This is a genomic window from Aquimarina gracilis (assembly GCF_035285365.1).
Lineage (GTDB): Bacteria > Bacteroidota > Bacteroidia > Flavobacteriales > Flavobacteriaceae > Aquimarina > Aquimarina gracilis.
The window spans coordinates 1-53,845 of record NZ_JAYKLX010000012.1; the positions used below are offsets into that span (position 1 = coordinate 1).

Annotated in this window: 52 protein-coding genes; 29 read left to right on the top strand and 23 right to left on the bottom strand. The window is 34.5% G+C overall.

Annotation, left to right across the window (positions count from 1 at the left end; all coding sequences use genetic code 11):
• From U6A24_RS21910 to U6A24_RS21925, 4 genes are all read left to right on the top strand, one after another.
• Window positions 1–218, top strand: a 218-nt coding sequence (locus tag U6A24_RS21910) for a T9SS type B sorting domain-containing protein (protein WP_324182169.1), incomplete at its 5' end; no start/stop codon positions are given.
• Window positions 219–464: 246 nt separating this feature from the next.
• A complete protein-coding gene (locus U6A24_RS21915) occupies window positions 465–950 on the top strand; it encodes a hypothetical protein (RefSeq protein ID WP_324182170.1) in 486 nt (161 codons plus the stop codon).
• 742 nt (window positions 951–1,692) lie between these two features.
• Window positions 1,693–2,004 carry a hypothetical protein gene (locus U6A24_RS21920; protein WP_324182171.1) on the top strand — a complete coding sequence of 104 codons (312 nt, stop codon included), beginning with the start codon at window positions 1,693–1,695 and terminating at the stop codon, window positions 2,002–2,004.
• A gap of 33 nt (window positions 2,005–2,037) precedes the next feature.
• Window positions 2,038–2,610, top strand: coding sequence for a ferritin (locus U6A24_RS21925; RefSeq protein WP_324182172.1), 573 nt, complete (start codon window positions 2,038–2,040; stop codon window positions 2,608–2,610).
• Window positions 2,611–2,685: 75 nt separating this feature from the next.
• On the opposite strand, the gene U6A24_RS21930 is transcribed toward U6A24_RS21925, so the two are convergent.
• The 5 genes from U6A24_RS21930 to hutH form a co-directional block, all read right to left on the bottom strand.
• The gene (locus tag U6A24_RS21930) at window positions 2,686–3,162 is read right to left on the bottom strand and encodes a hypothetical protein (RefSeq protein ID WP_324182173.1); all 477 of its coding nucleotides are present in this window, start codon (window positions 3,160–3,162) and stop codon (window positions 2,686–2,688) included.
• A gap of 868 nt (window positions 3,163–4,030) precedes the next feature.
• Window positions 4,031–4,975 (bottom strand): formimidoylglutamase, encoded by a 945-nt coding sequence (hutG, locus tag U6A24_RS21935; protein ID WP_324182174.1) that lies wholly within the window; start codon window positions 4,973–4,975, stop codon window positions 4,031–4,033.
• A 25-nt stretch (window positions 4,976–5,000) separates the two neighbouring features.
• A complete protein-coding gene (locus tag U6A24_RS21940) occupies window positions 5,001–7,001 on the bottom strand; it encodes a urocanate hydratase (RefSeq protein ID WP_324182175.1) in 2,001 nt (666 codons plus the stop codon).
• 24 nt (window positions 7,002–7,025) lie between these two features.
• Complete coding sequence (gene hutI / locus U6A24_RS21945) at window positions 7,026–8,273, bottom strand: imidazolonepropionase (RefSeq protein WP_324182176.1); 1,248 nt, start codon at window positions 8,271–8,273, stop codon at window positions 7,026–7,028.
• Window positions 8,274–8,311: 38 nt separating this feature from the next.
• Window positions 8,312–9,892, bottom strand: coding sequence for a histidine ammonia-lyase (hutH, locus tag U6A24_RS21950; RefSeq protein ID WP_324182177.1), 1,581 nt, complete (start codon window positions 9,890–9,892; stop codon window positions 8,312–8,314).
• Between the two features lie 81 nt (window positions 9,893–9,973).
• Here hutH and U6A24_RS21955 point away from each other — a divergent pair, with 81 nt between their 5' ends.
• Both U6A24_RS21955 and U6A24_RS21960 read left to right on the top strand, forming a co-directional pair.
• Window positions 9,974–10,858: a LysR family transcriptional regulator gene (locus tag U6A24_RS21955; protein ID WP_324182178.1), complete on the top strand. Its 885-nt coding sequence runs from the start codon at window positions 9,974–9,976 to the stop codon at window positions 10,856–10,858.
• 162 nt (window positions 10,859–11,020) lie between these two features.
• Window positions 11,021–11,653 (top strand): porin family protein, encoded by a 633-nt coding sequence (locus tag U6A24_RS21960; RefSeq protein WP_324182179.1) that lies wholly within the window; start codon window positions 11,021–11,023, stop codon window positions 11,651–11,653.
• Window positions 11,654–11,732: 79 nt separating this feature from the next.
• On the opposite strand, the gene U6A24_RS21965 is transcribed toward U6A24_RS21960, so the two are convergent.
• The 6 genes from U6A24_RS21965 to U6A24_RS21990 all read right to left on the bottom strand — a co-directional run bounded on the left by U6A24_RS21965 (window position 11,733) and on the right by U6A24_RS21990 (window position 15,902).
• Window positions 11,733–12,101 (bottom strand): nuclear transport factor 2 family protein, encoded by a 369-nt coding sequence (locus U6A24_RS21965; RefSeq protein WP_324182180.1) that lies wholly within the window; start codon window positions 12,099–12,101, stop codon window positions 11,733–11,735.
• A 97-nt stretch (window positions 12,102–12,198) separates the two neighbouring features.
• Entirely contained in the window at window positions 12,199–13,506 is a 1,308-nt protein-coding gene (locus U6A24_RS21970) for a cryptochrome/photolyase family protein (protein WP_324182181.1), read from the bottom strand.
• Between the two features lie 2 nt (window positions 13,507–13,508).
• Complete coding sequence (locus U6A24_RS21975) at window positions 13,509–14,207, bottom strand: SDR family NAD(P)-dependent oxidoreductase (RefSeq protein WP_324182182.1); 699 nt, start codon at window positions 14,205–14,207, stop codon at window positions 13,509–13,511.
• A gap of 15 nt (window positions 14,208–14,222) precedes the next feature.
• Window positions 14,223–14,717 carry an SRPBCC family protein gene (locus U6A24_RS21980; RefSeq protein WP_324182183.1) on the bottom strand — a complete coding sequence of 165 codons (495 nt, stop codon included), beginning with the start codon at window positions 14,715–14,717 and terminating at the stop codon, window positions 14,223–14,225.
• 84 nt (window positions 14,718–14,801) lie between these two features.
• A complete protein-coding gene (locus U6A24_RS21985; protein ID WP_324182184.1) occupies window positions 14,802–15,158 on the bottom strand; it encodes a hypothetical protein in 357 nt (118 codons plus the stop codon).
• 84 nt (window positions 15,159–15,242) lie between these two features.
• Window positions 15,243–15,902, bottom strand: coding sequence for an MIP/aquaporin family protein (locus U6A24_RS21990; RefSeq protein ID WP_324182185.1), 660 nt, complete (start codon window positions 15,900–15,902; stop codon window positions 15,243–15,245).
• A gap of 119 nt (window positions 15,903–16,021) precedes the next feature.
• Here U6A24_RS21990 and U6A24_RS21995 point away from each other — a divergent pair, with 119 nt between their 5' ends.
• Window positions 16,022–16,864 carry a DUF2911 domain-containing protein gene (locus U6A24_RS21995; protein WP_324182186.1) on the top strand — a complete coding sequence of 281 codons (843 nt, stop codon included), beginning with the start codon at window positions 16,022–16,024 and terminating at the stop codon, window positions 16,862–16,864.
• Between the two features lie 64 nt (window positions 16,865–16,928).
• Here the strand turns inward: U6A24_RS21995 and U6A24_RS22000 are convergent, their stop codons facing one another.
• The 3 genes from U6A24_RS22000 to U6A24_RS22010 all read right to left on the bottom strand — a co-directional run bounded on the left by U6A24_RS22000 (window position 16,929) and on the right by U6A24_RS22010 (window position 18,683).
• Window positions 16,929–17,129: a helix-turn-helix transcriptional regulator gene (locus U6A24_RS22000; RefSeq protein ID WP_324182187.1), complete on the bottom strand. Its 201-nt coding sequence runs from the start codon at window positions 17,127–17,129 to the stop codon at window positions 16,929–16,931.
• Window positions 17,119–17,586, bottom strand: coding sequence for a hypothetical protein (locus tag U6A24_RS22005; protein WP_324182188.1), 468 nt, complete (start codon window positions 17,584–17,586; stop codon window positions 17,119–17,121). The genes U6A24_RS22000 and U6A24_RS22005 overlap by 11 nt, the downstream gene beginning before the upstream one ends.
• 116 nt (window positions 17,587–17,702) lie before the next feature.
• Window positions 17,703–18,683, bottom strand: coding sequence for a Gfo/Idh/MocA family protein (locus U6A24_RS22010; protein ID WP_324182189.1), 981 nt, complete (start codon window positions 18,681–18,683; stop codon window positions 17,703–17,705).
• A 224-nt stretch (window positions 18,684–18,907) separates the two neighbouring features.
• On the opposite strand from U6A24_RS22010, the gene U6A24_RS22015 reads away from it, so the two are divergent.
• A complete protein-coding gene (locus tag U6A24_RS22015) occupies window positions 18,908–19,240 on the top strand; it encodes a hypothetical protein (protein ID WP_324182190.1) in 333 nt (110 codons plus the stop codon).
• A 54-nt stretch (window positions 19,241–19,294) separates the two neighbouring features.
• Here U6A24_RS22015 and U6A24_RS22020 read toward each other — a convergent pair whose 3' ends face one another.
• From U6A24_RS22020 to U6A24_RS22030, 3 genes are all read right to left on the bottom strand, one after another.
• The gene (locus tag U6A24_RS22020; protein WP_324182191.1) at window positions 19,295–20,977 is read right to left on the bottom strand and encodes a sodium:solute symporter; all 1,683 of its coding nucleotides are present in this window, start codon (window positions 20,975–20,977) and stop codon (window positions 19,295–19,297) included.
• A gap of 176 nt (window positions 20,978–21,153) precedes the next feature.
• Window positions 21,154–23,652: a PIG-L family deacetylase gene (locus U6A24_RS22025; RefSeq protein ID WP_324182192.1), complete on the bottom strand. Its 2,499-nt coding sequence runs from the start codon at window positions 23,650–23,652 to the stop codon at window positions 21,154–21,156.
• A gap of 602 nt (window positions 23,653–24,254) precedes the next feature.
• Window positions 24,255–26,426 (bottom strand): endonuclease MutS2, encoded by a 2,172-nt coding sequence (locus tag U6A24_RS22030; RefSeq protein ID WP_324182266.1) that lies wholly within the window; start codon window positions 26,424–26,426, stop codon window positions 24,255–24,257.
• An 86-nt stretch (window positions 26,427–26,512) separates the two neighbouring features.
• Here U6A24_RS22030 and ung point away from each other — a divergent pair, with 86 nt between their 5' ends.
• Entirely contained in the window at window positions 26,513–27,178 is a 666-nt protein-coding gene (gene ung / locus U6A24_RS22035) for a uracil-DNA glycosylase (protein WP_324182193.1), read from the top strand.
• On the opposite strand, the gene U6A24_RS22040 is transcribed toward ung, so the two are convergent.
• A complete protein-coding gene (locus U6A24_RS22040) occupies window positions 27,179–27,361 on the bottom strand; it encodes a hypothetical protein (protein ID WP_324182194.1) in 183 nt (60 codons plus the stop codon). It lies immediately after the preceding gene.
• A 296-nt stretch (window positions 27,362–27,657) separates the two neighbouring features.
• The gene (locus U6A24_RS22045) at window positions 27,658–28,509 is read right to left on the bottom strand and encodes a substrate-binding domain-containing protein (protein WP_324182195.1); all 852 of its coding nucleotides are present in this window, start codon (window positions 28,507–28,509) and stop codon (window positions 27,658–27,660) included.
• Between the two features lie 149 nt (window positions 28,510–28,658).
• On the opposite strand from U6A24_RS22045, the gene U6A24_RS22050 reads away from it, so the two are divergent.
• Window positions 28,659–28,805 carry a hypothetical protein gene (locus U6A24_RS22050; protein WP_324182196.1) on the top strand — a complete coding sequence of 49 codons (147 nt, stop codon included), beginning with the start codon at window positions 28,659–28,661 and terminating at the stop codon, window positions 28,803–28,805.
• A 92-nt stretch (window positions 28,806–28,897) separates the two neighbouring features.
• Here the strand turns inward: U6A24_RS22050 and U6A24_RS22055 are convergent, their stop codons facing one another.
• The 4 genes from U6A24_RS22055 to U6A24_RS22070 are packed head-to-tail and all read right to left on the bottom strand — an operon-like array spanning window position 28,898 to window position 32,019.
• The gene (locus U6A24_RS22055; protein ID WP_324182197.1) at window positions 28,898–29,776 is read right to left on the bottom strand and encodes a nucleoside phosphorylase; all 879 of its coding nucleotides are present in this window, start codon (window positions 29,774–29,776) and stop codon (window positions 28,898–28,900) included.
• A gap of 1 nt (window position 29,777) precedes the next feature.
• Window positions 29,778–30,716: a DUF1835 domain-containing protein gene (locus tag U6A24_RS22060; protein WP_324182198.1), complete on the bottom strand. Its 939-nt coding sequence runs from the start codon at window positions 30,714–30,716 to the stop codon at window positions 29,778–29,780.
• A 12-nt stretch (window positions 30,717–30,728) separates the two neighbouring features.
• Window positions 30,729–31,061, bottom strand: coding sequence for a translation initiation factor (locus tag U6A24_RS22065; protein WP_324182199.1), 333 nt, complete (start codon window positions 31,059–31,061; stop codon window positions 30,729–30,731).
• Window positions 31,062–31,068: 7 nt separating this feature from the next.
• The gene (locus U6A24_RS22070; RefSeq protein ID WP_324182200.1) at window positions 31,069–32,019 is read right to left on the bottom strand and encodes an isopenicillin N synthase family dioxygenase; all 951 of its coding nucleotides are present in this window, start codon (window positions 32,017–32,019) and stop codon (window positions 31,069–31,071) included.
• Window positions 32,020–32,273: 254 nt separating this feature from the next.
• On the opposite strand from U6A24_RS22070, the gene U6A24_RS22075 reads away from it, so the two are divergent.
• The 19 genes from U6A24_RS22075 to U6A24_RS22165 all read left to right on the top strand — a co-directional run bounded on the left by U6A24_RS22075 (window position 32,274) and on the right by U6A24_RS22165 (window position 53,824).
• Window positions 32,274–34,280: an alpha-ketoacid dehydrogenase subunit alpha/beta gene (locus U6A24_RS22075; protein WP_324182201.1), complete on the top strand. Its 2,007-nt coding sequence runs from the start codon at window positions 32,274–32,276 to the stop codon at window positions 34,278–34,280.
• 258 nt (window positions 34,281–34,538) lie between these two features.
• Complete coding sequence (locus U6A24_RS22080; protein ID WP_324182202.1) at window positions 34,539–35,537, top strand: SDR family oxidoreductase; 999 nt, start codon at window positions 34,539–34,541, stop codon at window positions 35,535–35,537.
• A gap of 31 nt (window positions 35,538–35,568) precedes the next feature.
• A complete protein-coding gene (locus U6A24_RS22085; RefSeq protein WP_324182203.1) occupies window positions 35,569–36,849 on the top strand; it encodes a nucleotide sugar dehydrogenase in 1,281 nt (426 codons plus the stop codon).
• Window positions 36,850–36,867: 18 nt separating this feature from the next.
• On the top strand, window positions 36,868–37,992 hold the full coding sequence (locus U6A24_RS22090) for a glycosyltransferase (protein WP_324182204.1): 1,125 nt from the start codon (window positions 36,868–36,870) through the stop codon (window positions 37,990–37,992).
• Window positions 37,993–38,015: 23 nt separating this feature from the next.
• Window positions 38,016–39,146 (top strand): glycosyltransferase, encoded by a 1,131-nt coding sequence (locus U6A24_RS22095; RefSeq protein ID WP_324182205.1) that lies wholly within the window; start codon window positions 38,016–38,018, stop codon window positions 39,144–39,146.
• Window positions 39,139–40,149 (top strand): glycosyltransferase family 2 protein, encoded by a 1,011-nt coding sequence (locus U6A24_RS22100; protein ID WP_324182206.1) that lies wholly within the window; start codon window positions 39,139–39,141, stop codon window positions 40,147–40,149. The genes U6A24_RS22095 and U6A24_RS22100 overlap by 8 nt, the downstream gene beginning before the upstream one ends.
• A 22-nt stretch (window positions 40,150–40,171) precedes the next feature.
• The gene (locus U6A24_RS22105; protein WP_324182207.1) at window positions 40,172–41,362 is read left to right on the top strand and encodes a polysaccharide pyruvyl transferase family protein; all 1,191 of its coding nucleotides are present in this window, start codon (window positions 40,172–40,174) and stop codon (window positions 41,360–41,362) included.
• 21 nt (window positions 41,363–41,383) lie between these two features.
• On the top strand, window positions 41,384–41,938 hold the full coding sequence (locus tag U6A24_RS22110; RefSeq protein WP_324182208.1) for an acyltransferase: 555 nt from the start codon (window positions 41,384–41,386) through the stop codon (window positions 41,936–41,938).
• Window positions 41,939–41,982: 44 nt separating this feature from the next.
• Window positions 41,983–43,188, top strand: coding sequence for a glycoside hydrolase family 88 protein (locus U6A24_RS22115; RefSeq protein WP_324182209.1), 1,206 nt, complete (start codon window positions 41,983–41,985; stop codon window positions 43,186–43,188).
• Entirely contained in the window at window positions 43,188–44,741 is a 1,554-nt protein-coding gene (locus U6A24_RS22120) for a lipopolysaccharide biosynthesis protein (protein ID WP_324182210.1), read from the top strand. The genes U6A24_RS22115 and U6A24_RS22120 overlap by 1 nt, the downstream gene beginning before the upstream one ends.
• Before the next feature lie 4 nt (window positions 44,742–44,745).
• Complete coding sequence (locus U6A24_RS22125; protein WP_324182211.1) at window positions 44,746–45,861, top strand: glycosyltransferase family 4 protein; 1,116 nt, start codon at window positions 44,746–44,748, stop codon at window positions 45,859–45,861.
• Window positions 45,861–46,979, top strand: a complete 1,119-nt coding sequence (locus U6A24_RS22130; RefSeq protein ID WP_324182212.1) for a glycosyltransferase family 4 protein — start codon at window positions 45,861–45,863, stop codon at window positions 46,977–46,979. Before U6A24_RS22125 ends, U6A24_RS22130 begins: the two co-directional genes overlap by 1 nt.
• A 16-nt stretch (window positions 46,980–46,995) precedes the next feature.
• Window positions 46,996–47,568, top strand: coding sequence for a serine O-acetyltransferase (locus tag U6A24_RS22135; protein ID WP_324182213.1), 573 nt, complete (start codon window positions 46,996–46,998; stop codon window positions 47,566–47,568).
• 59 nt (window positions 47,569–47,627) lie between these two features.
• A complete protein-coding gene (locus tag U6A24_RS22140; protein ID WP_324182214.1) occupies window positions 47,628–49,112 on the top strand; it encodes an AMP-binding protein in 1,485 nt (494 codons plus the stop codon).
• 34 nt (window positions 49,113–49,146) lie between these two features.
• Window positions 49,147–49,386 carry an acyl carrier protein gene (locus U6A24_RS22145; protein ID WP_324182215.1) on the top strand — a complete coding sequence of 80 codons (240 nt, stop codon included), beginning with the start codon at window positions 49,147–49,149 and terminating at the stop codon, window positions 49,384–49,386.
• Between the two features lie 125 nt (window positions 49,387–49,511).
• A complete protein-coding gene (locus U6A24_RS22150) occupies window positions 49,512–50,843 on the top strand; it encodes an MBOAT family O-acyltransferase (RefSeq protein WP_324182267.1) in 1,332 nt (443 codons plus the stop codon).
• A gap of 3 nt (window positions 50,844–50,846) precedes the next feature.
• Window positions 50,847–51,761 carry a hypothetical protein gene (locus U6A24_RS22155; RefSeq protein WP_324182216.1) on the top strand — a complete coding sequence of 305 codons (915 nt, stop codon included), beginning with the start codon at window positions 50,847–50,849 and terminating at the stop codon, window positions 51,759–51,761.
• 53 nt (window positions 51,762–51,814) lie between these two features.
• A complete protein-coding gene (locus tag U6A24_RS22160) occupies window positions 51,815–52,909 on the top strand; it encodes an EpsG family protein (RefSeq protein WP_324182217.1) in 1,095 nt (364 codons plus the stop codon).
• A gap of 21 nt (window positions 52,910–52,930) precedes the next feature.
• Window positions 52,931–53,824: a glycosyltransferase family 2 protein gene (locus tag U6A24_RS22165; RefSeq protein WP_324182218.1), complete on the top strand. Its 894-nt coding sequence runs from the start codon at window positions 52,931–52,933 to the stop codon at window positions 53,822–53,824.
• Window positions 53,825–53,845 lie beyond the last annotated feature (21 nt).

Genomic DNA, 53,845 nt, shown 5'->3' on the forward strand with positions numbered 1-53,845 from the left:
TGGTCATCGAAGGCCTTGAAGCGTATGGAAACAACGTGGTGAAGATATACGACCTGAGCCAACGGTTGCTGTTCAGCGCGCATTATGGGGGACCCGGCGATGGCTGGGACGGCACTTATAAAGGTAGCATGGTCCCTGTGGGCTCTTATGTATGTGTGATCGACTACAACGAAGCGGGGCTGGGCCACGAAACAAAAATGATCTATGTTAATTATTGATCTTGTCGGGTTTCGAGAGCCTCAACCCTCACTAATGTTGAATCCTACGGACCCTGAGGTCCTCGAAGGGTCGAGGGGTAAGTAGTACTAAGCATTATCCCGGGCGGGGCGGAGTCGAAGGGTCGAAGGGTCGAAGGGTCGAAGGGTGAACTGCACACTGAGCCTGTCGGAGTGGAAGTCGAGGGGGAGGAACTCCCTCAAATTATAAATAAACCAAATACATAATTATAAACAACAAGAATTAAAATGAACGAAAACAACAGAATTAGTAAGGTACTTACCAGTGAAGAGATCACCAGTATACAACAATGTCTTACCACCTTAAAATGTGAATTAGATTTTTTACAAAACTTAACGCCCAACGAGCGTAAAAATCTACCCAAAATCAATAGCGCCAACAAAATTTTTGCAGAAGATAGCATTCATATCCTTGAGGGCAGGCCCCAATGGATCCCGGGTGCTTTAACGGCAGAAGAAGCCCGCAAAGATCTTACCCTGTTTGAGCAATTAGATCCCATCATTCTGGAGCTGGAAAGTGTATTGCGCCAGTTAAAAGATACCCAGACCATTGTGGGTAGCGAGGTATATCGAGTAGCACTGTCGGTTTATAGCCTTGCCGATGCTGCCCGCAAAATGCCAATGGAAGGCGCCCAAAGTGCCCACGAACTCTTAAAAGCCAGATTTTCTCAAAGCATAAACACCAATAATACCCCAGAAGATACGGTTGAATAGCAACACATTAGCAAAAAAGGTGGGTGCATGGTCAAAAAAGATGGCCCGAGGTACAAAAATACCCCGCTAGCCTACCAAAAAGGCGGGACGAGGTGCCAATCTACCGGGCGTACCTACTACTATAAGTGGGTGAACTGACAACGCTACAGGGATCTTTAACAATTGAAGTACCCATACCCACTTAGGTAAGTACCCTACCTGACAAATCTACAGGAACCTTTAACAATTGAAGTACCCTGGGGTACTTATACAAGTGGGAGGGGGTACTTGTATAAGTGGGGGGTATGTGTATATTATTTGATAGGAATGAGGAGCGAGGGTATGAGGATTATTGATCTTTCTGCTTTTGTAATGGTCCGGTTTCGACTCCGAGGTTCCTGGGCTATCGAAGGGCTCAGCCCACGATGGTGTTCGCACCCTGAGGCTATTCGAAATGCGGCCTATAACAATCTCAGGTTACGTTACGTTGAATTTAATCCGTTACAATATTCTTTTTTAATTGGTTTAGTCAGGAGCTGTCAAAATTGAGTGGTTATTCGTCATAAAATGGAGAAAAAGTGTATCGATCCTTCGTCTATGCTCGGGATGATAAGGCTTTTGACGGAAATCTCTTGTTGCGATACATTTTTGTTACCACAAAAACACTCAAACCGACACATTTTTCTTAGTCATCATTAACTATAAAAAACCTCAAATAATATTTGGATTAAATCTAAATAAGAATTAGTTTCGCATCCGGAATATGGAATTACTTTTCGCCTCGAAATATTATACTTCGTATCAGTCTGCAAAAGATCGCTGTTATTATATTGATTTTGGCCATAAAACGGTCAAAGTTTCCTTTTGTCAGTTATTAAGTTTGCGTTATAAAGCAAAGCAGTTATCGACTCCTGAACATATAGAGTATATGCTGGATCATCATGATGTAACGTTGCTAACCTTCTGTGATAAAGAGCATTTGATTTTACTGGATACCTTACAGGTTTTAGATTTTACCGAACTGATTCAGGGTACATTTGCCATGATGGAGCTTCGTAGTGTGCTTACCGCCTAAGTTTCCTTTGATTTAGACTGTCTATAAATTACCGTGGCCACTCGCTTTACCGCTGTATTTTCCTTAATTTTATACAACAACATAAAGAAATTCACTATGGAAAATATTGCAAGACAACAAATCAGTATCAATCTGGAGGTGATGGATATGCTTAATCAGCAAATCGCCAAAGAACAACACTCTTCGTCAGTGTATTTAGCAATGGCTTCCTGGTGCGATCAAAAAGGACTGTCTAGAAGTGCTTCTTTTTTCTACAAGCAATCGCTAGAAGAAAGAGAGCATATGATGAAAATTTTCAAATTTATTAACGATTGTGGCGGTGCAGCACATTCACCAGAGGTGTCTAATATTGCACACGAATACGCATCGTTAAAAGAGATTTTTGAGCTGGCACTGCAACAAGAAATTGCAATTACGCAATCTATTTATAAGATTGTAGCGGCTTGCCGAAAAGTAAATGATTTTGGCGCCGAGAATTTCTTACAGTGGTTTGTAGAAGAGCAAATGGAAGAGGAGCAAAGCATACGCGATATCCTTGATATGATGGAGCTTATGGGTGATGATGCGGCTCTCAAGTTAATCGATGAACGTATTCCGAAGGAATAATCTGAAAAAAACTGTCAATTCTAATGTTCCGATGGTAATTGGACTCCTCAGGCACACAGGTCGAGAATAGGTTTTTTATGATACTAGTTTTTCCAACTCTACCGTGTAATCATACTGTAAATCTTCATGTAACGAAGGGAGCTTCTTTTGAATGGAGGTAAGCTCACGATATAATATCGTTTGTAAGACATTATTTCTATGAATATACGGTTGAAAACCCGATAACTTTTTACAGAAGTAGAGTAACAATTCTACTTCTGTTTCTTTGTTTTTAGAATACCGAATATACTTTTTGATCATACGCAGAATCTTGCGGACACTTTTTTTGATATAATGGTAGGAGGCGGTGTTAATAAGATCAAACTGCTCGTCAACTTCACGCTGTATGCTTTCTATATATCCTTCTTCATGCGAGGATTCGAATAACAAGTAGGTAAGTAACTCTTTATTCTCTTTTTTAAATCTGGATAACCTGAGGCATAACTCCATGAGTTCTTGAGTAGAACAATGGGTTAATTCGGTTTTGATCTCTTTTACAGTAGCAGTTTTCATCTGTTTATTTTTATTGCTTTTTATCTGTCAGATGGAATCGCCATTACTCATTTTGGTGAATATTAATCTAATAGGTATGGCTTATTTCATAGCCGCAATTTATATAAAAGAAATAGAGATAAGCTAAATATCATAATCTATATTTTTAAACTGTACAAGCTGGTTTATTTAATGAAAAATATCTAACGGTATCATCCTGCACTCGATTAGGAATCTTATTAAGGACAGTTTTTTTTCAAAGGGTGTGATGCTGAAATAAATTCAGCATGATGGGTATGCATCAATGAGTATTGTATTTCGAAAACCTCCTAAGTTTCTGGGGTAATCCACTGATTTTTAACCTTTTTAACTGATTTGTTAATAGCTGAATCCCTTTGTTAATAAGGGGTGTCAGAGTTATTAACATAGTTATTAATAGTTAAAGTAGGTTTTTACTTACTAATTATGTGATTTTTTATAATTTTTGTGTTTTACAACGAAAATAATAATAATTTCAACAAATTATTAACAAATAATAAACATTTTATTTTGTTAATTGTTGATAACTTATTAATTTAGTGCTAGTTAACCTTAAATCACATAGTCATGAATAATTTATTTTCCACTTTAGGGCTGAATTTTACAAGCATTCTAAATTTTTTAAGAGAACTTCCTGAAGCTTCTAGATATGCGATGCGTAAGTAATTTTGTAAGAAATAGAGATATAACAAATTTTGGTTTTGTGTTTTTTAAATCGATCAGGGGGATTATCTTCTGGTAGTCCCTTTTTGATTTAAAAATCAGAAAAACAAAAACTAAGATTTATGGCGTAAGAATGCGGGTCGGGTTTAATCTCCCTCATATACTTCAACAAACCCGATACCGCATTTTATAACCATGTCATCATATAATAGGCAATTCTTGCAGCCAGGCGTGCTGTGCAGTTGTCTATATCATAGGTTGGGTTGAGTTCTACCAGGTCTGCACTAATAAGTTTATTAGATTTACAAATCTGCTGTATGGTTTCCATAGCAATGTCTATAGAAAATCCGAATGGGGAAGGAGCACTTACTCCCGGGGCATAAGCCGAAGAAAATCCATCAATATCAATAGTAAGATACACCAGGTCAACGGTATTTATAAAATTAGCCACAGTTTGAGCCACTTTTTGCTTGTTTTGTGAAGTAAATTCTGTATTGAGGAGATAATCGACCTTATAGTTAGTTGCCACTTCAAATAGTTCTCTGTTATTAGACTCCTTTTGAATCCCCAGACATAAATAGTTGAAATCTTTATTTTCTTGCGCAATTTGAAAGAACGGTGTTCCGGAATTTCCTTTGCCTTCCACTTTTCTTAAATCAAAATGCGCGTCTAGATTAATAATACCAATGGTTTTGTTCGGAAATTGTTTTTTAATACCATTATAATGTGCATAAGCAAGATCATGACCACCACCTAATACAATTGGAAAAATAGCATGCTGTAGTAATAATGCAATGCTATCTGAAGTATCTTGTTGTGTTTCTTCTAAATCTTGATCGATACAAGTCATATTACCAACATCCAGAAGTTGTACATCACTTGAAAAATGATTAGAAAGAGATGCCATCATTTTTCTGATGGCCTGTGGACCTTCTACCGCACCAATTCTGCCTTGATTTCGTTTCACACCTTCATCACACACATATCCTAATACAGCAAAGCTTTTATCTTTTACAGTTTCCAAAGGATCCTTGGTAAGATCTATACAATTAATCTTTTCATGTAGGTATAATTCTTTTTCTGAAGAACGTCCCGTCCATACCTCTGGATTTGGTTTTTGGTAGTTTTTCATTTGGTTGCGATGAAGTCTATGCAAATTACAGAATTTTATTTAGTACTGAATCTTCTACTATATTAGGAAGTGTGACTTGTAATTCTGGAGTACGTTCCATTTCTCTTTTGATAGCAAACAAGGCTTCTCTGTTTCGGGCCCAGCTTCTACGGGCTATGCCATTATTTACATCATAAAACAACATACGTTTCAAACGTTCTGAAGCATCTTCAGATCCATCGAGTACAAGACCAAAACCACCATTAATCACTTCACCCCAGCCAACACCTCCACCATTGTGTATCGATACCCAGGTGGCACCTCTAAAACTATCTCCAATCACATTATGAATAGCCATATCGGCTGTAAATTTACTTCCGTCATAGATGTTACTGGTTTCTCGATACGGAGAATCGGTACCGCTCACATCGTGATGGTCTCTTCCTAATACAACCGGCGCAGTGATGTCGCCATTTTTTATGGCTGTATTGAAAGCCTCTGCGATTTTGATTCTTCCTTCGGCATCAGCATACAAAATACGGGCTTGTGAGCCTACCACTAGCTTATTTTCTTTAGCTTCTTCGATCCAAGTCATGTTATCCTGCATCTGTTGTTGAATCTCTTTGGGAGATACTTTTTTAATCGAAGCCATTATCTCTAGGGCAATTTGATCGGTTTTGTCAAGATCTTCCGGTTTTCCTGATGTGCAAACCCATCTAAAGGGTCCAAAACCATAATCAAAACACATGGGCCCTAATATATCTTGTACGTACGATGGATATTTGAAATCAATACCATTTTTAGCCATGACATCGGCTCCTGCACGAGAAGCTTCCAAAAGAAAAGCATTTCCGTAGTCAAAGAAATACGTGCCTCTTGCGGTATGTTTATTAATAGCAGCAGCATGTCTGCGAAGTGATTCCTGTACTTTAACTTTAAAGGTTTCAGGATCGTTGCTGATCATGGCATTGGATTCTTCATAACTCAAGCCTACCGGATAATAACCACCGGACCATGGGTTGTGTAACGAGGTTTGGTCAGAACCCAGATCTATATAAATGTTTTCTTCGTAAAACTGTTCCCATACATCCACAATGTTTCCCTGATATGCAATGGAAACCGTTTCTTTTTGATCCACTGCTTTTCGAACTCTGGAAACAAGGTCTTCCATAGTATCCAGAATTTCGTCTACCCAACCTTGTTCATGGCGTTTTTGAGCGGCCATAGGATTTACTTCGGCACAAATAGTGATACAACCAGCAATATTTCCGGCTTTAGGTTGTGCACCACTCATCCCACCCAAACCAGCAGTTAGAAAGATTTTACCTGCCGGAGATTCATTTTGCTGCAATGTTTTTCTAAAGGCATTCATTACGGTGATCGTAGTACCATGCACGATTCCTTGCGGACCAATATACATATAGCTGCCTGCTGTCATTTGCCCATATAGGGTTACACCAAGAGCATTGTATTTTTCCCAATCGTCGGGTTTAGAATAGTTGGGGATCATCATTCCGTTAGTAACAATTACACGAGGAGCATCTTTTGAAGAAGGAAACAATCCCATAGGGTGCCCAGAATACATATGTAATGTTTGCTCTTGGGTCATAGTAGCCAAATACTTCATAGTAAGCAGGTACTGTGCCCAATTCTGAAAAACAGCACCATTACCACCATAGGTGATTAATTCATAAGGGTGTTGTGCCACAGCGGGATCCAAATTGTTTTGAATCATAAGCATGATAGCAGCAGCCTGTTGGGTATTTGATGGATAGTCGTCTATCGGGCGAGCATACATTTCGTATTCTGGCATAAAACGATACATATAGATGCGTCCAAATTCATCCAACTCTTCAAGAAATTCTTGAGCAAGTTCTGCGTGCCACGCTTCAGGAAAATATCGAAGCGCATTTCTAAGCGCTAGTTTTTTTTCTTCGGTAGAAAGAATTTGTTTTCGCTTAGGAGCTCGACTTATTTTAGCATCCAACGGCCTTTTTGAAGGCAATGAAGCTGGAACCCCTTGAAGTATTTGTTCTTTGAAAGTCATTTGATTTGCAGTATGAATTTTATACTATTGTTGAGATACTAAATCTCCTTGTTTCCAAACCTGATTGGGTACAAGTTTTCCTTGTTTGTAAAAAATCTCGTTATAATGATCGGTCTGAAAAAGATTAAAATCGGCCAGCATTCCTTCAGAAAGTACTCCGCGATCATTTAAATTGAGCGCTTTGGCTGCTCGAAATGTGATTCCGGCGAGTACTTCGCTATTCGATAGCTTTTCGAATGTTCCCAGGATACAAGCTTGCGTTAATAAATCTCCCATAGGCGCCGATCCGGGATTCCAATCACTAGCAATGGCAAGGGCTCCGCCTGCATCCAGAATTTTTCTGGCCGGGGTAAAACTACATCCTAATCCAATAGAGGCTCCAGGAAGTGCAACAGAAATTACATCACTTTTTGCAAGCATTTCGATTTCATCTTCGGTACTGGCTTCAAGGTGGTCGGCACTTTTGGCTTTCATTTTTACAGCCACTTCGCTACCACCCACACTAAACTGGTCGGCATGTACCGTAATATCAAATCCCATGGCCTTTGCTTTTTTGAAATACGGATAGATATCAGATGGCATAAAAGCACTTTTTTCGATAAAGGCATCGATTCTATTAGTCAGATTCTCCTCTTTTAAAATCGGAAACAAGGTGTTACCCATAGCTTCCAGGTATTCGTTATGGTTGCCATCAAAATCCTTGGGTAACATATGCCCGGCTAAACAGGTCGCAATCAGATCGGCTTCAGTACCAATATTGGCATTTTTAATAGCACGTAGCATTTTGAGTTCTTCTTTGACCGAGAGCCCATAACCACTTTTAACTTCAATGGTAGTAATACCGGTTTTTAAAAGTGTATTTGCCCTTTTGATAATGCCTAGGGTCAGCTCTTGCTGATCTGTTTTTCTGGTTTGTGTAACGGTATCCCATATTCCGCCTCCTGCTTCGGCAATTTCAAGATAGGATTTGCCGGCATTACGCATCGCATAATCCCTAGCTCTAGAACCTGAAAAACAGATGTGTGTATGTGCATCAATAAATCCAGGAACACAAACGTGATCGGCATGCAATTCGATAATTTCTACGTTAGGAATGTCTGCTTTTTCTTTTAATTCAGAAAAGTTGCCAATCGAGCGGATTTTATTTCCTTCAATCAATATTCCTGCATTTTCCAGGATAGGTAACTGTTCATCTTTTATGGCTCCTTTTACTGAAAGGCTTTCCATTGTTAGGACTTGAGTAATCGGACCAATAAGTTTATATTTCTTCATATGCTGAGTACAAATCTTAAGTGCTTGATAACGGTTATTTAATATACTTCAAATACCTCAGAAAAAGGCGTTTCCAAAGTTAAATTCTCTTTCTGCGATACTGTATCTACAATATCGATAATTGTTTTGTTTTTGATGATTTTGATGCCTTCTTCAATATCATCTGCAAATACTCGATCTTTTTCTGCAAAAGATACTTTAGTACGGATCTCTTTATATATCTCATCAAGGATTACTCCTGATTTTAAGGGTTTCCTGAACTCAAAAGCCTGGGCCGCGGTCAAAAGCTCGATGGCCAATATTTTTTCGACATTTTCAATAACTCTTAAGGCTTTTCGGCCACCAATAGAGCCCATACTTACATGGTCTTCTTGCCCAAGAGAAGTAGGTATGCTATCTGCACTAGACGGGAAACACAATCCCTTGTTTTCACTTGCCAGGGCAGCCGTGGTATATTGAAGAATCATGTATCCAGAATTAATTCCTGTGTTTTCCATCAATAATTTTGGTACTCCCGGTGAATTTCCTTCCAGGGCTAGGTAAATTCTACGATCAGAAATATTACCGATTTCTGAAGCTGCTAAACAAGCATAGTCTATTGCCATTGCCAGGGGTTGTCCATGAAAACTACCACCACTTATGGTGAGATCTTCATTGATTATGATGGGATTATCGGTAACCGAATTTAGTTCGGTTTCTAAAAGTTCTTTGAGATGTAACCAGGCATTTCTAGAGGCTCCATGCACTTGTGGGATACATCGTAATGAATAGGGATCCTGAACGCGGTCGCAATCAATATGATCTTCCATAATCTCTGACCCTTTTAATAATGATTTTACCCGGGAGGCGACATGGATATTTCCTCTGAAAGGTCTTAACTGGTGCAACTCCTTATAAAATGGTTTTACCGACCCTTGTAAACCTTCTATCATCATGGCGCCGATAATATCAGCTTGCGAAAGGCAGTTATGTAATAGTGCAACTACTTTTACCGCATGTGCCGCAATAAATTGCGTACCATTAATAAGAGCAAGACCTTCTTTTGGACCAAGATCTAACGGTTTTAGTCCAGTGGTTTTAAAAAGTTCGGATACTTCAATTGTATTTCCTTGATATGTAACTTTTCCTAAGCCAATAAGCGGCAAGAATAGATGAGACAGCGGTGCCAGATCTCCCGATGCTCCAACCGAACCCTGGCTTGGTACGATGGGTATGACATCGTTGTCGATATGCCAAAGGATGCGATCAAGAGTTTCTTCGGCAATGCCCGAATATCCTTTTGATAATGATTGTACTTTTAAAATCATCATCAGTTTTGCTATTTCGGTAGCTATAGGATCGCCAACACCTACACTATGACTTTGTAAAATATTGCTTTGAAGAATTTTGGTTTCTTCTTTTGATATTTTGGTAGTACATAGCGGACCGAATCCAGTATTGATTCCATAAATGGGGTGTCCTTTTTCTACAATATTCTCTACTACCTGCTTACTGTTTCTGATTTTCTTGCGAGATGCCTGGGAGATAATACCTTTGGTTTCTCCTCGAGCAATTTTCAAGGCTATCCCCGCGGTTAAATGGCCTTCTCCGTATAAAAAATGATCTGATTCTGTAGACATTGCGTATTTATGATTTGTTATACTAAAATAATGCATACATTTGATAATTGGAAATACTTATTTTATCAATATTTAATAACTATGAGTTATCAGTTGGAGTTGCGGCATTTTAATTATTTTTTGGCGGTCGCCGAAGAATTACACTTTCGTAAAGCTGCAGATCGTTTGTTTATTTCTCAACCCGGTTTAAGTAGGCAAATCAAGCAAATGGAAGAAATTATAGGAGTACAATTGTTTGTAAGAGATAAAAGAAATGTACGTTTAACCAATGCAGGGGAGTATCTTAAAAAAGAGCTGGATTATGTATTTAATCACATTGATTTCACGATAAAACAAACCCGTTTAATTGATGCGGGTAACGAAGGAGAGATACGAATAGGTTTTTTAGGATCTGCTATGCAGACTGTTATCCCGGAATTGTTGGTCGAAACAAATACAAAATTTCCTAAAATAAAGTTTAGCCTCGAAGAAATGTCGAATTATTTACAGGTAGAAGCTATTGAAAAGGATGAACTGGATTTGGGGTTTGTAAGGTTGGCTAGGGTGCCCAAGGGATTAAAAATGAAAACAGTTCATAGTGATACCTTTTCGTTGGTTTTACCAAAAGATCACCGTTTGGATAAACATTCTTTCAAAAGTGTAGACCAGGTTTCTGAAGAGAATTTTATCTTATTTTCTTCAGACTATAGTTCGTTGTACTATGATAAAATCATGAGTATATGCGAGGATAAGGGATTTAGCCCCAATGTTTCCCATAGATCGGTTCATGCACAAACAATATATAAATTGGTTGAAAGTGGGTTAGGGGTTGCTATCGTACCTACATCTTTGCAACATGGTTTTGATCTTAAAGTGAAGTTTCTGGAGATACCTAGAATTAAACAAAAGGCCGTTTTATCGGTAATTTGGAAAGAAAATAATCGCAATCCGGCGTTACAGCAAATAGCCGATTTGATTGACCTATAAAGGGTTTACAAAGATTTGGTACTTCTTGTCGAATAGATTTTTTTTTATTTCTGGATAGTGTTGTTTACTTTTGGTTGCATAATTTTATTGCTTTTTCTTAGTTTTTACTATGAAAGATTAATATTATTAGCTTTAAATAGTAATGCTCCAAACTTATAAACTATGAATAAAAAGCTGTTTTTTATTGCATTCCTTATGGGATTGTTTTGTCCAAAAATAAATGCTCAAGTTGAAGACTTTGAGATTGGTATCAAATTTGGATTAAATGCTACCCATCTAGAAGATAAAGCTGTCGATTCAAGAACAAGTATCCATTTAGGATTAGCAGCCGAATTTCCAATTAACGAATATCTGGGATTACAACCTGAACTATTATATTCTTTTCAGGGCTTCAGTACAGGCAGTATAGAACCTAATTTTGAGGAAGAAATCTTAAAAATAGACTATGTTATCCTTCCTGTAATGTTAAAGTATTATCCATTTTATGTGGTACCAGGTCTTAGTGTCGAAGTGGGTCCACAGATTGGTTATTTAACATCGGCAACTTTACAGCGCAAGAACGTTTTTGATGGTGGTGTGACTGAAACTTCGGATGTAGATTACGGAGAATTTATTTCTGATGTTGATATAGCTGTTAATTTTGGATTTGGATATCAATTTCCGATAGGAGCATTTTTTCAAGTACGCTACAATCTAGGAGTTACGAATATATATGAAACCTCTCCTTTTGGTGAAAATACATCTATTAGTTTTGAAAATTCAGTTTTTCAATTCTCTACAGGAATCAAATTCTAATATAAATAAAATAAAGATTACGTTTCTATCTACTTGATACAATTCTCAAAGTGGATAGAAACGTTTTTACTTATAGGACTTATTGAGCTGGCATACTGTAGAAAAATTGTTCTTGCGTTATCTTTCCGTTATTTACTTGATATACTGCTACTTCTTCCATTTTCATTCGCCCTTGTCCTTTAAATGTACAATCCATTTTCATGATGCAGCTGAAATGATTTTCGGCTACAATAGGGTCTGAAATTTCGCCTCCGTGAAATTCTTCTACGGTTGCATACCAGTCTTCACTTTTTTTGGTTACTGCATCCTTGCCCGATACTGTAGGAGAAGGAGCCCCAGGCATCTCTTTGCTCACCACGTTCTCATCATACAGTTCTTTAATAGCCTGCATGTTTTCTCCCATACGGCAAAGTTCTACTAAACGATTTGCAACTTGCTGTGTGTTCATAAAATTATGATTTATTGGTTATTGAGATAATTTTGAACCAATAAATTACAAAAAAACTTCAATGTATGAGTTTAAAGAACTGTTATAAGTTTGTTTACTATCCAACAGCTTCTTTATAAATCTGTAAGCAGCGTTCTCTTGCCATTTTATGTTCTACTATAGGTTGGGGATAAGTAAGTTCGCTTAGGTCTTTCACCCAGGTATTAATGTATTCTAGTTTTTTATCGAATTTGGTAATTTGAGTAGTTGGATTAAAAATTCTAAAGTAGGGTGCTGCATCCACACCAGATCCAGCTGCCCATTGCCAATTTCCTACATTTGCAGACATATCGTAATCTAATAGCTTTTCTGCAAAATACGCTTCGCCCCATCGCCAATCGATTAATAAATGTTTGCACAAAAAACTGGCTACAACCATACGTACGCGATTATGCATATATCCCGTTTGGTTAAGCTGACGCATACCAGCATCTACCAATGGATATCCGGTTTCGCCCTTTTTCCATTTTTCGAATTCAGTTTCATTGTTTCTCCATTCGATACGATCATATTTTGGCTTAAAAGCCTTGCCCTTGGTATGTGGATAATGCCAAAGGATCTGCATAAAAAACTCGCGCCAGATAAGTTCAGACCAGAACACTTCATTCTCTTCGGTTATTGCTTTTTTTATAATAGTTCGTATTCCTACAGTACCAAATCTAAGGTGAGGTCCTAGTTTTGAAGTTCCATAGTTTTTTGAAGGAAAGTTACGAGTGGCCTCATAATTTTGAATAAGGGTAGGAGAGCTATCAAATTCTGGTACTTTAATTTTTGATTTTACAAAACCCATTTTTTCCAAAGTTACACGGGGCAGCTCTGTATTTTTGATAAGGTTTTTTAAATATAGCTTGGTGTTATGTACTTTCAGCTTGGAAGGGTTGAATGACTCTTTCCATTTATTTTTATAAGGAGTGTAAACCACATAGGGGTTTCCGTCATTTTTGACAATCTCGTCTTTTTCAAAGATTACCTGATCTTTAAAAGTTTGAAATTCTATATTGTGTTCTGATAGTAATTTTTTGATTTCGGTATCTCGCTCTTGAGCATACGGCTCATAGTCATGATTGGTAAATACCTTTTGTATATCAAACTTATGAATGAGATCTGCTAGAACCTCTTTTGGTTGTCCATAAAACATTGCCAACGAACTGCGATGTTCCTTTTTGATCTTGTGATTGAGGTTTTGTAATGTTTCAAAGATAAAAGTAACTCGGGCATCATCTTTTGATAAATGATCAAGAATGTTTTTATCAAAAATAAAAATGGGAAGTACCGGGTTTTCTTCCTGAAGTGATTTTAACAATCCAATATTATCATCAAGTCTAAGGTCTCTTCGAAACCAGAAAACAGATACTTTCTGATTCATTACTAGTTGACATTTAAGGTAGACATTCCGCCGTCGACACCAATTACTTGACCGGTGATCCAACTACTGTCATCACTTAATAAAAATTTAGCGATATTGGCTATATCTTCGGCTTGGCCTACACGTTTCATAGGGTGACGTTTATTCATTAATTCTTTCTTTTTGTCATTTCCCAATAATCTTTCGGCAAGAGGGGTATCAGTAAGTGAGGGAGCGATTACATTCACTCTAAATTGAGGAGCATATTCTGCAGCCAAAGCTTTAGCAAAACCCTCGATGGCTCCTTTTGCAGCAGCAATACTGGTGTGAAAAGGCATTCCTACTTTTACCGCCACTGTACTGAAGAAAATAAGACTTGCTTGATCAGAATTTTTAAGTTTTGGAAGTAACCCATGTATGATTTTAACCAAGAACATGAAATTTATCTGCATATCATCTTCAAAGGCTTTGGCATCCAGCATTTTGAATGGTTTTAGATTTATACTACCAGGGCAATACACAAATCCATCGATTCTTTCTGGTAATGCAGAAGTATCGATTTCATCTTTTGAAGCATCGTAAGGAATGTGGGTTACTTCAAGATTACCCAGATTTTCCGAAGTTCTGGATGCTATAAAGATATTATGATCACTATATAGTTTTAAAGCAATTTCAAACCCTATACCATGACTGCCTCCTATGAGTAAGATGTTTTTTCTCATGACTATCCTATCTTTTTAAATAAATACAAGTTTGCTTTCTGTTTCTACTTCGAAGGTACCAAATAACTCTATTAGTTTCTTTTCACGATACTTAAAAATTTCTTTTAGCTTTGGTTTAACTAGTATAGGATGAATAAGCTGTCCTAGAAAGCCAAAAGGAACTTTATAGTCAATAATATCTTCCATTTCTACACCACCAGGGATTTCTTTTATAAAGTGTTTGTGATGCCAAAGTGCATAGGGACCAAATCGTTGTTCGTCTACAAAATATTGTTTGTCCGTTACATGAGTAATTTCGGTTACCCATTTATTTTTAATGCCGGCAACAGGAGTAACAATATATTGGATAATTTGGCCAGGGTACATTTTGCGTTCGGCACCAGAAATAATTTTGAATCCCATATAATCTGGGGTTATGGTTTTGAGATTTCTTGGATCTGATAGGAATTCCCAGGCTTCGTCTAAAGAAATTGGCAAGTTTTGCTTTGTTTTCAGGGTATAAATTTTCATACTTCAAAGTAATTTGAAGTAAAAATACAATCATTTTGTTTAACAATAATCATTAAAATGTTAAACAAAAAATAATTTTTAGGTTCAGAAGTAGCCTTCAGCCCATGATTTGGCTTCTTCCAGGCACGTGAAAAAAGCGAATGATCTGCCGTACATAGATTGCTCTATTTCTGCTTTTCCTCTTTCTTCATTATCGGTTGAGACTATTGCTAGTCCTTTCATGTTACTTAGTTGCCCTTCTTTATAGATCTGGGGAGAGACATTGTGTTTATGTTTACGATTGCTGATCATAATGAAATCCTTTGACTTATAGAATTTGGTAAGCTTATCTCTTATTATAGATGCTTTTTCTAAAGTCAAATCGATATTCTCATTTATTGTAAGTACAACGAATTGATCATATAGCTGCATTTCGCAAAATTCGTTAGAAAAATGCTTCATAGGTAAGGGGGAAGGTTTATTATGAGATAAAGATATGTTAAAAAGAGTTAATTATGCAAATTCTGAAGGCTTAGAATACATACTTTAACACTCATCACAACAATTTTCAGGTTTAACTACTTTACAAGTTAATACTGCTAAAAGAGCTCCAGCTATAGGAGCAATGAAGTAAAGCCATTGTTGCTCCCAGTGACCAGATAAAAGGGCTGGACCCAGAGATCTTGCCGGGTTCATCGAAGCTTTGGTGATCGGACCAGCAAACATAGCTTCTAGAAGTACAATCCCACCAATAGCTATTCCTGCCATTGTCCCTATTTCCTTGGAACCTGTAGATACGTTAATAATAACTACCATAAGAAAATAGGTAAGAAGTAATTCTAATATAAATGCTCTAAAACTATCTACCGTAGGTATGGTTCCACCAAGAAACTCGCTCTCAGGAAATAGAAAAAGCAAAACTGAACTAGCCACAATAGCTCCAACACATTGTGCAATTATATATTTTGGAACCTCTTTCCATTCAAACTTTTTGGCATAGGCAAATGCAATGGTTACAGCCGGATTAAAATGAGCTCCAGAGATTTCACCAAAGGCATAAATCATAGCCATAACAATAAGTCCCCAGGTAATTGCTATTCCAACATGGGTTACATCGCCACCTGTTACTTCATTAATGGTCATTGCCCCGGTACCACAAAATATTAAGCTAAAAGTTCCAATACTTTCTGAAATGTATTTTCGCATCTTCTTTGTAATATGTTGGCAAATATACCATTACTTATTTTAAGTTTTTGTTAACTTTTAATGCAAGGGTAATCCTTATTTTCGTTACTAAATAATTCTAACAAACTAAATTAAACACAATGAAAAAGATTGTCTTATTTCTTTCTGTGGCTTTATTATCCTTTGGGATTGAGGCGCAGGTAAAAACTCCACAACCGAGCCCTACCTCTAAAATTAATCAGGTTATTGGATTAACAGATGTTTCTGTTGAATACGCACGTCCTAGTATGAGAGGAAGAACAATATATGGGGATTTGGTACCGTATGACAAACTTTGGAGAACCGGTGCTAATAAAAATACTCAAATTACTTTTAGTGACGATGTAAAAGTTGAAGGCAAGGAATTAAAGAAAGGAACCTATGCAATTTTTACTAAACCAGGAAAAGAGAATTGGGAAGTAATCTTTTATAGCGATGCAAATAACTGGGGAACTCCAAGAAAATGGGATGATACCAAAGTTGCTGCAAAAGCAACTATAAAAGCAAGTGCTCTTCCTATGAATGTAGAAACATTTACGATTATGTTTAACGACTTTACTATGGATTCTGCAAAGATGTATATCGTATGGTCTAATGTTGAAGTTGGATTAAAAATTGAAGTTCCTGCAAAGAAGGCGGCTATCGCAAGTATCGAAAAAACAATGGCAGGGCCATCTGCAGGAGATCATTATCAAGCAGCGGTTTTCTATAAAGAAATTGAAGATTTTGCAAAGGCAAAAGAACATATTGATAAAGCTATTTCTTTAAGAAAAGAACCTGCTTTCTGGTTTCATAGACAACAATCTCTTATTTACGCAAAGACAGGAGATAAGGATGGGGCAATAAAAGCAGCCAAAACTTCGTTAGAATTAGCAGAAAAGGCAGGTAATGCTGACTATGTAAAACTTAATAAGGACTCCCTTGCAGAGTGGGGAGCAAAATAAACACTCTTTCTCACACACAAATCATTTGAAAAAGCGTTCCGAATAGGAACGCTTTTTTGGTTTTCTAATCTTCGTCTTCGAGAATAAAAATCTCTTCAACTGGCTTTTTGAATAACCTAGCTATCTTTAATGCCAAGAGGGTAGAAGGGACGTACTTGTTTTTTTCCATGGCGTTAATCGTTTGCCTACTTACCCCAATTTTTTCGGCTAGATCTGCCTGCGTAAGGTCATGAATAGCTCTTTGAACTTTTATGTTATTCTTCATGGCCAGTCTTTTTATATACGATGTAATTAAACCGGACAATAAATATGATTAGAGGAGTAAACATATTATAGATCATAATACTCATAAAATTAGTATGATAAAAGAATAGGGTTGCAAATAGCAATATCCCATAGTTTATCAAAATGGCCCATTTTAAAGAGCTTAACCTAATTTTAGAAATAAATTCATCTTCAATTTTTTCTTTTGAAAAACCTACTAACAACCCTCCTGTAATGATCATCAACGTTAGTATTTCATCTACAATGCTATCCTCTATAATACTAACCAAGCCATTATTTTTTGAGAATATGATATCGTTATGAAATAGTGAGATCACCTTTACGGTTAATAAATCAGATTCGAAATCATTTAATGCATGGATAATCCCGAATGTTATACCAACCACAAGAAGAACCCATCCCGGTTTTTTGAATTTGTTTGATAATAAATATTTCATCATGCTCGATTTTTGTTTAATGAATTCAAATGTAATGTAAATTTTACAAAAAGTAAAGTTTATTTTACATTTTGCGCAATTAAAATAATTCCAAAAACTTCTAACCCTTCTTTTCATTAGTAATGTAGCCCGATTTTTTCTCTTACGGTATCTAATAATGTGATTAACTGAAGGCTTTTGTCAAAGTTCATTATCGTGCTTTCTTCTCGATTTTGAAATAACATTTCTTGTACATGGATTGCTTCAAAGTTATATCCGTTCGTAGATACATCAAATTCGTGCAATTTTGATGTTCCATTTTGATATGTAGTAACAGAGGAAGGTTCGTGAAAACGACTGTTGATAACTATACGGCCATTTTCTAGCTCTATTATAGCTTCAGTATTTGTTTTTTGTGTAATAGCACTAAATAAAGATGCCGAAGCACCATTTTTGTAATTAAGTTCAATAGTGCACGTTTCGTCAACTCCTGTTTTTCCTATATCAGCTTTTGCTTCTATATTTTCCGGATATCCCAATATGCTTAATACAGCAAATAGCGGATAAATACCCACATCAAGAAGACTTCCCCCACCTAATTTTTTATTGAATATTCTTCCATTAGGATCAAATGTAGAAGAAAAACCAAAATCGGCCCGCAAGCTTTTGATGGCTCCCAATTCTTTAGAAGTTATTAGTTTTAATACGTATTGGTAATGTGGAAGGAAGTAAGTCCAAAGCGCTTCCATCAAAAACACCCGATTTTCTTTTGCTTTCTGAATCATTTCTTGTACTTGAGAAGTATTCATGGCAAAAGGTTTTTCACATAAAACGGCCTTTCTATTATTGAGACACATCAATGTATTATCATAGTGAAAAACATGTGGAGTTGCAATATACACAACATCTATATCGGGGTCTTTACTTAGATCGCTGTAGTTTCCGTAGTGCTTATTCGCTGTATATATATCGGCAAACTCTTTTGCTTTTTGCAACTGTCTACTAGCGACAGCTTCTAATTTCGCATTAGGTATGGTTAATAAATCCTCTGCAAATTTGTGAGCTATTTTACCACAGCCTAAGATTCCCCATTTTGTTGTTTTATTGCCTACTTTCATTAGTGTATGTTATCATTAATTTCAAAAATAAGTAAAACAATATATTTTAAAATTTGAAAAAAAAAGTTCAATCCTAAAAAACTAGTAAAGATTTTTCTAATAATTTATTTGTTTTTTACGATATGTATAATTTTGTTTAAGTTAGAGCTTTGTAACTTGTTTGTTTTCAGGTGTTTTATTATATTTAAGATACTCGCTAATTTACTAATTTAGAACCTTACCACATGAAAACCAAAAACTCCTCCAAAACCGCATCAATTAGACAGCCACACTTCATGAAACTAAGTCTTATGGATAATGAGCTTACCAGTATGATGTCTAAGTTGAATTCATACCGTTGTGAACCGTGTACTTCTGCAATGTATGAACAGTATTTAGAATTAAATCATGACGGAAAGATATTAAAACAAGGTATTGATAAACTTAAAGAGCTTGTTCAGGATTCGGTAAAATTATCAAAGAGTATTGGTGAGGAAATAAACAAGATTATGAGAACTTATTATGTTTTCCAGAACTCTCTTTCTTCATACCTTTCTGAAGCGGCAATACATCATTAATGCCATTTCGTATTACTATCTATAATATTAGTAAGGAGGTATTTATTTTAAAGCTTACCTTCTTTGTGTTTTTGGATTAGATCCCATGATTTGTTGTATTACTATGGCTATAATCATTACCAATGCGCAACCAAAAAGGTTTAACCACAAGTAGGGCATCCAATCATAATACCAGCCAATAATCACAATTACTTGAGTAATCAAAGCTGCTATGAATGTAGCATTGCTATGCACAAATTTTATAAAGAAAGCTAAAAGGAAGATACCAAGTACATTTCCATAGAAAATAGAACCAATGATATTCACCAGTTGAATTAAATTATCAAAAAGGTTGGCAAAACAAGCTACCAAAATAGCCAGCATCCCCCATATCAATGTGAATAATTTGGAAGCATTTACATAATGCTTTTCTGTTTTTTCTTCTTTGATATTTCTTTTGTATAAATCAACAGCGGTGGTAGATGCCAATGCATTTAACTCTGATGCGGTAGATGACATGGCTGCACATAGAATTACGGCTAATAAAAGGCCTATGAGCCCCCGTGGGAGATTGTTCAGGATAAAATGAATAAAAACATAATCTTTGTCATTGGTTTCTACATCTGCATTAGCTTTAATAATTAACTCTTTAGCCTGATTTCTTAATTTTTGATCGGCCTGGTTTAATACCGAAATAGTGTTTTTATTGTTTTCTTCTTTTTCTGTCAAAAATTTCGTGATCACTTCCTCTTTTGACTTTTGAATTTTGGCCAATTCGGTTTCAAGTTGATTGTATTCCCGAAGGTATTCAGAATTTTGAATAGCTTCTTGTGCTGCTGGATTAAAGTTGATAGGAGAGGGATTGAATTGATAAAAAACAAAAACCATAACCCCAACCAATAAAATAAAAAATTGCATGGGTACCTTGAGTAAACCATTAAACAAAAGACCTAATTGACTTTCTTTAATTGATTTTCCGGATAAATAGCGTTGTACTTGGCTTTGATCGGTACCAAAATAGGAGAGTGCCAAAAAGCTTCCACCAATGATACCGCTCCAGAAGGTGTATCGATTATCAAGGTTAAATGAAAAATCCAGGATTTCCATTTTGCCACTGGCACCTGCAATATCTAATGCTTTTGAAAAAGTGATTCCTTCTGGTAGGTAGCTAATGATCAAAAAGAACGCAATAAACATTCCCGTGAATATGATAGCCATTTGTTGTTTCTGGGTAACATTTACGGCTTTAGTTCCTCCAGAAACGGTATAGATAATCACTAGAATTCCGATAATAATATTAAGGGTGGTAAGATTCCAACCCAATACAGCAGATAAAATAATTGCTGGTGCAAATATGGTGATGCCTGCAGCCAATCCTCGCTGAATTAAGAATAATATTGCAGTTAAACTGCGGGTCTTTAGGTCAAAGCGACTTTCCAGATATTCATATGCTGTATAAACATTAAGTTTATGATATAAAGGGATAAAAACCATACAGATGATTACCATTGCAATAGGAAGCCCAAAATAAAACTGTACAAATCCCATTCCGCTATGAAATGCCTGTCCAGGTGTAGAAAGAAAGGTTATGGCACTGGCTTGTGTTGCCATTACAGATAAACCAACGGTCCACCATTTGGCCTCGTTACCACCGCGTATGTATTCTTGTACATTTTTACTGCCCTTGGTCTTCCAGGTTCCGTATAAAACAATGAACAATAATGTTCCAATAAGTACGATCCAATCTATGGTTTGCATGTATTAACGTGATTGTGGGTTATTAAAACAATGAGAAAATGACTATTCAGAATTCCCTAAGAAAAAGAATTGGTAATTAGATGAAAAAGCAGAATGTATAATGCATTAGCTATTAGTACGGCAGTATACAGTTTTTTCCAGACAAACTTTTCCTTTGAATTGTTCATAGTGATTGTTTATTTTCCTAAAGATAACATATTAGCAAAAAGTCGATAAGCACCAGATACTCCGGCTGGAAATTCTCTAAAGAAGCTGAGGCCTGTGTATACATAATATCCTTTACCATATTTTGCGACCAATAATGGTCCTTTCTTTTGAGATTCTCCTTTATCATTGGCTGCCAAAATAGCTGTATATTCATCAGACCATTCATTTGGAAAATACAAACCACGTTCTTGAACCCATCCTTTAAAATCATCTTGAGTGATTTTATTGGGCGAATTTAATACCAGATGATCTGGAGCCAAAAAGGTAATCTTTGCATTTTCATCGGTAACACGGTCTCTAGATAATTTAAGAGGGTAAGGTCCAAGATTATCATTAACTTTAAGTCGTCTGTTCGTGTTGTATTGTATAACAAGGTTTCCTCCGTTTTTTACATAGTCTAACAAATGCTGTTGTTTAAATTTTAGTTGCTCAACAGTATTGTAGGCTCTAATACCAACAACAATTGCGTCAAAATTAACGAGAGTTTCTGGAGATATAGTTTCTGGGTCGATAGTACTTACTTTATAACCTATTTGTCTTAAACTTTCTGGAACCACGTCCCCTGCACCTTCTATATAGCCAATATTCTGCCCTTTCTTTTTAATATCTAGTTTTACAACCTTAGTTTCAGAAGGAAGCACAACCGTTTGAAAGGGGATATGATCATAATCAATGGTAATAATTTCTTTTGAGTGTTTATTTCCATTGATATTTACAATAGGAGAGATGTATCCTTCACTTTGATTTTCGGGTGAAGTAAGTGTAAAAATCACTGTTTTTTCTTCTCCTTTTTGGGTTAAGTTAATTGCGACTTGTGCAGGAGACACCGTCCATCCTTCAGGATACGTTAAAGAAACTGATCCACTAATATTTGCTTCTCCTGCTTTGATAGTTACTGGAATTTGCTTTGATGGGCCATTTGCATAAATGATAACTTTGTCTTTAATGCTAGCCGATACCGCCGGAATTACTTCGAAAGGTTTGTATATCTCGCCTTTTACAGGGTCATTGGTTTTGTATACAACTTCTTTATAAAAAGGAATATTAGTACCCTCAATTTCTAAAGAAAAAATAGCTTTGATTTTATGTTCGGTTTCCGGTTTGCCGATTAATTTACGATTGTTAACTTGATACATTCCTAGTGTACCTTTTTTGTTTAGCCAATAGGGATTTGTGTTTTCAAAATTTGAAGGAACTTTTCCCTTTAATTCGAAATTTTGCCTTTTATTGTCTTCCAGAACCTTTATAGAAGAATGATTAATGCCTAAAGCTTCAATTTGTATCGATTTTAGGGTTGTATTCGTATTACTTCTATTTATGGCTTCAATCTTTAATATAACCTCACTTCCTTTGGTGGTGTTGGATTCTGAAGAAACGGCTTCAAGATATAATCCCGAAGCAGCAGCAATAATCTCTTTTATTTGATTAGATTTAACTACTTTCCAATGGTTATCTTTTAACTGTTGAATTAATTGATAAGCTTGTACCAGTTCTGAGACAGAAGCAGCAGGGTTCCTAAAATTAAAGTTTTTTTCAACTTGATATAAAATATCACCAATAGCTTTACCACCTTCTATTCGGTTCCAAGAAGTGTCGATACCTTCAAATATATTGGTTTTATCATTTGGTAGTTCACCTTTTATTATCTCAATATATTCATTTTGTTTTCCACGCGTCCCGGTACTACCAAATCCTTGGGATTTATGTTTACTTCGGCTTAATGATGCAATTTCGGTATTTGATAATCCTGATGATGGATAATAAACTCCTGTATCAAATGCTAATAACTTTGATTTATCTGCTTTTTCAAAATTCGTTCTGCTTCCATAAAACCACCATGAAGTATTAAAGAATAAACGTTTTGGTTGCCAGGTATTTACGAACTGTAATTGATCCGGATATATATTCTTGTTACCAGATAAGTCAAAAGCTTCTTCGCTAAGCATTGCTGAAGCGGTATGATGACCATGCGTTGATCCGGGAGTTCTATGGTCGAACCTATTAATAATAATGTCGGGTCTGAATTTGCGTATAGCCCATACTACATCGCTTAAGACTTCTTTTTTGTCCCATATTGCATGTGTTTCATCGGGATGTTTAGAGTATCCAAAATCATTGGCACGAGTAAACATTTGCTCTCCACCATCGGTGCTACGTGCGGCCAATAACTCTTGTGTGCGAATTACTCCAAGAAGTTCTCTAATTTCTGGTCCGATAAGATTTTGACCACCATCACCACGAGTCAACGATAGGTAGGCTGTTCTGGCCTTAAGGTGATTGGCCATATAAGAAATAAGTCTGGTGTTTTCGTCATCTGGATGAGCCGCGACGTATAAAACCGAGCCCAAAAAGTTTAACTTTTTTATGGCTTCATGAATTTCTGAAGCATTCGGTTTATCAGGTTTTTGTGCATTTGATATAAAAGGTGTAAAAAGGCAAAAGCCTATTACAAAAAGTAATTTTCGCATAATGGTTGAAGCAATTTTTGATGTAATGCCTCAAATATATAAAAGTAATACTGTCAGAATTCTTGTTTAAGGATACTTTAACAAGAATCGATTTTGAAAAAACTTAAGTGGTTTATTTCTTTTTTTACGCAACAAATCCTTAATTAGTTAAAACATAAATTTATATTATTTTGTAAGAATATTCTTTCTTTTTTTTGAATGATACCTAAAAAGTTTATAACCACCCTTATAACCGGTTATCTACCTTCAAAATAAGTGAATCTACTAATTGGCTTGATTTGTTTTTCTTTTCAAAAGTTTTAATTCTTAATTTTAAAAACCAACGCATTAAGGGTTTACTCGATTTATTGTCTAAATATATGGATAGGACATTGTTGTACATGATTTTTGTAATAGTATTGCTACTATTGCTTTGGGCTATGCCAAATAAAAAGATAGATGCTATTCGAAGATTATTAACGTCTTTATTACGGGTTTTACCTATTACAAAAATAGCAGAGGCTTTTGTTGTTTGTTTTACATATAAAAGGCAAAACAATGACAAGAATTAGATTTTAACTTGAAGTTTTAAAATAAGATTTGGCACATAGCATTATGGGATGTTATTTTTTTCGTTCTACAAATTCTAATTGATCAACAGCTACATTTGTAGTAAAAATGCCATAATTTACAACGGCCTTCCCTTTTTCGAGAGTATCAATAGTTCCTATCGATTTCCCGTCGATCATACGAACTCGATCTCCTACTTTGAGCGCAATTTTTGGTTTTTTTTGAATTATTTTTTCTTCTTTCTTTTTTTCTTCTTTTTTCTTTTCTCGAATAACTTTTACTTTTTTCTCTACTTCTTCAACAACCTTTTTCTTTTTAGCTTTTTGTATGTTACGTTGTTTTGCGGATTGTTTTTTACGTTTAGAATTTTCTACTTGAACAATTTTCATAAACTCATCGATCAATTCACGTTTCTTTTTGTTGTTAAAGTATTTTTCGCTCAAATCATCAACTTTTTTCCCCAAATAAATCATACGTTGATTGCTATCATATAATTCTTGGTAACTTTCTAGTTTCTGTTGTATGCGATCATTAATTTTTTCTAAGCGTTCTTTTTCTTCTTCGGTTTTTTGTTCTTTGTTCTTTAAGTTTGAGGTTGTTTTCTGAAGCTTAGAACGCTCTTTTTGCAGATTGGCAATGCTTTTATCAAATCTAATCTTACCTCGTTCTACTTTTTTCTTTGCTTTGTTAATCAAACTATAAGGTATCCCATTTTTTTGAGCTACTTCAAAAGTAAAAGAGCTTCCTGCTTCACCAAGGTATAATTTGAATAGAGGTTCTAATGTTCTTGCGTCAAAAAGCATGTTTGCATTTGACATGTGCGGTAACTCATTGGCCAACATTTTTAAATTTGCATAGTGCGTAGTGATAATGCCAAAGGATTCTCGTTCGTAAAAAACTTCAAGAAAGGCTTCAGCCAAAGCACCTCCTAACTCGGGATCACTTCCGGTTCCAAATTCGTCGATCAAGAAAAGTGTTTTATTGTTACATTTCCGAAGGAAATAATTCATGTTCTTTAAGCGATAACTATATGTGCTTAAATGATTTTCGATAGATTGATTGTCGCCAATGTCTGTGAGAATAACATCAAAAAGGCACATCCTACTATATTCGTGTACAGGGATCAACATACCGCTTTGAAGCATTACCTGTAATAAGCCTATGGTCTTTAAGGTAATGCTTTTTCCTCCTGCATTCGGTCCAGAAATTACAATTATTCTATTGTCTTTGTCCAGAGTTATCGTTTGTGGGAAAGTTTTTTCTCCTTTACCTTGATTAGAAAGCAAAAGTAGTGGGTGATAGGCTTCATTAAGTGTAAGTTCGCGAGTTTTTGTAATCTTGGGAAGAACAGCATTTAGTTTTAAAGCATATTTTGATTTGGCCGAAACCAAATCCATATCACTTAAATATTCCTGATATTGCTGTAGGAGCTTATCGAATGGACGTAGCTTGTTTGTAAGTTCTTTTAATATTTTTACTATTTCTTCTCGTTCCTCGTATTGTAAATTGCTAAGTTCTCGACTAAATTGAAGCGTAGCTTCTGGTTCTATATAAACTATACTTCCTGTTTTAGAGTTGCCCATAATGGCACCTTTTACTTTTCGGCGATACATCGATTTTACGGCAAGTACTCTTCGATTGTCAACGACACTTTCTTTAATGTCATCAAGATAGCCCAAGCTATTATAACGAGTTAAGTCTTTTCCAAAGCTTCCATTTAACTTTGCCTGAATACTATTGATTTCCTTTCTCAACCCTAATAGAGTGGGAGAGGCCCTATCTTTAATCTCTCCAAATTTATCAAGAATGGCTTCTATTAAACTAATAATTTCTTTGGTGAAAGGGATATTTGTAGAAGTTTGAAATAAAATAGGGTATAATTCCCTATTTGACTTGAAAAAAGAGAGTAAGTCATTTGCAGTTATACTAATCGAAACTAGCTTTTTAAGATTAGGAGCTTCCAGAAATGTATTTTCTATTCTAAGCAGTTGAATTTCTTTATTGATACTGTCGAATCCATGATTTGGAATTTTGGCATCATTAAATCGAGAAGATTTATATTCAAAAACCTCTTGTAATGCTATATTAAGTTTTTGCTCAGTCTCGAAGGGAACTACTTTTAATGCTTTAGATTTTCCGTAGTCCGTATTGCATAGCTCTGCAATATGATCAAGAATAGTATCAAACTCTAAGTCTTTTAATGTTTTATCTGAAATTCGAATCATACTTTTTTTACCCATATTTTTGGGTTATATTCCATCTTTTTTAGAACGAAACAAAAGTACATAATTACAGTAATTTTTTGTTAGGTATGAATGTAAATATTGAGCAAGGTTGGAAGGAACAACTCAAGGATGAATTTGAGAAACCTTATTTTTCAGAATTAGTAAATTTTGTAAAAGAAGAATATCTTAAAAATAGGTGTTATCCAAAAGGTTCGGAAATTTTTGCGGCATTTGATCATTGTAGCTTTGATGATGTTAGAGTTGTTATTATAGGGCAGGATCCCTATCATGGACCGGGCCAGGCCAATGGTCTTTGTTTTTCGGTTAATGATGGTATTGTAATGCCTCCTTCATTGGTGAATATTTTTAAAGAAATTGAAAATGATTTAGGCATTTCATTTCCATCAAACGGGAATTTGCAACGTTGGGCAAAACAAGGAGTCCTATTATTAAATGCAACTCTAACGGTTAGAGCTACTCAAGCTGGATCACATCAAAATAAGGGATGGGAACTTTTTACGGATGCAGTGATTCGTGCTGTATCTGAAAAAAAAGAGAATGTAGTTTTTTTACTTTGGGGTGGCTTTGCAAAGAAGAAAGGAGCAAAAATTAACCGATCAAAACATTGTGTGCTTACAAGCGGTCATCCCTCTCCACTAAGTGCGAATAGAGGATACTGGTTCGGCAATGGTCACTTTAGCAGAACCAATAAATACCTCGAAGAAAACGGGTTAATTAATATTAATTGGTAATTAAGCCGCGGTAGGTATTTCAGAGTTTTTAGACTTATCGGTCTTTTGTTCAGCAATGCTATTTATCTGAACTTTATTTGTTCTGGTATTCTTTCTTTTAGTATCAACACCTTGCATGCTAAATTTTAGCAGAACAAAATTCAAGGCTACCAAGCCTAGTAATATTAGTAAAAATGTGGTCATAATAGATCGTCTGTTTAATTATTAGATGCACTTTTGTTTGTACGGTTGCTTATACATTAATAATTAGTCGGTTGGGGTAGGTGTGCAAATGTACAAAAATATTTCATTTGTCGATACACTTCTTTAAAGTATATTTAACATTTCATTATTTTATAAGTTTTTTGTGATAAAATACTCATATTCATAATATTGATCTTAATTTTTTAATAGATTCTTTATTGTAAAACGCCTCAAATTCGAGTTACCCTACCCCCAAAATCAAAAAAATAGATATACTTTTTTTAAAAAAAAATATACTAAAACCGAAAAACAAACGTTTCCGGATCAACTTTTCTGTCGATGATATTTAAATCATACAATTGTTTTTGTACAATATCAAGTATTTTGTTGTCTATCAAAGATTGACTCCATTCGGTTAGTTTAAGCCATTTTTGAATATCTTCTAGTCGTTGTTTATAACGAATGGCCAAAATTTTATCAATATCGGGAATATTCTTGAAGTCAACGGTAAGAGAATTAATAGTATCCAATATAGTCTTGATATCATCTTTTCTTGTCTCGAGAATATCTTCTCGCACGGCGACTACAAAACATGGCCATGGGGTTGGGCAATCTGCTACTCTTCTAAAAGTCCCGTTATCTACTAATGGTTTGGTGGTAAAGTGTTCCCACATAAAATAATCGGCGGTCCCATTGGTTAAAGCATCTATAGCTCCATCGATATTTTTTACAACTTCAAATTGTAAATCAGAAGTATCCCAGCCTTGGTTTTGTGCATTTACATAAGCCATCAAATGAGAGCCCGAACCATATCGACTTATGGCAGCCTTTGTTTTTTCAAGAGAAGAGAGGTCTTTGTACTTTGAATCTGATCCAACATGGATACCCCAAATTAACGGAGTTTGAATATAGGTCTGAACTATTTTACTTTGATTACCAGCAATGATATCTTTAATAATACCTTCGGTTAGAATAATGGCAATGTCAATCTCTTTTTTTCTTAAAGCGTCACACATTGCTCCTGTGCCTCCCGGGAAATCAATCCATTCTAATTTACTATTTTTTTGAAGATAAGCACTTTGCTCTATGGTAAGGTGCCAAGGTAGATTGAAATGCTCTGGGACTCCGCCTATTTTTATGGTGTTCATGCTTGTGTGAAATTAATTTTGTGTATTTCATCGATTTTTTTCGTTTTTTAACGATAAAATAAAATACTTTTTCTTATATTTGACGTATAATTCTTCCAAGTAGAATTATATTTGAATAACATTACTCACAAAATAAAAACAATATTGCTATGAAAAAGAATTTTCCCCAAAAAAAGAATGCTTATGTAAAGGTTGCAAAGTTAAAAAATAACCCAATCGAAAATGGCATTGTTGTTTTTATTGGAGTGTTGTTATTGACCAATTTATTAATTAGTCTAAAGATATTATTTAGTTAGTATTAGCCCCCAAAAGTATTTTCTAAGTATTTTTTTTAATGATGTTCATATGTAAAGGATAGGTTTTCTATCCTTTTTTTTATGATTTCAAGTTATCCAGGAAATTCTATAATCTTATGTAAGGTGTACTTAATCAATCTTTCTACAGTTTCTTTGGGATTTTTGCTAAACGTTCTACCAGCTCGATTTGCCAGGATTCCATTCATTGATACGGCATGGTGCCCAAGCAATTTTGACATTCCGTAGATGCCTGCCGTTTCCATCTCTAAATTGGTTATTTTTCTTCCTTCATAAGTAAATGAAGCAATTTTACTATTTAGTGTATCATCCTGCAAAGGTAATCGCAAGATTCTTCCTTGGGGGCCATAAAAGCCAACATTGGTAACAGTTATTCCTTTTTGGACATTTTTGTCAGACATGTGATTTATCCATTTAGAAGCTCCTGAAACTGCATAGGGAAGTGATTTGCCGGGGGGCCAACTTAAGTGCTTTACCAATTCATTTGAAACTTCTTGTAATTGAATACTTTGACTATCATAAAAATGAAGCAGACTATCGAATCCAATTGCTAATTGAGATACTACAAAACTATCTATTGGGATATCTTCTTGTACGGATCCAGAGGTTCCAATTCGAATAATATCCAATGCTGTATGCTCTTTCTTAATCTCGCGCGTCTCAAAATCTATATTGACCAAAGCATCCAATTCATTAAGAACGATGTCAATATTATCGGTGCCAATTCCCGTAGATATAACTGTAATTCTTTTGTTTTGAAAAGTTCCTGTTTGGGTGTGAAACTCTCGTTTTCGAATTTTATACTCTATACGGTCAAAATGCCGAGTTACTTGATCTACACGGTCTGGATCACCTACGGTTATAATTGTTTGCGCCAGATGTTCTGGCCTCAGATTTAGATGGTAGATGCTGCCATCTTGGTTGATAATTAATTCAGATTCGGCGATTGGCATATTATAGTTTTAATAAAGAATGTGTCTCGTTGTTATATAGATAATCGTATTTCTTTACACCTCCATAGTACCAATCCAGTATTTGAGTGTTGTAGAAGTTCTTTTTTTGTTGCAATGCCAATTTCCCTCTTTCAGATAATTGTAATCTATCTTTGGTTTGGTCCAAGAATTGAAACAATCTTGCCAAAACTCGTTTCATTTGCATATCACCATATCCATAATACCCTTGATATTCTAGCGCATACCCCATTAATTGCTTGATGTTTTTGATTTGATAGTTATCTACCATTTCTAAAATATTATGTTCTAATACGTTAAGACCAGTAAGCATATTTGGAAAGCGTTGTAAATGTGCTCTAAGGCATATGGATAGGTATTCAAAAGAGGAATGTTTTTTAATTTGACCAGCAATTTTCTTAGGGTTCGATTCACAATAAAGTGTCCAGATGTACTCTGCTAATTCTAAATCATCAATGGTAAGAAGTACTTTATTTTTGTAATGTTCTTTTAATTGAACGTTTGATAATTCACAAAGGCCAAAAAGTTTTTTTTGATGTGGAATGCGCCCGCTGCAAACCAGATAAATAGGGAGTTTACTTGCTCCTTTACGTAGTAACAAACTTATAGCAGCCACCATGTTGATATGACAAAATAGATCATACTCGAACCAAAGAATGATTTCTTGATATTCTGTTATATTTTCTAGTTTTTTGAGTTGTGAAACAAATTTACTGTCGTAATCAGCGTCATCTATACGGTAGTATTTTTTTAAAAAATCCTTACGTTTTTTTAAAGCACTTTCGGTTTCAATCTTAATTTCGGTAGGTCCTTCACATAGCATCTCACGCCATGTAAGAATTTCTCCTTCCACAAGGTTTAACTCTTGAATTCTTTGTGTAAGGCTATCCCCGTTGGTAATATGTAATGTGTTAATCGCCAAATTTGTTTGATTTTATCCGCCTACGCGTTTTACATTGAAGCCTTTTTCTTTTAGGATTTCCATTATTTTATCCCGATAATCCCCTTGAATAATAATACTATCGTTTTTAAAGCTACCGCCTACACTTAATCGTGTTTTTAATTCTTTGGCAAGTTTTTTAAAGTCCTCGTCGGCTCCGGTGTATCCTTCAAGAATAGTTATTGGTTTTCCCTTTCGTTTTTCATATTTGCATATTATGGGGTCTTGTTGCATCCATATTTCATCTTTTTTCTCACTTTCAGAATTCTTTTTTTCTTCAAATTTATGATCGGGGAATAAATTTTTTAATTGATCTTGTAAATCCATTCAAAAACTATTTCTTAATTAGACCTATTTCAACAAGTCGTTGGTGCAAGAATTCACCAGCAGTTATATCATCATATTGTTTGGGGTTTTCGTCAGTAATACATTCATCAAGGCAGTTTAATTTCATGTCACTTCGAGGATGCATAAAGAAAGGAATAGAATATCTGGGCTTGCCCCATTGTTCTTTAGGAGGGTTGATAACTCGATGAATAGTAGAACGTAATTTGTTGTTGGTGTGACGCTCTAGCATGTCCCCAACATTTATAACAAGCTCGTCTTCTTGAGGAATAGCGTCGATCCATTCTCCATCTTTTCGTTGTACTTGCAATCCACCGGTAGATGCTCCCATAAGTAGGGTTATCAGGTTAATATCTCCATGGGCACCTGCTCTAACCGCCCCTTTAGGTTCTTCAGTAATGGGTGGGTAATGAATTGGACGTAAAATACTATTACCGTTACTTGCCCAATGATCAAAATAATGTTCGTCAAGCCCTATGTATAGTGCTAATGCTCTAAGAACATAAATTCCAGTTTTTTCAAGCATTCTATAGGTTTCCATTCCAATTTCATTGAAATCATTTAATTCTTTAACAATTACATTGGCAGGATACTCTTCACTCAAATTGGCATTTGCATCTGGTTCTTGCCCAAAATGCCAAAACTCTTTTAAATCACCTTCTTTTTTTCCTTTTGCATGTTCTTTACCAAAAGAAGTGTACCCTCGTTGACCACCTAGGCCTTCAATTTCATATTTTTCTTTTATATCTACGGGAAGAGCAAAGAAAGCTTTTACTTCTTTATATAGGTTTTCTACCAATTGGTCACTTAAAAAGTGGTTTTTTAAGGCTACAAAACCAATTTCTTCGTAGGCTTTTCCAATTTCATTAACAAACTTCTGCTTTCGGGAAGGGTCATCAGATATAAAATCTGCCAAATCTACGCTGGGTATATTATTCATTATGTCTAGTCTTAATATTGAAGAACTAAAATAGGTGTATTTACATTAAAAATACAGTATCGCCCTCAAAAAAATTAACAATGTTTATTCTTGGTCAAATTAACTATTTCAAAATACGAATTTTAGAAATAATAGTAAATTTAATTAATTCATAGAATTGTTACGATTAAATTAACAACTACTTAATAATATTGTGATAATAGATCTATCTTCTGAAATAAAAATAATTACATTTACGTAACTAACTTTTTGGTATGGAGCATATTTCAAAAGAAAAATCACCGTTCATTTTTGACAAGAAAGATTACAGTAATAATCACCTTATTGCATTGTATCATAAAATGCTTGTTCCTAGACTAATCGAAGAAAAAATGCTTGTATTGTTAAGACAAGGGAAAATTTCTAAATGGTTTAGTGGTATAGGGCAAGAAGCAATCTCGGTTGGTGTTGCTAGTGCGTTAGAAAAAGATGAATACATTCTTCCGATGCATCGTAATCTGGGGGTGTTTACCACTCGAGAAATTCCTTTATATCGACTTTTTGCGCAATGGCAGGGTAAAGTTAGTGGTTTTACTAATGGCCGTGATCGTTCTTTTCATTTTGGGACTCAAGAATATAAACTTATAGGAATGATTTCGCATCTGGGACCTCAAATGGGGGTAGCTTGCGGAATTGCTTTGGCCAATTTACTTGAAGAAAACAATAAGGTAACGGCTGTGTTTACCGGTGAGGGAGGGACAAGTGAAGGAGATTTTCATGAGGCGCTTAACATAGCTTCGGTATGGAACCTACCGGTTTTATTTTGTATAGAAAATAATGGGTATGGATTATCAACCCCAACCGTAGAACAGTATAATTGTAAAAACCTTGCTGATCGGGGCATAGGTTATGGTATCGAATCTCATATAGTAGATGGAAATAATATTTTAGAGGTTTATGATAGGGTTCATGAACTTGCAAACAGCGTTAGATCAAATCCCAGACCTATCCTTCTAGAATTTAAAACATTTAGAATGAGAGGTCATGAAGAAGCAAGCGGTACCAAATATGTACCTCAAGAATTAATGGATTATTGGACCTCTAGGGATCCAATAGAGAATTATAAAAAATACTTAATAGATCAGAGTATTTTTTCAGAAAATGAAGATATATTAAGAAGAGGAGGTGTTAAGGAAGAAATAGAAGTGAATTGGGAACGTGCCAATAATGAAAATCCAATTGATGTAAACCTTGAAAAGGAGTTAAATGATGTATTTTCATCATTTGATTTTAATGAAAAAGAATCTAGTACTTCAGTTAAGGAACTTCGATTGATTGATGCAATTTCTGACGGTTTGAACGAAGCCATGGTTCGCCATGATAAACTTGTGATCATGGGGCAAGATATTGCAGATTATGGAGGTGTTTTTAAAATAACCGAAGGTTTTGTAAAAAAGTTTGGAGATAAACGTATACGAAATACCCCAATTTGCGAATCCGCAATTGTGTCGACAGCCTATGGATTATCAATAAGCGGTTACAAGGCAATTGTAGAAATGCAGTTTGCAGATTTCGTATCCTCTGGATTTAATCCTATTGTGAATTTATTGGCAAAATCTAACTACCGTTGGAAACAATCATCAGATGTGGTAATACGTATGCCCTGTGGTGCAGGAGTTGGTGCAGGGCCTTTTCATAGTCAAACAAATGAAGCCTGGTTCACCAAGACACCTGGATTAAAAGTGGTTTATCCAGCATTCCCTTATGATGCAAAGGGATTATTGATTAGCGCAGTCGAAGATCCTAATCCTGTGTTGTTTTTTGAGCATAAGGCATTGTACAGAAGTATTCGTCAAGAAGTCCCAGAAGGATATTACAATTTACCTATTGGTAAGGCTTGTGTATTAAATGAAGGAGATGATATTACTTTGATAAGTTATGGAGCAGGAGTACATTGGATACAAGAGGTTTTGAACAAACATTCCCAGATCTCTGCTGATGTAATTGATTTAAGAACCTTACAACCCTTGGATACAGAAACAATCTATACTTCTACAAAAAAGACTGGTAAAGTAATCGTTTTGCAAGAAGATTCTTTATTTGGAGGAATTGCTTCAGATATTTCAGCATTAATAATGGAAAACTGCTTCGAATTCCTGGATGCCCCCGTAAAACGCATTGCAAGTTTAGAAACTCCTATCCCATTTGATCCTGGTCTTGAAAAGCAGTACTTGGCAACTAGAAATTTTGAAGAAGAATTACTTTCATTGTTGAAATACTAATTCTAGTTATGTGTTATGAAAACGTTATAGTTAATAAAAAGACGAATTGGTTATTAAGTATTTGTAAATGATTGTTTTAGGTTGTTTAAATTGAGCTAATGAATGTTTTTTTATACGCTAAAGTTCAACGAATTCTAAATAGGGGCAAAATCCCCGTTAACTTAAGTTGTATGTTCTATATGTAAATCTTAATTTCGCGCAGTCTACGATAACTAATGTAGGCTTTGGGGTTAAAAAACAGGGAATTAAATAAAATTTATGGACACTAACCAACTAGAACTATTGAGTTCTTCTAAGATTCTTGTGACCGGTGCTGCTGGTTTTATTGGATCTAATTTGTGCCAAGCGCTTATCGAGATAGGAAGCAAAGTGGTGGCACTGGATAATTTTGCTACTGGGCATAAAAAAAATCTTTTATCGGTTAAAGATCATCCCAATTTTATATTTATAGAAGGGGATATCAGAAATTTAAACGATTGCAATAAGGCTTGTGAAGGAGTGGACTTTGTGCTTCATCAAGCTGCTTTAGGTTCAGTTCCCAGATCAATAAATGATCCTATTACCAGTAATGAGGTAAATGTAAGTGGGTTCTTAAATATGCTGGTAGCTTCAAGAGACGCTGGTGTAAAGCGGTTTATTTATGCGGCAAGTTCTTCTACATACGGGGACTCAAAAGCATTACCTAAAGTAGAAGATAAAATTGGAAAACCTTTATCTCCTTATGCTATAACAAAATATGTTAATGAACTTTATGCAGATAATTTCAAAAGAACTTATGATCTCGATACTATAGGATTACGATACTTTAATGTATTTGGTCGTAAACAAGATCCTAATGGAGCTTATGCAGCTGTTATTCCCAAGTTTGTAATGCAGTTTATGAAATATGAATCTCCCGTAATTAATGGAGATGGTACCTTTTCGAGGGATTTTACATATATAGATAATGTGATTCAAATGAATTTGAGGGCAATGGTTTCAGATAACCCTGCCTCTTTAAACAATGTATATAATACGGCATTTGGAGAAAGAACAACTTTGAATGAACTTACAACTTTGTTGAAGGAATATTTATCAGAATATGATGCTGCTATTGCAAATATAGAAGTGAAATATGGCCCAGAGCGTAAAGGAGATGTCCCACATTCACTGGCATCTGTAGATAAGGCAAAAGAACTATTAGGGTATGACCCTAAATATGATATGAAGTCTGGTTTGAAAGAAGCTGTGAAATGGTATTGGGATAACCTAAAATAATCATTCATTTTTATAAATAAACAACGATTAGATGCAAGACATTAAAATAGCCATCATAGGTTTAGGATATGTTGGATTACCATTGGCAAGGTTGTTTGCTACCAAATATTCTGTCGTGGGTTTTGATATTAATCAAAATAGAATTGACGCGTTAAGATCTGGTAAAGATACTACCCTTGAAGTTGAAGACGATGTGCTTCAATCGGTTCTTAAAAAGTCGTCTAGTTCTGAGGTAGGACTCTATTGCTCTGCCGATTTGGAGGATATTAGAGATTGCAATTACTATGTAGTAACGGTTCCGACACCGGTAGATAAAAACAATAGACCCGATCTTACTCCTTTATATAAATCAAGTGAAACGGTAGGTAAAGTCTTAAAAAAAGACGATATCGTTATTTACGAATCTACAGTGTATCCTGGAGTTACCGAAGAGGAATGCATACCTGTATTAGAAAAGGTAAGCGGTTTAAAATTTAATAAAGATTTTTATGCGGGTTATTCTCCAGAACGAATTAATCCTGGAGATAAAAAGCATACCGTAGAAAAGATTCTTAAAGTTACTGCTGGATCTACTCCAGAAATTGGGAAAAAAGTAGATGATCTGTATGCTTCTGTAATAACGGCAGGAACCCATTTGGCACCTACAATAAAAGTGGCAGAAGCAGCAAAAGTGATAGAAAACTCTCAAAGAGATATAAACATTGCTTTTGTAAATGAACTTGCCAAGATTTTTAATTTGATGAATATTGATACCAATGATGTTCTTGCTGCTGCGGGGACTAAATGGAATTTTCTTCCATTTAAACCTGGCCTTGTAGGTGGACATTGCATAGGGGTCGATCCGTATTATCTTGCACAAAGAGCTCAGGAGTTTGGCTATCACCCTGAAATTATCCTTGCCGGAAGAAGGTTGAATGATAGTATGGGACAATATGTAGCTTCAGAGGTTATTAAATTAATGGTGAATCATGATATAAGAATTAAAGGAGCTAATGTTTTGGTTTTAGGAGTTACATTCAAAGAAAATTGCCCCGATGTTCGAAATACCAGAGCTGTTGATGTTATAGAGCATTTAAAAGGTTTTGGAACTCAGGTTACCATTTTTGATCCTTGGGCAAATCCTGAAGATGTAAAGCACGAGTACAATCTTGAAACTACCAATGATTTACCAAGTCAAAAGTTTGATGCAATTGTCCTAACTGTTGCGCATAAAGAATTTCTGAATATTAACCTTGGTGACATACTTGAACCGAATGGTGTTCTGTATGATGTGAAGGGGATTTTGAAAGAAAATGTTCACGGTAGATTGTAAATGATTTATCATTAAAAAGTGAAAAAAATATTATTTTTTGTAGAAAGCCTTTCTGGAGGCGGGGCTGAAAAAGTTCTTACAGACCTTGTATCAAATTTGGATGCGACCAAGTATGATGTTACAGTATGCTCTTTGGTAGATGTAGGCGTGTATAACGAGTATCTAGGTACCATCTGCACCTATAAAAGTATCCTTGCTAGTGAAGAAACGTACAAGGGTGTTTTACAAAAAAAATGGTATGGCTTTAAGTATAAATTATTACGCAAGTTACCCCCCAAACTATTTCATTCCTTATTCATTAAGGGTAAATATGATGTAGAGATCGCTTTTTTAGAAGGCTTTAGTACCAAAATTATTGGCAATTCTTCTAACCCAAATTCAAAAAAAATTGCTTGGGTTCATATTGATCTATTTGCAAATCATTGGACCAAAATCGAGTATAAAAATCTTGAGGAAGAAATTAATACCTACAAAAAATTTGATCATATTGCTAGTGTTGCCGAAAGTGTGCAAAATGCCTTTTCCAAAAGATTTGGAATTAAAGAAAAACTTTCTGTAAAATATAATCCTGTTAATAGAAAAGATATTATTTCTAGATCAAACGAAAGTTTGAAAAGCGAAGACAAAAAAGGCCTGCGATTTGTTACAGTTGGCCGATTAGAACCACAAAAAGGGTATGACCGTCTTCTAGAGGTGGTACATAAATTAAAACCAGATTTTGATTTTGAATTATGGATTGTTGGAGAAGGTTCGAGAAGATTAGAATTAGAGAGTGCAATAGCAAAATATAAACTGGAAGATGTGGTAACACTTCAAGGGTTTCAAAAAAACCCTTATAAGTATATACGTCTTTCTGATGCTTTTGTATGTTCATCAAGATCCGAGGGTTTTAGTACCGTAGTTACCGAAGCTTTAATTTTGGGTAAACCTGTAATCGCCACAGATTGTTCTGGAATGAAGGAGCTTTTGGGAGATAATGAATATGGAATTATTACCGAAAATAATACTGAAAGTTTATATTTTGGATTAAAGAAATTTCTTGAAGATAAATTGCTACAATCTCATTACACCAAAAAAAGTCAGGAAAGAAGTACTGATTTTGATATCAAGGCTACTATAAAAAGTATTGAAGAGCTGTTATGAAAAAAAAGACAAACATACTTTTTATGAATAATAGCCTTTATGCAGGTGGGGCAGAAAAAATATTGCAAACGCTTTTAAGGCATTTGGATCCGCAAGTCTATAACATCACATTATATGGTCTTAAAAAGGAAGAGTTTGATTCGCAAATTTTTCCATCTCATATTGCTTACAATTATATTTTCGACCAGGATCTAGGTGATAAAGGATTTTTTGGGAGTTTATGGATGAGAATTGTAAATAAATCCAAATTACTAATCTATGATCACTTTTCTCCAAAGTTGTTTTATAAGCTGTTTGTGAGAGGAAAGTATGATGTAGAAGTTGCATTTATTGAGGGGTATAGTACAAAAATCATAAGCGGCTCTTCGAATCCAAAATCGATCAAAGTCGCTTGGGTGCATGCAGATCTTCATATGAATCATTGGACCGCAATCGCCTATAAAAATATAAAACAAGAAAAAAAATGCTATCAACAATTTGATCATATTGTTAGTGTTTCAGAAAGTGTACAGAATGCTTTTTCCAGAAAGTTTGAAATTACCGATAAATTAAAAGTAAAATACAATCCGGTAAATAGGAATGAAATTCTTGAAAAGTCAAAACAACCTATTGATATTCAAGAAAAACAAAGACTTCGACTTATTACTGTAGGTCGTCTCGAACATCAAAAAGGCTATGACAGGTTACTAGTGATAACCAAAAAATTGTTAGAAGAAGGCTTTAATTTTGAGCTATGGATTATTGGTGAAGGAATAGAAAGAGAAAATCTCGAGAAATACATCCAAGATAGCCAATTAGAAGATAGAGTTACATTGTTTGGCTTTCAAAAAAATCCTTACCAATTTGTACAAGCTTCAGATGTATTTGTATGCTCTTCGCGATCCGAAGGATTCAGCACGGTAGTTACCGAAGCTTTAATCTTAGGTATGCCCGTACTTTCTACTAATTGTTCAGGAATGAAAGAACTATTAGGAGATAATGAATACGGGGTTATTACCAAAAATAATGAAGAGGATCTATATAAGGGACTAAAACAAATTCTTGAAGACGAATCTTTAAGAGCTCATTATAGAAAAAAAAGTAAGGAACGTAGTAAAGATTTTGATATTGAAGCAACTATTGCGCAAATTGAAATGATGTGGGCATATGAATAATCAAGAACATCCATTAATAAGTGTTATTGTTCCAATATACAACGCCGAGAAATATTTGGACCGTTGTATAGATTCAATTTGCAATCAGTCCTATAAGAATTTAGAAATTATTCTTGTTAATGATGGCTCAAAAGATAATAGTCTGGCAATTTGCAATACGTTTGCTTCAAAGGATCACAGAATACAAATAATTGATATCTCTAATCAAGGGGTGTCAAATGCTAGAAATACGGGTTTAAAAACTGCTACTGGAGATTTTATCCAGTTTTTGGATAGTGATGATTTTATGACCAAAGAATATATAGAAACCTTGTATGATTGTATGCAAAATAATGAAGGAGATTATGTGATTTGTGGTATAAAATCTCTAAATAATGAACTTGAAGAGCTCGATTATTGGGAAGCAGGGAATCACGCATTCGATATGAAAACGCCCGATGAAGATGTATTATATCAACTGTTTGATAAGTTTTTGATGTTTGGTCCTGTTAATAAATTGTATAAACGAGGGCTATTACAAAAATCAAACATCTTTTTTGATACGTCCTTATCTTATGGGGAAGATTTATTATTCAATTTAGAATATCTGAAACTTACCTCCAGGATTGTAGTTACCAACAAAGTATATTGGTCATATATCCAGGATAATGTCAATTCATTATCAAAGAAAAGGTTGAATGACAAGATTGAAATTGTTGAGAGATTACATACTGGAATTCTAAATTTTCTTAAGGAAATAGGAATAGAGTCTTATAGCTTTAAATCACTTCTACATAATCGTATGTTTGACTATGTGTATAACGATATGTTTGCTATTGCAAAAGATAAGTCTCTGGATGATAAAGCCAAGAGATTAAATTTAAAAAAACTATTAAATAACAAGATGCTTATAGAGAGCTATCCATATGTCGACACAAAAAAGTATGCTGGATGGATTATCTTTTTAATGAAGAATAAATTGTCGACACTCTATGTATTAATTACCAAAATATTGTTTAAATAAAAAAAGACCAAAATAAAGAATTATGAATAAGCTAATTATGTATCCGCATGGGGGAAGTGGAAATCACGGCTGCGAGGCTATTGTAAGATCAACACTGGATATAATGTCTGAAGCTGTGCCCAATACCTTTAATGATAAGGTTTTGTTTTCCACAAGAAAAAATGAAGATCAGAAATCTGGCTTGGATACCGTGTGTAAGGTAATGGATGAGTTCGTACCTCTAACTTCAAAATTTTCTTTGGATTATCTAGTAGGAGCTGTTAAGAAAAATTTACTTGGGGATAAGGATTATTTTGATAAACTTGGATATCGCAATATCCTCAAAAATGCAGATAGAAATACATTGGCATTATCAATTGGAGGTGATAATTATTGCTACGGACGACCAGGTCTTATTTATTTCATGAACCAACTTATTCGCAAAAAAGGATCAAATACGATCCTTTGGGGATGTTCTATTGAGCCTAAGGCAATGGATAAAGAAATGGTAGATGACCTGAAACAATATAAGTTTGTCTTTGCCAGAGAAACCATTACATATAATGCTTTGCTAGAAAAAGGAGTGACAGGAGCAAGGCTTTGTCCTGATCCCGCATTTTTGTTGGATAAAGAAGAAGTAGCACTTCCGTCAGGTTTTGAAGAAGGCAATACTATAGGGATCAACCTTAGCCCTCTAATTATGTCATACGAAGAAAATGAGGGAGCAGCATTTGCCAATTATACAGAACTTATTAAGTATTTGATTAATGAGACAAATCACCAGATTGCTTTAATTCCTCATGTTATGTGGGATCACAATGATGATAGACAACCGCTGAGAAAGCTCTATAATGAATTTAAAGATTCTGGAAGAGTTGTATTTGTGGCAGAAGATGATAGTCTAAATTGTATGCAACTTAAATATGTGATTTCTAAATGTAATATTCTGATTACAGCCAGAACTCATGCTTCGATAGCCGCCTACTCTCAGTGTGTACCAACATTGGTTGTAGGGTATTCTGTTAAAGCATTAGGTATTGCCAGAGATCTTTTTGGAACAGAAGAAGGGTATGTTTTTCCAGTTCAGTCTTTAAAAGAAAAAGATGATCTAATTAACCAATTTAAAGAATTTGCTACAAGAGAAGCCGAAATAAGGAAATCTTTGGTTGCCATGATGCCAGAATACAAATCAAGAATTGTAACCGCTGCAAAAGAGATTGCCGAATTGAAATAGATAATCTTAAAACTATTAGCCATGTTGCAGAGATTAAAAAATATACTAAAGCGAGTTTTGGGATTGAACAACAAAATCTCATATCAGGACTGTATAAAAATGGGGATGAAAGTTGGCGATAATGTACAGCAGTTAAATGAAGTTACTTTTGATTATTCGCATTGTTGGCTCATAGAAATTGGTAATAACGTAGTTTTTGCCCCACAGGTGTACCTTTTGGCACACGACGCTAGTACTAAAAGAGAATTAGGATACACAAAGATTGCCAAAATTAAAATCAAAGATGGAACATTTATAGGTGCCAGAGCTTTAATTATGCCCGGAGTGACAATTGGAGAAAATTCTATCGTTGCTGCTGGTAGTGTTGTTGTGAAATCTGTGCCACCAAATACAATTGTGGGGGGAAACCCTGCCAGAGAAATAGCAAAGACTGATGTTTATATACAGAAACATAGAGAGTCACTTAAGGCGGCAGTGAAATATGATGAAAAATGGACTGTTCATAACGGAATCACCGAAGAAATGAGAAAGAAAATGAGTAAAGATTTAGATGATAAAATAGGATATGTGGTCTAATTTGAGTCTTACTTATTGAATATGAAATTATTAAAATAAAATACATGAATCTAATAGTTACTTCTTTATTAGTAATCCTTCTTCTGATATTTTTTATCATCATAGGCATTGATTTGTTTTTACATTTCAGAAGTGTGTTTTATAGAATTCACATTGGAAGATGGACTAAACAAGAGGATTGGCTTCAACAAATTAATAGAGTAACTGTTGAATGGCTTAAAAAAACTCCCACGGTAAAGATTACCGATAATGAACGATATGTTTTTCTGGACCTTTTAAAAAGGAAATATAAAAGCAGTAGTATTCAAAGTTGGCAAGAGGGAGGGTTAGTTTTAGGAAGTTCGACGTATTCTAAAAATAACCAAGGAAGTCATAATACCAATATTGATACATTTATTTCCAATAAGATCGATAATGCTACAGGAAAATGGAAAACTATTCCACCACATGTAGATGGAGTCATTTTGGCTTATGCAATGGCAAAACATGTTTCAGATACAAAAAAAATAGAACCGGCATTACATGAAACTATTGCCTTAATTGAGAATAATAGAGGAGAAGATGGGACTATTTTCTATCGCGATTTCATTCCCGATATTCGTTTTGTAGATACCATTGGTTTTATATGCCCTTTTCTTACTTTTTATGGGGTAAATTTTAATGAACCCAAGTACATCGATTTGGCATTTCACCAAATAGAAGAATACAAGAAGAAAGCTTTTCTCGAGAGTATAAATATTCCGGCCCATGCTTTTGATATCAAACAAAATGCACCTTTGGGAATCTATGGATGGGGAAGAGGCCTAGGATGGTTTATTCTTGGTCTTGTGGATATGTATAATGAACTGCCAAAAGATCATGAGCGAAAAGATTTTTTGAAAGAATTAATTATCAAAACGGCTGATGATACGCTTCAGTTTCAACGAGAAAATGGGAGCTTTGGAGCAATGCTTTTTGTAAAAGGATTCAGGCATGATTCTTCGATAACTACGCTGGCTGGATGGTTGTTTTTAAATGCTTTCAAAATTTCTGGAAATCCAACATATTTATCGGCTGCAGAAAAATGTATTGCTAGTTTGATGAAGGTAACAAGAAGAAACGGAGTAATTGATTTTTGTCAAGGAGATACCAAAGGTATTGGGGATTATGCAAAAACATTCGACCTTATGCCATTTGTGCAAGGGCTCACAGTAAGGCTTGTGGTTGACTTCAATAGTGTAATAAAGAAACAAGATAACAAAGGGGATTAATGAATACCGATTCAAGAACATTAAACTCTATACGTAATATTGGCGCTGGATTTGTAGGCCAGTTGCTTCAGGCTATCGTAGGTTTTATAAGTAGGACAGTATTTATAAAATACCTCGCAGTAGAGTACCTAGGAGTTAATGGGCTTTTTAGCAGTATACTTTCGATATTGAGTTTAACTGAATTGGGTGTTGGTGTAGCTTTTATCTATTCTTTGTATAAACCTTTGGCCGAAAAAGATGAAAAGACGCTTGCAACCATTATGAGGTTGTATAGAAAAGTTTATATAACAATCGGTATAGCTGTATTTATTATTGGGTTATGTGTAATTCCTTTTTTGAATCAAATTATAGAAGAAAAACCAGTAAGTATTGTTGAGGATATATCATTTTTGTATTTATTCTTTTTATTCAATACTGCATCTACCTATTTTTTCACATATAAAACGGCGTTGCTTAATGCAGATCAGCGTAATTATATTACTACACTTAATTATGCTGTGTTTTATATACTGCAAAATGTTGCACAGATTATAATTCTAATAGTTACTCAAAACTTTGTGTATTATTTGGCAGCTCAATTAATATTTCAATTCTTGGGCAATGTCACCATTTCTTATATTGTAGATAGAACATACCCATTTCTTAAAAAGTACAAAAAAGAAAAAATTGACAAAGTCATTAAAAGTAAGATTATTTCTAATGCAAAAGCCACGTTTCTTATTAGAATAGGTGGCGTTATGGTTAATAATACAGATAATATTATCATTAATTATTTTTCTGGCCTTGCATTATTAGGATACCTTACAAACTATACAATGCTGATTGGGATTCTCACCACATTTATTGCACAAATTTTCACGAATATCTCAGCAAGTATTGCACAGGTAAATGCTATTGAGAGTCAGGAAAAGCAATATGAGATCTTTAGTATGGTAAATTTGGCCAACTTTTGGATTTATGGTTTTTGTGGCATTTGTATTATCATTTTGATGAATGATTTTATTACACTTTGGGTAGGTGAAAATTTTACGTTACCATTATCGATCTCGGTGATGTTGGCTATTAATTTCTTTATGGTTGGGATGCAAAATGCTATTTGGACATTTAAAACTACCTATGGTTATTTTAATGAAGGTAAGTATCTCGTTATGTTGACAGCGGTTCTTAACCTCGTTTTTTCTTTTGCTTTGGGACATTGGTTGGGATTATTTGGTATTTTGATGGCTACTGCACTTTCTCGTTTAGTTTCCAATTTTTGGTATGATCCCTACATCGTATTCAAATTGGGTTTAAAAATTCCCCCAATTGTCTATCTAAAGAAATTTTTAATCTATCTCATAGTAATTTGTGTTGCGGGATTAATAACCTATTATTTGGCACAACTATGCGATTTTTCGACTATAATAAATATTATGATCAAAGCCGTATTATGTTTAATAATTCCTAATACTTTAATTGTTTTGTTTTACCGAAAAACCCCCGAATTTGAGAAGGTAGTGCAAACATATAAGGCATCATATCATTCGATTCTTGGTAAAATTAAAAAAGGCTAGTGTTTTGAATAGGATTTTATACATAACGAATCAGATTTGCGGGTCAGGAGGTTTAGAACGAGTACTTTCTATAAAAGCAAGTTATCTTGCAGAACATCTAGGTTACGAAGTTCATATACTTACTCTGAATCAAGGTGAAGAACCTTTGTTTTATGATTTCAGTGAAAAACTGAAGTATCATGATATTTCTGTAGGCGGGAATCCACTATCCTATATCAAAGCCTATGCGAATGGAATCAATAAAGTAATCGATAAAGTCGATCCAAATATTATTTTGGTTTGCGATGATGGTTTGAAAGCTTTTTTTCTACCAGCTTTAATTAAAAATAAATGCCCAAAAATATATGAAAGACATGTGTCAAAGAATATAGCGGTTCAAAGTGATTCTTTAGGTTTTTTCAAAAAAAAATTGGTAAGTTTTAAATATTTTTTGATGAACAAGCTTGCCAAAAAATATGATCGATTTGTTGTGCTTACCGAAGGTAACCTTAACGATTGGAACCTAAATAACCTTAAGGTTATCCCAAACCCTTTATCTTTTTACCCTGAAGAAGAATCCACGAGTAGCCTTCAAAATAATAAAGTTTTGGCAGTAGGCAAACAATGCTATCAAAAAGGGTATGATCGTTTATTACATTCCTGGAAAAACGTTTCTGAAAAACATCCCGATTGGAAACTTGAAATTTATGGTAAAATGGATCCTGATCAAGAGCTATTTGCAATGGCGTCAGATCTGAACATTGAAGATAGTGTTTCATTTTTTCCTCCAACAAAAACAATCCAAAAACAATATGAGGAAGCCGCAATATATGTAATGTCATCACGGTACGAGGGATTTGGAATGGTCTTGATAGAAGCCATGGCTTATGGAGTACCCTGTGTATCTTTTGATTGCCCGTTCGGCCCTTCAGATATAATAACTCATGGAAAAGATGGTTATTTGGTTGAAAATGGCGATGTAATTGCCCTAGCTCAAAGTATAAATTCTCTTATAGAAAATGATTCGTTAAGAAAAGATATGGGCTTGCAAGCTAGAAAGTCGATAAAGAAATATCTTCCAGAAAAGGTATGTAAAGAGTGGGATGATTTATTTCAAAGCTTAATAAATACTTCAGTATAATGAGAATCGTATTTATAATTGATCAGGTATACTTGCATGGAGGAATCGAAAGGGTACTTTCTATTAAAGCAAATTACTTTGCTTCAAAACCTAATTATGAAGTATTTATCATAACTTCAGAACAGAAGGACAATCCTTTTTGTTATGAATTTGATAAAAAAATAACCTTTCATGACCTTAAAATAAACTACAATAGAAAAAAATCATATTTCCATCCGACCAATCTAAAGAAACTACCTAAACACATTAAGAGGACAAAATCAATAATTAAAAAGATAAATCCTAATGTGGTGGTTGTATGCAGTCATAGCGCAGATACTTATTTTGTTCCTTTCATAAATAAAAAGATTCCCAAGGCAAAAGAATTTCATTATTCCAAATTCATTGAAATAGAAAAAAGGAAGAACCCCAGAAGTTTGTTCAAGAAGTATTTCCTGAAGTTTGCCGATTATGTTGAAGGTAAATACGATAGATTGATAGTATTAAACCCAAATGAGGTGGAATATTATAGGACAAACAACACCATAATAATACCCAATCCATTAACCTTTTATCCAGAAAATGTTTCAGATGTATCAAGTAAGGTTGTAATTTCTGCAGGAAGAATTGCACCAGTGAAAGGGTATGATATTTTAATAGATATTTGGAATAAGGTAAGTCCAAAATACCCAGAATGGGAACTTCATATTTATGGAGATGGAGAACCCGTTTACATAGATGAGTTGAAAAAGAAAGTTAAGGATAACAATTTACAGGATACTCTTATATTTCAAGGGTCAACAGATGATATTCAGAACAAGATGCTACATTCATCAATGTATGTAATGACGTCACATAATGAATGTTTTCCTTTAGTTTTATTAGAAGCACAAGCATGTGGATTACCAATTGTATCTTTTGATTGCCCACATGGACCGGGTAATATTATTAACACGGATAATGGAATTTTAATACCGCATTATAATAATGAGGTTTTTGCCGATCAATTGATTAAATTAATGGGGGATAATAAAAAACGTAAAGAATTAGGTGAAAATGCCAGAAAGAATTCATACAACTATAAAATTGACAACATAATGGGCCGGTGGAAAAAGATGTTTGAAGAATTATCGAAATAAACGAGTACCTTTAAAAATGCGAGCACTAATTTTAAATATTTATAAAATCTTTTTATTACCACATCTAATGGTTTATAAATTTAGTGGTAACAAGAAAGATATTGATAAAGATATCCAAAGATGGAAAAGCGCCAAAAGTTTATCGGGTAGCAATATATCTTTATTGCTAAATTTTTTGGCAAATTCGCCAGATTTCAGAACTATTTTTTATTTTCGAACTCGGGGAATAATTTCACACATACTTAATCTCTATTGTAGAAGGGAAAAATACTTTAGAATTGACATCAATACAAAATTAGGCGGAGGAGTCCTTACGGGTCATCCATACAGTACAATTTTGAATGCCAAAAGCATAGGAGAAAACCTTTATGTAAATCATTTGGTTACTGTTGGTGAGGTTGAAGGAAAAAGGCCTACAATTGGCGATAATGTTTCATTATATACTGGAGCAATCGTTATAGGTGATATTACCATTGGGAATAATTGCGTTGTAGGAGCAGGATCAGTAGTGGTTAAAGATGTTCCTGATAACTGTGTCGTTGTTGGTAACCCTGCGCGTATAGTGAAAAAAGACGGAAAACGAGTATAAATTTAATTAAATTGTCTGTGAACTACTTTGTTTGAGTTTACAGATAAATTGGGAGTTTAATGAATTTAGTTGCAGACATACAAAAGTCTATCGAAAGTAATCTTGATAGAAGCTCTTTTTATATAGCTGGAGTTGATTATAGCTATCATAAACTAGCAGAGATCATATCGGGAATAAGAGAGAGCATACAAAAGTCAGTAAGCAATGATGAGATAAACATCGGATTGGTTTGCAATGATGATATTTATACGTATGCCTCAATCATTGCCTTGTGGATGGAAGGGAAAGCATATGTTCCTTTAAATCCCGAATTTCCAATTTCTCGAAATAATACAATCATAAAACAAGCCAATATTGGTACTGTGCTTGATTCATCTGCCAAAAAAGTTTTTGAAGAAACCAATACTATTCAAACAAAAGGGCTTACACGTTCAAAAATAAATCTGATTCCCAAAGAAACCACTCAAGGTGATTTGGCATATATATTTTTTACATCGGGCACTACAGGAACTCCAAAAGGAGTACCTATTACTTTTGGTAATTTGTCAAGTTTTATTGATGCTTTTTGGGATCTGGGTTATACTATTGCAAAGGATGATCGATGTTTGCAGATGTTTGAACTTACTTTTGATTTATCTGTAATGTCTTATTTGGCACCCATTTTAAAGGGAGCATGCGTATACACCATTCCTAAAGATGAGATTAAGTATAGTTATATTTTTGAATTAATGGAGGATCATGAGCTTACATTTGCGTTAATGGTACCTTCAATTTTACACTATGTACGACCGTATTTCGATGAAATTGATTGTCCGAACATGAAATTTAGTCTTTTTTGTGGAGAAGCACTTCCGCTCGATGTTACCGAAGAATGGAGTAAATGTGTTCCTAATGCTACTATTGCTAATGTCTATGGACCTACAGAATGCACTATTTTTTGTACGGATTATACCTATAAGAGGGAAGAGAAGAATAAGGCATATAATGGAGTTTTGACTATTGGTAGCGATATGAAAAATACTACGACCATTATAGTTGATGAAGATTATAATGAAGTCCCCTTTGGAGAAAAAGGAGAGTTGTGTTTAAGCGGAACACAGCTCACCCCTGGATATTGGAAGAACGAAGAAAAGAATAAAGAAACTTTTTTTATAAAAGAATATAAGGGAAGACCTACCAGATTCTATAGAACAGGGGATTTATGTACTGTAGATCATGAAGGAGATATTTTGTATTTAGGAAGAGTCGACTTTCAAGCAAAAATACAAGGTTTTAGGGTTGAGTTGTCTGAAATCGAATTTCACACAAAAGCTTCATTACATAAAATGAACGTGGTAGCAGTAGCTTTTGTGAATAAGATTAAAAACACAGAAATTGGATTGGTTATAGAGTCTGATGCCTTTGATGTAAAGCAACTATTAGAAGATTTAAAGACAAAACTTCCGCAGTATATGATACCCACACAAATCAAATTTATCGATAGTTTTCCTTTAAATACAAATGGAAAAACTGATAGAAAAAAACTTAAGGAGATGTTTACTTAATCAGATGAAGTAAGTAATAGCAAATACAAGTAAAATGGAAACAAGTTTAGTAAAAGAAAAGGTAAGTAATGTTCTGGTATCAGTCCTAGAACATAACAACTTTGAAATGCATGATGAACTAACTGCGAAGGATGTTGATGGTTGGGATTCACTATCACATATGATGATTATTACCAAGATAGAAGAACATTTTGGAATAAAATTTAAGCTCAGAGACCTAAATAAGCTAAAAAACATGGGATCATTAATCAATGTTATCCAAAGCAAAATTTAATTAACAAAGACGTGGTTTTTAACTCTTTCAACTTTGTTGCGTTCATTATACCTGTTCTGTTACTGTATTGGGTAGTTTTTAAAAGAACAAAGACGTTACAAAATATCTTCTTGTTATTGGCGAGTGTGTTTTTTTATGTATGGGCAGACTGGCGGTTTTTGGTATTACTTGTGACGAGCACATTGGTGAACTTTTATTTAGGGTTAAAAATACATGAAACAGAAGAAGATAGGAAAAGAAGTATTTACCTATACCTAGGAGTAATTTTTAATGTTGGATTACTTCTCTATTTTAAATACTTTAATTTTTTCTATCAAGGTTTTTTCGAACTGCTTAATTTTTTTGGAGTAGAATCCAGTTATAATTCGTTGACAATTCTTCTTCCTTTGGGAATTAGTTTTTTTACATTTCAAACCTTAGGATATCTTATAGATGTATTTAATGAAGAGGTTGAACCTACCAAGGATTTTCTGGATTTTTCAGTCTTTGTAGCTTTTTTTCCAAAAATTTTATCAGGACCTATTGAAAGAGCAGCTGGTTTTATTCCACAAATACAAGAAAAAAGAGTTCTTACATATAATGTTTTTGTAGACGGTTTGCGACAAATATTATGGGGACTTTTTGCCAAAATTGTTGTCGCCGAAAATTGTGCGGCTATTGCCAATCCAATTTTTAATGACTATCAAGATAAGCCTGGAAGTGTTTTACTATTAGGGACTTTCTTTTATGCCATACAATTGTATGCCGACTTTTCGGGGTATTCGAATATGGCAATTGGTATATCCAAATTATTTGGAATACAGCTAATGCGTAATTTTGCAACACCATTTTTCTCTACAAATATTAGTGACTTTTGGAGAAAATGGCATATTTCATTAACAACCTGGATGTTGGATTATGTATTTACTCCACTTTCATTTATACTTCGAAGACATCAGAAGAAGGGATTGATTTTCTCAATTGTTATTACTTTTGTTTTGGTAGGTTTTTGGCACGGTGCAAATTGGACCTTTGTAGCCTATGGTTTATTGCATGGTATTTATTTTATTCCTCTTGTGTATAAAGGAAAAATGAATTCCTCAGAAATTGTAGCCAAAGGGAAACAAATACCTTCATTAAAAGAGTTGTCTAAAATGATAGCGTTATTCATTTTAATAATGCTAACAGATGTGTTTTTTAGAGCCAATAGTGTGAGTCATGCTTTGGATTATTTAAAAAGAATCTTCTCTTTTAGCATTGTTGATGTTCCCAACACTATTTTAAATACAACAACATTAGTAACAATAGTGCTTATTTTCTTTTTTGTATTTATAGAATGGATTAATCGAGAAAGAAAACATGATTTTGAGATCAACTCATACAATATTTTCATAAGGTGGGGATCGTATATACTTATCTTTCTATTGCTATTATTTTTTGGAAGAAGTGCTGAAACATTTATTTATTTTCAATTCTAGGTCATGAAGGTATTAATTTTAAAATTGGGTCTTTTTTGGGGGATATGTTTAACGATAATCACATTCATTCTTATGAATTATGGCGGTAATGTAGATTATTTTTATGAGAAATTTACTTCTCCTAAAGCTAAATCTATGATTATAGGAGATTCAAGAAGTTTTCAAGGAATACAACCGCATATAATGAACCAATATTTTGAAAGTAAAGGGTTTGATGTTCCTGTTTTAAATTATAGTTTTACAATTGCACAAGCGATTATTGGTCCATTGTATAATGAGAGTATCTTTAAAAAATTAGATACCGCAACAAAAAATGGGATTTTTGTTATTTCTATTACCCCCGAGATGTTAACCACCCATGACAATTTTAATGATGAAGAAGGAGAATTTAGAGAAGCAGGTCAACCACCGCATAACATGAATTTTGTTTCAATAAATCCAAATTATGAGTACCTGATTAAAAACATATCACTTTTTCACTTTAAAGCAGTATTCAGGCAAAAATCAAAAGTGCACAAAAATGGTTGGTTAGAAGAAACAAATTTACCGACAGATAAGGCTGTTTATGAGGAATGGAAGGATAACCAGATTTCGTTATTCTTGAGGGATGTTGAAAAATACAAAATATCCAGAGTGAGGATGCAAAGCCTAAGTAATTTAATTCAAAAGCTAAAACATCATGGAAATGTGTTTTTGATAAGAATGCCAATTGGTAATGATTTTCTTGGATATGAACGAAAATATTTTCCAAATTTTGAAAATTTGGTGGATTCGATAGCCAAAGTTAATAGTATTAAATATTATGATTTTAATACGTATGAAAAGAAGTATAACACATATGATGGACATCATATAGATAAGTTTTCTGGTAAAGAATTTACTACAACATTATGTGACTCGATATTTAGTTCGTTATGAGAATCAAGAAGAGAAATAAAATAAATAACACAATTAAAAGGTTTCTTTAATAAATGGATATTGTACCAATAGCATCATATTATCCTTTGTATATTAATTTATGCCTGTTTTTGGTATTGTTCACACTTTTACATACACGTGTACTGCAAATTGATGAAAATAGAAATATCACTTTTATCAATTTCTCTGGATATGCATTGTTAATCTTTATTATATTATACATTGGACAAAGACCCATTAGTGAGGCTTTTGGAGATATGATGAATTATATCGTCACTTTTGAAGGCTATCAAAATGGTGCAGAGATTGCCAAAGTAAATGATTACGGTTGGCATGTTTTTATGAAAACATTGGCTGGTTTTGTTTCTCCGTATACCTTTTTTACTGTTTGCGCATTCATCTACATATTTCCACTATATAAAATTTCAAAAAGTCTATTTAAAGAATACTGGTACTATGCTTTTGTAATGTTTATTGTCTCTTTTTCTTTTTGGACCTATGGGGTTAACGGAGTTAGAAATGGTGCAGCTACATCGATTTTTTTATGGGGATTGTGTTATCATAGGAATAAAGTTGTTATGGCGTTATTTTTCTTATGGGCCACCTTATTTCATAAAACACTTTACTTACCAATTTTTGCTTTTATTGTTACCTATTTCTATAACAATCCCAAAGTCTTTTTTAAAGGATGGCTCGCTTGTATTCCTCTTTCTTTGGTACTAGGTGGTGTGTTTATCTCTCTTTTTAGTAGTTTAGGATTTGGAGGAGATGCCAGACTTTCTGGATATTTAACCTCACAAGCAGCTGCTGGGACATTTGCAAGTACCGGTTTTCGTTGGGACTTTTTGTTCTATAGCGCGTTTCCAATTTTTGCAGGATGGTATTTTATTTATAAAAAAGGTTTTAAGGACCCATTTTATTATCAACTTCTTAATACCTATTTAATCTGTAATGGGTTTTGGGTTCTGGTCATTAGAGCTAATTATTCAAATAGATTTGCATATTTATCCTGGTTCATGATGGGGTTGGTAATTATTTATCCTTTTCTAAAGCAAAAGTTTTTTAAGAATCATCATTTCATGCTGGGAAAGGTGATGTTGGCATATTTTGGATTTACATATTTTATGTACTATCTATATTGGGGTTAATCAATAATAATTGATAATTATATGAAGAAAACGGTTACGGTATTCACACCAACTTATAACAGGGCTTATTGTTTACATAAATGTTATAACAGTTTAGTTAAGCAATCAAATCAAGATTTTGTATGGCTTATTATTGATGATGGCTCTACAGATGATACAAAGGATTTGGTGGCATCATGGATTAAGGAAAGTAAGATCGATATAATTTATCATTATCAAGAAAATCAAGGCATGCATGGTGGCCATAATGGAGCGTACCGACTTATTGACACTACTTTAAATTTTTGTATTGATAGTGATGATTATGTGGCAGATGATGCAATAGAGAAAATTTTAAACTCTTGGGAACAGATAAAAGATAAGCCCGAATTTGCTGGTGTTGTTGGTCTGGATGCCGATGAAAGCGGAAGTATTATTGGAACTAAAATCCCTGAACATATTAAAGAGACTACACTATACAATTTATACAATAGCTACGGTGTTAAAGGAGATAAGAAACTAGTTTATAGAACAGAAGTAATAAAGCAATATCCAGAATACCCTATTTTTGAAGGAGAACGTTTTGTGCCGCTAGGATATTTGTATCAGTTAATTGATCAGGATTATAAGTTACTACCAGTGAATGAGGTGTTTTGTGTTGTTGAGTATATGGAGGATGGCTCTAGTATGAATATTTTAAAGCAATACAGAAGACACCCAAAAGGATTTGCTTTTTCAAGAAAAAGTAGAATGAAGCTTGCAAAAAACTTTAAAGACAAGTTTAAAAATGCTATTCACTATGTTTCCAGCTCGATGTTTACAAAAAATGGTTCGTTCCTGGCAGAGTCACCAAAAAAACTAACTACGATTCTGGCCATTCCATTTGGGATCCTTCTTAATATGTACATTAGATATAAAACCAAAAACGATTTTTAATGGGTGTTACTAGAGTTTTGC

What these genes read in the sequence shown, in the direction of transcription:
- U6A24_RS21915 (WP_324182170.1), top strand. Translation starts at nt 465, where the DNA reads ATGAACGAAAACAACAGAATTAGTAAGGTACTTACCAGTGAAGAGATC.
- U6A24_RS21920 (WP_324182171.1), top strand. Translation starts at nt 1,693, where the DNA reads ATGGAATTACTTTTCGCCTCGAAATATTATACTTCGTATCAGTCTGCA.
- U6A24_RS21930 (WP_324182173.1), bottom strand. Translation starts at nt 3,162, where the DNA reads ATGAAAACTGCTACTGTAAAAGAGATCAAAACCGAATTAACCCATTGT.
- hutG (WP_324182174.1), bottom strand. Translation starts at nt 4,975, where the DNA reads ATGAAAAACTACCAAAAACCAAATCCAGAGGTATGGACGGGACGTTCT.
- U6A24_RS21940 (WP_324182175.1), bottom strand. Translation starts at nt 7,001, where the DNA reads ATGACTTTCAAAGAACAAATACTTCAAGGGGTTCCAGCTTCATTGCCT.
- hutI (WP_324182176.1), bottom strand. Translation starts at nt 8,273, where the DNA reads ATGAAGAAATATAAACTTATTGGTCCGATTACTCAAGTCCTAACAATG.
- hutH (WP_324182177.1), bottom strand. Translation starts at nt 9,892, where the DNA reads ATGTCTACAGAATCAGATCATTTTTTATACGGAGAAGGCCATTTAACC.
- U6A24_RS21955 (WP_324182178.1), top strand. Translation starts at nt 9,974, where the DNA reads ATGAGTTATCAGTTGGAGTTGCGGCATTTTAATTATTTTTTGGCGGTC.
- U6A24_RS21960 (WP_324182179.1), top strand. Translation starts at nt 11,021, where the DNA reads ATGAATAAAAAGCTGTTTTTTATTGCATTCCTTATGGGATTGTTTTGT.
- U6A24_RS21965 (WP_324182180.1), bottom strand. Translation starts at nt 12,101, where the DNA reads ATGAACACACAGCAAGTTGCAAATCGTTTAGTAGAACTTTGCCGTATG.
- U6A24_RS21970 (WP_324182181.1), bottom strand. Translation starts at nt 13,506, where the DNA reads ATGAATCAGAAAGTATCTGTTTTCTGGTTTCGAAGAGACCTTAGACTT.
- U6A24_RS21975 (WP_324182182.1), bottom strand. Translation starts at nt 14,207, where the DNA reads ATGAGAAAAAACATCTTACTCATAGGAGGCAGTCATGGTATAGGGTTT.
- U6A24_RS21980 (WP_324182183.1), bottom strand. Translation starts at nt 14,717, where the DNA reads ATGAAAATTTATACCCTGAAAACAAAGCAAAACTTGCCAATTTCTTTA.
- U6A24_RS21985 (WP_324182184.1), bottom strand. Translation starts at nt 15,158, where the DNA reads ATGAAGCATTTTTCTAACGAATTTTGCGAAATGCAGCTATATGATCAA.
- U6A24_RS21990 (WP_324182185.1), bottom strand. Translation starts at nt 15,902, where the DNA reads ATGCGAAAATACATTTCAGAAAGTATTGGAACTTTTAGCTTAATATTT.
- U6A24_RS21995 (WP_324182186.1), top strand. Translation starts at nt 16,022, where the DNA reads ATGAAAAAGATTGTCTTATTTCTTTCTGTGGCTTTATTATCCTTTGGG.
- U6A24_RS22000 (WP_324182187.1), bottom strand. Translation starts at nt 17,129, where the DNA reads ATGAAGAATAACATAAAAGTTCAAAGAGCTATTCATGACCTTACGCAG.
- U6A24_RS22005 (WP_324182188.1), bottom strand. Translation starts at nt 17,586, where the DNA reads ATGAAATATTTATTATCAAACAAATTCAAAAAACCGGGATGGGTTCTT.
- U6A24_RS22010 (WP_324182189.1), bottom strand. Translation starts at nt 18,683, where the DNA reads ATGAAAGTAGGCAATAAAACAACAAAATGGGGAATCTTAGGCTGTGGT.
- U6A24_RS22015 (WP_324182190.1), top strand. Translation starts at nt 18,908, where the DNA reads ATGAAAACCAAAAACTCCTCCAAAACCGCATCAATTAGACAGCCACAC.
- U6A24_RS22020 (WP_324182191.1), bottom strand. Translation starts at nt 20,977, where the DNA reads ATGCAAACCATAGATTGGATCGTACTTATTGGAACATTATTGTTCATT.
- U6A24_RS22025 (WP_324182192.1), bottom strand. Translation starts at nt 23,652, where the DNA reads ATGCGAAAATTACTTTTTGTAATAGGCTTTTGCCTTTTTACACCTTTT.
- U6A24_RS22030 (WP_324182266.1), bottom strand. Translation starts at nt 26,426, where the DNA reads ATGATTCGAATTTCAGATAAAACATTAAAAGACTTAGAGTTTGATACT.
- ung (WP_324182193.1), top strand. Translation starts at nt 26,513, where the DNA reads ATGAATGTAAATATTGAGCAAGGTTGGAAGGAACAACTCAAGGATGAA.
- U6A24_RS22040 (WP_324182194.1), bottom strand. Translation starts at nt 27,361, where the DNA reads ATGACCACATTTTTACTAATATTACTAGGCTTGGTAGCCTTGAATTTT.
- U6A24_RS22045 (WP_324182195.1), bottom strand. Translation starts at nt 28,509, where the DNA reads ATGAACACCATAAAAATAGGCGGAGTCCCAGAGCATTTCAATCTACCT.
- U6A24_RS22050 (WP_324182196.1), top strand. Translation starts at nt 28,659, where the DNA reads ATGAAAAAGAATTTTCCCCAAAAAAAGAATGCTTATGTAAAGGTTGCA.
- U6A24_RS22055 (WP_324182197.1), bottom strand. Translation starts at nt 29,776, where the DNA reads ATGCCAATCGCCGAATCTGAATTAATTATCAACCAAGATGGCAGCATC.
- U6A24_RS22065 (WP_324182199.1), bottom strand. Translation starts at nt 31,061, where the DNA reads ATGGATTTACAAGATCAATTAAAAAATTTATTCCCCGATCATAAATTT.
- U6A24_RS22070 (WP_324182200.1), bottom strand. Translation starts at nt 32,019, where the DNA reads ATGAATAATATACCCAGCGTAGATTTGGCAGATTTTATATCTGATGAC.
- U6A24_RS22075 (WP_324182201.1), top strand. Translation starts at nt 32,274, where the DNA reads ATGGAGCATATTTCAAAAGAAAAATCACCGTTCATTTTTGACAAGAAA.
- U6A24_RS22080 (WP_324182202.1), top strand. Translation starts at nt 34,539, where the DNA reads ATGGACACTAACCAACTAGAACTATTGAGTTCTTCTAAGATTCTTGTG.
- U6A24_RS22085 (WP_324182203.1), top strand. Translation starts at nt 35,569, where the DNA reads ATGCAAGACATTAAAATAGCCATCATAGGTTTAGGATATGTTGGATTA.
- U6A24_RS22095 (WP_324182205.1), top strand. Translation starts at nt 38,016, where the DNA reads ATGAATAATAGCCTTTATGCAGGTGGGGCAGAAAAAATATTGCAAACG.
- U6A24_RS22100 (WP_324182206.1), top strand. Translation starts at nt 39,139, where the DNA reads ATGAATAATCAAGAACATCCATTAATAAGTGTTATTGTTCCAATATAC.
- U6A24_RS22105 (WP_324182207.1), top strand. Translation starts at nt 40,172, where the DNA reads ATGAATAAGCTAATTATGTATCCGCATGGGGGAAGTGGAAATCACGGC.
- U6A24_RS22110 (WP_324182208.1), top strand. Translation starts at nt 41,384, where the DNA reads ATGTTGCAGAGATTAAAAAATATACTAAAGCGAGTTTTGGGATTGAAC.
- U6A24_RS22115 (WP_324182209.1), top strand. Translation starts at nt 41,983, where the DNA reads ATGAATCTAATAGTTACTTCTTTATTAGTAATCCTTCTTCTGATATTT.
- U6A24_RS22120 (WP_324182210.1), top strand. Translation starts at nt 43,188, where the DNA reads ATGAATACCGATTCAAGAACATTAAACTCTATACGTAATATTGGCGCT.
- U6A24_RS22130 (WP_324182212.1), top strand. Translation starts at nt 45,861, where the DNA reads ATGAGAATCGTATTTATAATTGATCAGGTATACTTGCATGGAGGAATC.
- U6A24_RS22135 (WP_324182213.1), top strand. Translation starts at nt 46,996, where the DNA reads ATGCGAGCACTAATTTTAAATATTTATAAAATCTTTTTATTACCACAT.
- U6A24_RS22140 (WP_324182214.1), top strand. Translation starts at nt 47,628, where the DNA reads ATGAATTTAGTTGCAGACATACAAAAGTCTATCGAAAGTAATCTTGAT.
- U6A24_RS22145 (WP_324182215.1), top strand. Translation starts at nt 49,147, where the DNA reads ATGGAAACAAGTTTAGTAAAAGAAAAGGTAAGTAATGTTCTGGTATCA.
- U6A24_RS22155 (WP_324182216.1), top strand. Translation starts at nt 50,847, where the DNA reads ATGAAGGTATTAATTTTAAAATTGGGTCTTTTTTGGGGGATATGTTTA.
- U6A24_RS22160 (WP_324182217.1), top strand. Translation starts at nt 51,815, where the DNA reads ATGGATATTGTACCAATAGCATCATATTATCCTTTGTATATTAATTTA.
- U6A24_RS22165 (WP_324182218.1), top strand. Translation starts at nt 52,931, where the DNA reads ATGAAGAAAACGGTTACGGTATTCACACCAACTTATAACAGGGCTTAT.